General features: G+C 63.9%; 58 protein-coding genes and 1 riboswitch (1 of these 59 running past the window's edge). Of the genes, 28 read left to right on the top strand and 30 right to left on the bottom strand.

The genetic code is table 11. The annotated features are described in order from the left end of the window. The 3 genes from FJ951_RS05475 to FJ951_RS05485 form a co-directional block, all read left to right on the top strand. Positions 1 to 170, top strand: partial view of an electron transfer flavoprotein subunit beta/FixA family protein gene (locus FJ951_RS05475; RefSeq protein ID WP_140500871.1) — the 3' portion only. Its footprint begins 580 nt before the window's first position; only the last 170 of its 750 coding nucleotides appear in the window; the start codon falls outside the window, past its left edge; its stop codon occupies positions 168 to 170. Between the two features lie 19 nt (positions 171 to 189). Further along, positions 190 to 1,119 carry an electron transfer flavoprotein subunit alpha/FixB family protein gene (locus tag FJ951_RS05480; protein ID WP_140513865.1) on the top strand — a complete coding sequence of 310 codons (930 nt, stop codon included), beginning with the start codon at positions 190 to 192 and terminating at the stop codon, positions 1,117 to 1,119. Between the two features lie 119 nt (positions 1,120 to 1,238). Continuing rightward, positions 1,239 to 2,117, top strand: coding sequence for a 3-hydroxybutyryl-CoA dehydrogenase (locus tag FJ951_RS05485; RefSeq protein WP_140500869.1), 879 nt, complete (start codon positions 1,239 to 1,241; stop codon positions 2,115 to 2,117). A gap of 34 nt (positions 2,118 to 2,151) precedes the next feature. Here FJ951_RS05485 and FJ951_RS05490 read toward each other — a convergent pair whose 3' ends face one another. The 4 genes from FJ951_RS05490 to FJ951_RS28980 all read right to left on the bottom strand — a co-directional run bounded on the left by FJ951_RS05490 (position 2,152) and on the right by FJ951_RS28980 (position 5,776). Beyond that, entirely contained in the window at positions 2,152 to 4,047 is a 1,896-nt protein-coding gene (locus FJ951_RS05490; protein ID WP_224655978.1) for a PAS domain S-box protein, read from the bottom strand. Positions 4,048 to 4,285: 238 nt separating this feature from the next. Beyond that, a complete protein-coding gene (locus FJ951_RS05495; RefSeq protein ID WP_140513866.1) occupies positions 4,286 to 4,924 on the bottom strand; it encodes an NrsF family protein in 639 nt (212 codons plus the stop codon). 1 nt (position 4,925) lies between these two features. After that, positions 4,926 to 5,477: a sigma-70 family RNA polymerase sigma factor gene (locus FJ951_RS05500; protein WP_140513867.1), complete on the bottom strand. Its 552-nt coding sequence runs from the start codon at positions 5,475 to 5,477 to the stop codon at positions 4,926 to 4,928. Between the two features lie 164 nt (positions 5,478 to 5,641). Beyond that, a complete protein-coding gene (locus tag FJ951_RS28980; RefSeq protein ID WP_263490082.1) occupies positions 5,642 to 5,776 on the bottom strand; it encodes a hypothetical protein in 135 nt (44 codons plus the stop codon). Here FJ951_RS28980 and FJ951_RS05505 point away from each other — a divergent pair. The 3 genes from FJ951_RS05505 to FJ951_RS05515 all read left to right on the top strand — a co-directional run bounded on the left by FJ951_RS05505 (position 5,775) and on the right by FJ951_RS05515 (position 9,610). Next, entirely contained in the window at positions 5,775 to 6,782 is a 1,008-nt protein-coding gene (locus tag FJ951_RS05505) for an iron ABC transporter substrate-binding protein (protein ID WP_140513868.1), read from the top strand. The two genes, FJ951_RS28980 and FJ951_RS05505, sit on opposite strands and share 2 nt — an antisense overlap. 168 nt (positions 6,783 to 6,950) lie before the next feature. Then, positions 6,951 to 8,531 (top strand): iron ABC transporter permease, encoded by a 1,581-nt coding sequence (locus tag FJ951_RS05510; RefSeq protein ID WP_181165391.1) that lies wholly within the window; start codon positions 6,951 to 6,953, stop codon positions 8,529 to 8,531. Continuing rightward, positions 8,528 to 9,610, top strand: coding sequence for an ABC transporter ATP-binding protein (locus tag FJ951_RS05515; protein WP_140513869.1), 1,083 nt, complete (start codon positions 8,528 to 8,530; stop codon positions 9,608 to 9,610). The genes FJ951_RS05510 and FJ951_RS05515 overlap by 4 nt, the downstream gene beginning before the upstream one ends. 45 nt (positions 9,611 to 9,655) lie before the next feature. Here FJ951_RS05515 and FJ951_RS05520 read toward each other — a convergent pair whose 3' ends face one another. The 7 genes from FJ951_RS05520 to FJ951_RS05550 all read right to left on the bottom strand — a co-directional run bounded on the left by FJ951_RS05520 (position 9,656) and on the right by FJ951_RS05550 (position 17,316). Further along, positions 9,656 to 10,705, bottom strand: a complete 1,050-nt coding sequence (locus tag FJ951_RS05520) for a sn-glycerol-3-phosphate import ATP-binding protein UgpC (RefSeq protein WP_140500808.1) — start codon at positions 10,703 to 10,705, stop codon at positions 9,656 to 9,658. A 7-nt stretch (positions 10,706 to 10,712) separates the two neighbouring features. Beyond that, entirely contained in the window at positions 10,713 to 11,561 is an 849-nt protein-coding gene (gene ugpE, locus FJ951_RS05525) for a sn-glycerol-3-phosphate ABC transporter permease UgpE (protein WP_140513870.1), read from the bottom strand. Positions 11,562 to 11,569: 8 nt separating this feature from the next. Next, complete coding sequence (ugpA, locus tag FJ951_RS05530) at positions 11,570 to 12,454, bottom strand: sn-glycerol-3-phosphate ABC transporter permease UgpA (protein WP_140513871.1); 885 nt, start codon at positions 12,452 to 12,454, stop codon at positions 11,570 to 11,572. A gap of 239 nt (positions 12,455 to 12,693) precedes the next feature. Next, positions 12,694 to 13,998, bottom strand: coding sequence for a sn-glycerol-3-phosphate ABC transporter substrate-binding protein UgpB (gene ugpB, locus FJ951_RS05535; protein ID WP_140500805.1), 1,305 nt, complete (start codon positions 13,996 to 13,998; stop codon positions 12,694 to 12,696). Positions 13,999 to 14,394: 396 nt separating this feature from the next. Next, on the bottom strand, positions 14,395 to 15,519 hold the full coding sequence (locus FJ951_RS05540) for an ATP-binding protein (RefSeq protein WP_140513872.1): 1,125 nt from the start codon (positions 15,517 to 15,519) through the stop codon (positions 14,395 to 14,397). Further along, on the bottom strand, positions 15,516 to 17,009 hold the full coding sequence (kaiC, locus tag FJ951_RS05545) for a circadian clock protein KaiC (protein ID WP_140500803.1): 1,494 nt from the start codon (positions 17,007 to 17,009) through the stop codon (positions 15,516 to 15,518). Before kaiC ends, FJ951_RS05540 begins: the two co-directional genes overlap by 4 nt. Then, complete coding sequence (locus FJ951_RS05550; protein ID WP_140500802.1) at positions 16,993 to 17,316, bottom strand: circadian clock KaiB family protein; 324 nt, start codon at positions 17,314 to 17,316, stop codon at positions 16,993 to 16,995. The genes kaiC and FJ951_RS05550 overlap by 17 nt, the downstream gene beginning before the upstream one ends. A 261-nt stretch (positions 17,317 to 17,577) precedes the next feature. On the opposite strand from FJ951_RS05550, the gene FJ951_RS05555 reads away from it, so the two are divergent. Next, positions 17,578 to 18,336, top strand: coding sequence for a Crp/Fnr family transcriptional regulator (locus tag FJ951_RS05555; RefSeq protein ID WP_140513873.1), 759 nt, complete (start codon positions 17,578 to 17,580; stop codon positions 18,334 to 18,336). Positions 18,337 to 18,527: 191 nt separating this feature from the next. On the opposite strand, the gene FJ951_RS05560 is transcribed toward FJ951_RS05555, so the two are convergent. Beyond that, positions 18,528 to 19,208, bottom strand: coding sequence for a TlpA disulfide reductase family protein (locus tag FJ951_RS05560; RefSeq protein ID WP_140513874.1), 681 nt, complete (start codon positions 19,206 to 19,208; stop codon positions 18,528 to 18,530). Between the two features lie 36 nt (positions 19,209 to 19,244). Between FJ951_RS05560 and argH the strand changes: the two genes are divergently transcribed. The 3 genes from argH to lysA all read left to right on the top strand — a co-directional run bounded on the left by argH (position 19,245) and on the right by lysA (position 22,329). After that, positions 19,245 to 20,645, top strand: coding sequence for an argininosuccinate lyase (gene argH, locus FJ951_RS05565; protein WP_140513875.1), 1,401 nt, complete (start codon positions 19,245 to 19,247; stop codon positions 20,643 to 20,645). A gap of 140 nt (positions 20,646 to 20,785) precedes the next feature. Continuing rightward, positions 20,786 to 20,992: a lipoprotein gene (locus FJ951_RS05570; protein WP_140500798.1), complete on the top strand. Its 207-nt coding sequence runs from the start codon at positions 20,786 to 20,788 to the stop codon at positions 20,990 to 20,992. Positions 20,993 to 21,060: 68 nt separating this feature from the next. Further along, positions 21,061 to 22,329 carry a diaminopimelate decarboxylase gene (gene lysA, locus FJ951_RS05575; RefSeq protein ID WP_140513876.1) on the top strand — a complete coding sequence of 423 codons (1,269 nt, stop codon included), beginning with the start codon at positions 21,061 to 21,063 and terminating at the stop codon, positions 22,327 to 22,329. A 22-nt stretch (positions 22,330 to 22,351) separates the two neighbouring features. Here the strand turns inward: lysA and FJ951_RS05580 are convergent, their stop codons facing one another. Beyond that, positions 22,352 to 22,654 carry a metalloregulator ArsR/SmtB family transcription factor gene (locus tag FJ951_RS05580; protein WP_140513877.1) on the bottom strand — a complete coding sequence of 101 codons (303 nt, stop codon included), beginning with the start codon at positions 22,652 to 22,654 and terminating at the stop codon, positions 22,352 to 22,354. 50 nt (positions 22,655 to 22,704) lie between these two features. Between FJ951_RS05580 and FJ951_RS05585 the strand changes: the two genes are divergently transcribed. The 3 genes from FJ951_RS05585 (at position 22,705) to FJ951_RS05595 (ending at position 26,772) form a co-directional block, all read left to right on the top strand. Then, complete coding sequence (locus tag FJ951_RS05585; RefSeq protein WP_140513878.1) at positions 22,705 to 23,646, top strand: threonine/serine dehydratase; 942 nt, start codon at positions 22,705 to 22,707, stop codon at positions 23,644 to 23,646. A 118-nt stretch (positions 23,647 to 23,764) separates the two neighbouring features. Further along, complete coding sequence (locus FJ951_RS05590; RefSeq protein ID WP_140513879.1) at positions 23,765 to 26,359, top strand: TIGR02302 family protein; 2,595 nt, start codon at positions 23,765 to 23,767, stop codon at positions 26,357 to 26,359. Positions 26,360 to 26,400: 41 nt separating this feature from the next. After that, entirely contained in the window at positions 26,401 to 26,772 is a 372-nt protein-coding gene (locus tag FJ951_RS05595) for a glyoxalase superfamily protein (protein WP_140513880.1), read from the top strand. Here the strand turns inward: FJ951_RS05595 and FJ951_RS05600 are convergent. Continuing rightward, on the bottom strand, positions 26,751 to 27,632 hold the full coding sequence (locus FJ951_RS05600; RefSeq protein WP_140500792.1) for a LysR family transcriptional regulator: 882 nt from the start codon (positions 27,630 to 27,632) through the stop codon (positions 26,751 to 26,753). The two genes, FJ951_RS05595 and FJ951_RS05600, sit on opposite strands and share 22 nt — an antisense overlap. A gap of 222 nt (positions 27,633 to 27,854) precedes the next feature. Between FJ951_RS05600 and FJ951_RS05605 the strand changes: the two genes are divergently transcribed. Then, complete coding sequence (locus tag FJ951_RS05605; protein ID WP_181168586.1) at positions 27,855 to 28,796, top strand: DMT family transporter; 942 nt, start codon at positions 27,855 to 27,857, stop codon at positions 28,794 to 28,796. On the opposite strand, the gene FJ951_RS05610 is transcribed toward FJ951_RS05605, so the two are convergent. The 3 genes from FJ951_RS05610 to FJ951_RS05620 all read right to left on the bottom strand — a co-directional run bounded on the left by FJ951_RS05610 (position 28,797) and on the right by FJ951_RS05620 (position 30,551). Continuing rightward, positions 28,797 to 29,168 (bottom strand): response regulator, encoded by a 372-nt coding sequence (locus FJ951_RS05610; RefSeq protein WP_181172199.1) that lies wholly within the window; start codon positions 29,166 to 29,168, stop codon positions 28,797 to 28,799. Between the two features lie 109 nt (positions 29,169 to 29,277). Then, complete coding sequence (gene hpt / locus FJ951_RS05615) at positions 29,278 to 29,820, bottom strand: hypoxanthine phosphoribosyltransferase (RefSeq protein WP_023677924.1); 543 nt, start codon at positions 29,818 to 29,820, stop codon at positions 29,278 to 29,280. 89 nt (positions 29,821 to 29,909) lie between these two features. Continuing rightward, the gene (locus FJ951_RS05620; RefSeq protein WP_140513882.1) at positions 29,910 to 30,551 is read right to left on the bottom strand and encodes a hypothetical protein; all 642 of its coding nucleotides are present in this window, start codon (positions 30,549 to 30,551) and stop codon (positions 29,910 to 29,912) included. Between the two features lie 301 nt (positions 30,552 to 30,852). Between FJ951_RS05620 and ftsE the strand changes: the two genes are divergently transcribed. The 3 genes from ftsE (at position 30,853) to FJ951_RS05635 (ending at position 33,304) form a co-directional block, all read left to right on the top strand. After that, entirely contained in the window at positions 30,853 to 31,512 is a 660-nt protein-coding gene (ftsE, locus tag FJ951_RS05625) for a cell division ATP-binding protein FtsE (RefSeq protein WP_027023302.1), read from the top strand. After that, a complete protein-coding gene (locus tag FJ951_RS05630; protein WP_140513883.1) occupies positions 31,505 to 32,491 on the top strand; it encodes an ABC transporter permease in 987 nt (328 codons plus the stop codon). Before ftsE ends, FJ951_RS05630 begins: the two co-directional genes overlap by 8 nt. Positions 32,492 to 32,590: 99 nt before the next feature. Continuing rightward, positions 32,591 to 33,304: a YdcF family protein gene (locus tag FJ951_RS05635; RefSeq protein WP_140513884.1), complete on the top strand. Its 714-nt coding sequence runs from the start codon at positions 32,591 to 32,593 to the stop codon at positions 33,302 to 33,304. A 9-nt stretch (positions 33,305 to 33,313) separates the two neighbouring features. On the opposite strand, the gene FJ951_RS05640 is transcribed toward FJ951_RS05635, so the two are convergent. Both FJ951_RS05640 and FJ951_RS05645 read right to left on the bottom strand, forming a co-directional pair. Then, positions 33,314 to 33,946: a pyridoxamine 5'-phosphate oxidase family protein gene (locus FJ951_RS05640; RefSeq protein ID WP_140513885.1), complete on the bottom strand. Its 633-nt coding sequence runs from the start codon at positions 33,944 to 33,946 to the stop codon at positions 33,314 to 33,316. A 24-nt stretch (positions 33,947 to 33,970) separates the two neighbouring features. Next, positions 33,971 to 34,441 carry a DUF1348 family protein gene (locus FJ951_RS05645; protein WP_140513886.1) on the bottom strand — a complete coding sequence of 157 codons (471 nt, stop codon included), beginning with the start codon at positions 34,439 to 34,441 and terminating at the stop codon, positions 33,971 to 33,973. A gap of 113 nt (positions 34,442 to 34,554) precedes the next feature. Between FJ951_RS05645 and FJ951_RS05650 the strand changes: the two genes are divergently transcribed. Both FJ951_RS05650 and FJ951_RS05655 read left to right on the top strand, forming a co-directional pair. Then, positions 34,555 to 35,457, top strand: coding sequence for a LysR family transcriptional regulator (locus FJ951_RS05650; RefSeq protein ID WP_140513887.1), 903 nt, complete (start codon positions 34,555 to 34,557; stop codon positions 35,455 to 35,457). A gap of 122 nt (positions 35,458 to 35,579) precedes the next feature. Further along, on the top strand, positions 35,580 to 36,368 hold the full coding sequence (locus FJ951_RS05655; protein ID WP_140513888.1) for a 1-acyl-sn-glycerol-3-phosphate acyltransferase: 789 nt from the start codon (positions 35,580 to 35,582) through the stop codon (positions 36,366 to 36,368). A gap of 41 nt (positions 36,369 to 36,409) precedes the next feature. Here the strand turns inward: FJ951_RS05655 and FJ951_RS05660 are convergent, their stop codons facing one another. The 3 genes from FJ951_RS05660 to FJ951_RS05670 all read right to left on the bottom strand — a co-directional run bounded on the left by FJ951_RS05660 (position 36,410) and on the right by FJ951_RS05670 (position 38,710). Continuing rightward, positions 36,410 to 37,036 (bottom strand): LysE family translocator, encoded by a 627-nt coding sequence (locus FJ951_RS05660; protein WP_140513889.1) that lies wholly within the window; start codon positions 37,034 to 37,036, stop codon positions 36,410 to 36,412. A gap of 86 nt (positions 37,037 to 37,122) precedes the next feature. Further along, positions 37,123 to 38,070 carry an aldo/keto reductase gene (locus FJ951_RS05665; protein WP_140513890.1) on the bottom strand — a complete coding sequence of 316 codons (948 nt, stop codon included), beginning with the start codon at positions 38,068 to 38,070 and terminating at the stop codon, positions 37,123 to 37,125. 118 nt (positions 38,071 to 38,188) lie between these two features. Next, the gene (locus FJ951_RS05670) at positions 38,189 to 38,710 is read right to left on the bottom strand and encodes a gamma-glutamylcyclotransferase (protein WP_140500781.1); all 522 of its coding nucleotides are present in this window, start codon (positions 38,708 to 38,710) and stop codon (positions 38,189 to 38,191) included. A 137-nt stretch (positions 38,711 to 38,847) separates the two neighbouring features. On the opposite strand from FJ951_RS05670, the gene FJ951_RS05675 reads away from it, so the two are divergent. Further along, a complete protein-coding gene (locus FJ951_RS05675) occupies positions 38,848 to 39,846 on the top strand; it encodes a DUF2125 domain-containing protein (RefSeq protein ID WP_140513891.1) in 999 nt (332 codons plus the stop codon). A 9-nt stretch (positions 39,847 to 39,855) separates the two neighbouring features. Beyond that, positions 39,856 to 40,785, top strand: a complete 930-nt coding sequence (locus tag FJ951_RS05680) for a sugar kinase (protein WP_140513892.1) — start codon at positions 39,856 to 39,858, stop codon at positions 40,783 to 40,785. Here the strand turns inward: FJ951_RS05680 and FJ951_RS05685 are convergent. Together FJ951_RS05685 and hisC are read right to left on the bottom strand one after the other, a co-directional pair. Continuing rightward, on the bottom strand, positions 40,782 to 41,717 hold the full coding sequence (locus FJ951_RS05685) for a prephenate/arogenate dehydrogenase family protein (protein WP_181172200.1): 936 nt from the start codon (positions 41,715 to 41,717) through the stop codon (positions 40,782 to 40,784). The two genes, FJ951_RS05680 and FJ951_RS05685, sit on opposite strands and share 4 nt — an antisense overlap. Positions 41,718 to 41,723: 6 nt before the next feature. Continuing rightward, positions 41,724 to 42,833, bottom strand: a complete 1,110-nt coding sequence (gene hisC / locus FJ951_RS05690; RefSeq protein ID WP_140513894.1) for a histidinol-phosphate transaminase — start codon at positions 42,831 to 42,833, stop codon at positions 41,724 to 41,726. 136 nt (positions 42,834 to 42,969) lie between these two features. Beyond that, positions 42,970 to 43,047, top strand: a riboswitch (SAM riboswitch). A gap of 119 nt (positions 43,048 to 43,166) precedes the next feature. Here hisC and FJ951_RS05695 point away from each other — a divergent pair. After that, positions 43,167 to 44,336, top strand: coding sequence for a homoserine O-acetyltransferase (locus FJ951_RS05695; protein WP_140513895.1), 1,170 nt, complete (start codon positions 43,167 to 43,169; stop codon positions 44,334 to 44,336). 58 nt (positions 44,337 to 44,394) lie between these two features. Beyond that, positions 44,395 to 45,009: a methionine biosynthesis protein MetW gene (gene metW, locus FJ951_RS05700; RefSeq protein ID WP_140500775.1), complete on the top strand. Its 615-nt coding sequence runs from the start codon at positions 44,395 to 44,397 to the stop codon at positions 45,007 to 45,009. Between the two features lie 111 nt (positions 45,010 to 45,120). Here metW and FJ951_RS05705 read toward each other — a convergent pair whose 3' ends face one another. The 3 genes from FJ951_RS05705 to FJ951_RS05715 all read right to left on the bottom strand — a co-directional run bounded on the left by FJ951_RS05705 (position 45,121) and on the right by FJ951_RS05715 (position 48,781). Continuing rightward, positions 45,121 to 45,924, bottom strand: a complete 804-nt coding sequence (locus tag FJ951_RS05705) for a DUF1194 domain-containing protein (RefSeq protein ID WP_140513896.1) — start codon at positions 45,922 to 45,924, stop codon at positions 45,121 to 45,123. 105 nt (positions 45,925 to 46,029) lie between these two features. Continuing rightward, on the bottom strand, positions 46,030 to 47,853 hold the full coding sequence (locus FJ951_RS05710; RefSeq protein WP_140513897.1) for an ABC transporter ATP-binding protein/permease: 1,824 nt from the start codon (positions 47,851 to 47,853) through the stop codon (positions 46,030 to 46,032). Between the two features lie 139 nt (positions 47,854 to 47,992). Then, positions 47,993 to 48,781 (bottom strand): methyltransferase domain-containing protein, encoded by a 789-nt coding sequence (locus FJ951_RS05715; protein WP_140513898.1) that lies wholly within the window; start codon positions 48,779 to 48,781, stop codon positions 47,993 to 47,995. 153 nt (positions 48,782 to 48,934) lie between these two features. On the opposite strand from FJ951_RS05715, the gene gloB reads away from it, so the two are divergent. Continuing rightward, the gene (gloB, locus tag FJ951_RS05720) at positions 48,935 to 49,702 is read left to right on the top strand and encodes a hydroxyacylglutathione hydrolase (protein ID WP_140513899.1); all 768 of its coding nucleotides are present in this window, start codon (positions 48,935 to 48,937) and stop codon (positions 49,700 to 49,702) included. 23 nt (positions 49,703 to 49,725) lie between these two features. After that, a complete protein-coding gene (locus tag FJ951_RS05725) occupies positions 49,726 to 50,166 on the top strand; it encodes a cupin domain-containing protein (RefSeq protein ID WP_140513900.1) in 441 nt (146 codons plus the stop codon). 15 nt (positions 50,167 to 50,181) lie between these two features. Here the strand turns inward: FJ951_RS05725 and FJ951_RS05730 are convergent, their stop codons facing one another. From FJ951_RS05730 to FJ951_RS05740, 3 genes are read right to left on the bottom strand one after another with little or no spacing between them, the layout of a single operon-like run. Next, on the bottom strand, positions 50,182 to 50,856 hold the full coding sequence (locus FJ951_RS05730) for a lysoplasmalogenase family protein (protein ID WP_140513901.1): 675 nt from the start codon (positions 50,854 to 50,856) through the stop codon (positions 50,182 to 50,184). After that, on the bottom strand, positions 50,853 to 51,767 hold the full coding sequence (locus FJ951_RS05735; protein WP_140513902.1) for an EamA family transporter: 915 nt from the start codon (positions 51,765 to 51,767) through the stop codon (positions 50,853 to 50,855). The genes FJ951_RS05730 and FJ951_RS05735 overlap by 4 nt, the downstream gene beginning before the upstream one ends. 27 nt (positions 51,768 to 51,794) lie before the next feature. Next, positions 51,795 to 52,583: a DUF3108 domain-containing protein gene (locus FJ951_RS05740; RefSeq protein ID WP_140513903.1), complete on the bottom strand. Its 789-nt coding sequence runs from the start codon at positions 52,581 to 52,583 to the stop codon at positions 51,795 to 51,797. A 252-nt stretch (positions 52,584 to 52,835) separates the two neighbouring features. On the opposite strand from FJ951_RS05740, the gene rpmB reads away from it, so the two are divergent. From rpmB to FJ951_RS05755, 3 genes are all read left to right on the top strand, one after another. After that, entirely contained in the window at positions 52,836 to 53,132 is a 297-nt protein-coding gene (gene rpmB, locus FJ951_RS05745; protein ID WP_140500766.1) for a 50S ribosomal protein L28, read from the top strand. Between the two features lie 164 nt (positions 53,133 to 53,296). Continuing rightward, a complete protein-coding gene (locus tag FJ951_RS05750; protein WP_140513904.1) occupies positions 53,297 to 53,980 on the top strand; it encodes a queuosine precursor transporter in 684 nt (227 codons plus the stop codon). Positions 53,981 to 53,983: 3 nt separating this feature from the next. Next, the gene (locus FJ951_RS05755) at positions 53,984 to 54,664 is read left to right on the top strand and encodes a hypothetical protein (RefSeq protein ID WP_140513905.1); all 681 of its coding nucleotides are present in this window, start codon (positions 53,984 to 53,986) and stop codon (positions 54,662 to 54,664) included. Positions 54,665 to 54,700: the final 36 nt, after the last annotated feature.

Consider the following 54,700-nt stretch of genomic DNA (forward strand, 5'->3'; position numbering starts at 1 on the left):
CCAAGAAGAAGCCGCTCGACGAGAAGAGCCCGGCCGACTACGGCGCTGACGTCAAGCCGCGGCTGAAGGTCATCAAGACCGAAGAGCCGGGCGGCCGCAAGGCGGGCGTCAAGGTCAAGAGCGTCGCCGAGCTCATCGACAAGCTGAAGAACGAAGCCGGCGTGCTCTGAGATCGGAAGGAACAGATAAATGACCATTCTCCTCATCGCCGAACACGACAACGCAACCCTTTCCGACCAGACCGCCAAGGCCCTGTCGGCCGCGCTGCAGATCGGCTTGGACGTGCATGTGCTGGTGGCCGGCAAGAACGCCAAGGGCGCAGCTGATGCCGCCGCCAAGCTGAAGGGCGTGAGCAAGGTGCTGCTGGCCGAAGCCGACGAGCTTGCCGAGCGTCTCGCCGAGCCGACCGCGGCGCTCGTCGTGTCGCTGGCCGGCTCCTATGACACCATCGTCGCGCCGGCAACCTCGTCGGGCAAGAACGTCGCGCCGCGCGTGGCCGCTTTGCTCGACGTGGCGCAGGTCTCCGAGATCATCGAAGTGGTCTCGCCGGACACCTTCAAGCGGCCGATCTATGCCGGCAACGCCATCCAGACGGTACAGTCGACCGATGCCAAGAAGGTCATTACCGTGCGCACCGCCTCCTTCCAGGCGGCGCCCGAGGGCGGTTCGGCCGCTGTCGAAACCGTCAGCGCTGCGGCCAATCCTGGCCTCTCCTCCTTCGTCGAGAACAAGCTATCGGAGACCGATCGTCCGGAACTGACCTCGGCCAAGATCATCATCTCGGGCGGCCGCGCGCTCGGCTCCTCGGAGAAGTTCCAGGAGGTCATCCTGCCGGTCGCCGACAAGCTCGGCGCTGCCGTCGGCGCATCCCGCGCCGCCGTCGATGCCGGTTATGCGCCGAATGACTGGCAGGTCGGCCAGACCGGCAAGGTCGTCGCCCCCGACCTCTACATCGCCGTCGGCATCTCCGGCGCCATCCAGCACCTCGCCGGCATGAAGGATTCGAAGGTCATCGTCGCCATCAACAAGGACGAGGAAGCGCCGATCTTCCAGGTTGCCGACTATGGCCTCGTCGGCGATCTGTTCGTTGTCCTGCCGGAGTTGCAGAAGGCGCTTTGACGCCCTGCCGCAAAGCGTATTAAATTGTGAGGGGTGGGGTAGACGAAGTCGCCCCACCCTTTTAGTTTGCACCGCACAAAAAGCAGGCCGCAAAGGCCTTTTTCGACGGGATCGGTGTAATGAGCAAGATCGAAACGATCGGCATCATCGGCGCGGGCCAGATGGGCGGCGGCATCGCCCATGTCTCCGCACTTTCTGGCTACAAGGTGCTGATCTACGATATATCGCCCGACCGTATCGAGAAGGGCATCGCCACTGTCAGCGGCAACATGGCCCGCCAGGTGGGGTCCGGCAAGCTCGACGAGAAGCTCCGCAACCAGGCGATGGCGCGCATCGCGGCGGCGCCATCCATGGCCGATCTCGCCGGTGCCGACCTGGTCATCGAGGCAGCGACCGAGGACGAGACGGTCAAGCGCAAGATCTACGCCCAGCTTTGTCCGCAGCTCAATCCCGAGGCCATACTGGCGACCAATACCTCGTCGATCTCGATCACGCGGCTAGCCGCGCAGACCGACCGCCCCGAGCGCTTTATCGGCATCCACTTCATGAATCCGGTTCCCCTGATGAAGCTGGTCGAACTGGTGCGCGGCATCGCCACCGAGGACCAGACCTTCGAGGCGGCGAAGACCTATGTGAAGCAGCTCGACAAGACGATCACGGTCTCGGAGGATTTTCCGGCCTTCATCGTGAACCGCATCCTTTTGCCGATGATCAACGAAGCGATTTACACGCTTTATGAAGGCGTCGGCACGGTCGATGCGATCGACACCGCCATGCGGCTCGGCGCCAACCATCCGATGGGGCCGCTGCAGCTGGCCGATTTCATCGGCCTGGACACCTGCCTGTCAATCATGCAGGTGCTGCATGACGGCCTGTCGGATTCGAAGTACCGCCCCTGCCCGTTGCTGGTCAAATATGTCGAGGCCGGCTGGCTCGGCCGCAAGACCGGCCGCGGCTTCTACGATTATCGCGGCGAGCATCCGGTTCCGACACGCTGACCCGCCAGACTGATCACGGCCTGGCCGCGCGGGTTTACGACGCGGCGGCCAGGGGCGTGGGCGTCTCGATTTCGACCCTGTCGTCCTTCGCATCGGTCTCCGGCGCCATGGACACGCATCCGCGACCGGCAGCCTTGGCCACGTAGCAGGCGGCGTCTGCCCTGGCGATGATCTCGTCGACCGCGCCGCAATCTGCGTTGATAGGAGCCAGTCCGATGCTGGCGCCGATCGAATGAGGACGGCCTTCCCAGGTGAAGTCGAGGCCCTGTATCGCATCGATGATGGATCGCGCCGCGATTCTGGCCCCGGCAGCCGAGCCCGACTTCAGAATGACCGCGAATTCGTCGCCGCCCAGACGCGCGACCATGTCCTGCGGACCAAGCACGCCACGCACGGCCTCGGCAACGCGCTTGAGCAATGCGTCTCCCGCCGCGTGGCCGCCTGTGTCGTTGACCAGTTTGAAATGATCGAGGTCGATGAACATGAACTGATGTCCGATCCCCTCCTTGCGGGCCTGATCGACCAGTTCTTCCATGGCGCGGATGAAACTCGCGCGGTTGGCAAGGCCGGTCAGCGCATCATGCGCGGCGGCGTGGGCAAGCTGGCGCTGCAGCGCCCGCGCATCGGTGAAGTCCTGAAAGACGATGACCAGTCCGCAGAATTCGTTGCGTTCGTTCATGATCGGCGACACGACCTGCCGGATGCTGCAGCGCGTCTCGTCGCGCCGGATGAGGACGGCGCGGCTGTTCTGGTCATCGGCTCCCTGGCCGCCGATCGCAGGCCGCGCCACGCCGATCCTGTGGCCGGTCTCCTCGTCGACCGCCCAATAGACATGGCCGAGCGTCTTGCCGAGGGCATCATTGCAAGAGACACCGGTCAGCTTTTCGGCGACAGGATTCATGAAGGTGACGCGGTTGGCGGCATCGGTGCAGATGACGGCATCGCCGATCGACTGGAGCGTCACTTTGAGGCGCTCCTTTTCGTCGGCCAGCATGGCCGCCGACACGGCGAGGCGCTCCTCCGCCTGCTTGCGCCGGGTGATGTCGGTCAGGCTGCCTATCGCCCTGATCAGCCGCCCCTCTTCGTCGCGCTCGATCGCCTTGCCGCGGTCGAGGAACCAGAGCCAGCGGCCATCCTTGTGGCGCATCCTGAATTCGGCCTCGAAGAACGGCGTGCGGCCTTCGAGATGGGCGCGGTCCGCCTCGGCCACGGCTTCGCGATCGTCGGGATGTATCATCGCCAGCCAGTGATCGGGGTCACCGTCGAGTTCCCCGTCGGCATAACCCAGCATCTTGACCCAGGTCGAGGAATAGTTGGTGCCGCCCCTGCGCTTGTCGAAGTCCCAGACGCCCTGGCCGGCGCCGGCCAATGCAAAGTTCCAGCGCGTTTCGGCCTCGGCGATCCGCGCCTCGGCCTGCTTGCGCGCATCGATGTCCTCTATCTGCGAGACGAGATACAGCGGCCGGCCGCTATTCCCGTCGCGAATGACGGAGCCGGCCAGCCTGGCCCAGACGGGCGTGCCGTCCTTCTTGAGATAGCGCTTCTCGAAATGAAAGGAATCGATCTTGCCGGCCTTCAGGTCTTCCATCGTCTCCCGCCCGATCTCCAGATCGTCGGCATGCGTGAGCTGGAAGAAGGTCAACGCCTCGATCTCGTCGCGGCGGTAGTCGAGCATGGCAGCGAAAGCCGGGTTGGCCTCAAGAATGCGCCCGTCGAGGCCGACGATGGCGACGCCGATGGAGGAATCCTCCATGGCACGGCGGAAGCGCTGCTCGCTCTCGGCGATCTGGCGGCGGTCCTTGCGGATGACGCGCGCGAACATGCAGGCCAGGAGAAGTGCGCCGGCTGCCACACCGACCGACGCCTGCACACATAATTCGAGCGTCTCGGCGCCGGGATCCAGCCGCGACAGCAGGATCGATGCCGTCATCGCCGCTGTCCCGCCCACGAGCAGAGCCAACCCCGCATGTCTGTGCGGCGCCGGCCCGATGATCCTTCGCATTGCCACGATTTGTACCACCCCGTGGGCAATCGCATTTCCCGTGAAAATCCTGACGGATCGATTTTAAGGAAAGGTTGCGTCGGGTATCGGCGATGCCGCCGGCCGGCAAACATTTGCCGGCATGATTAAGGATCGGTATGCGCGGGATGCAGCAGCGGGCGTCGCGCTACCAGCGCACGGAAAACCGGCCGCCGAGCGCGCCGAGCAGCGCCAGCGCGGCGATCGCGATCGTATACCAGGTGGCGACGAAAAGCGGCGAATCATCAAAGCAATGCGCGGCATAGAAGGTTGCCGCCAGCCCGCCGGCGAGCAGGCCCGCGGCCGTGCCGGCCAGCACCGGCCGTGTCGGCGCGCCATAGCGCAGCATCCACAGGAAGATGGCAAGCGGGCCGATGCCGATCAGCGGGATGAGCCCCATGCAGACCATCATGTTGGAACCGACGAGACGCCTGCCCCAGTCGGCCTCGGGCACGGCGTAAAGCTCCAGCACCACGGCCACTGCCACGAGCACGGGCGCAGCCGCCATCCAGGCCGCCGCCTTGCCTGTCGATGCTCCCGGTGTCGACAATGCCCTGACGAAGGCGAAGGCGCTGGCGGCGAGCACGACGGTGAACAGGAACTTCGAAAGAAAGCGCATCGTATGTGCGGCAGCCATGAAGTCGGGGCGCGGACCGATCGTCATCATGAAAACCGCGCCCGCGATCACGGCGGCCACGCCGGCAGCCAGCCACCAGGCCGAGCGCAGCGGCATCGCCTTGCTGCGGGCGTCGGCATCAAGCGCCTTGATGAGATCTTCGGTCCTCATGTCATTCCCGCCCAAACCGCCCCTGCCCGAACCGCTTGGCAATGGCTGCAAGTCCGCGATGCAAGGAAACCCGCACCGCTGTTTCGCTGATGCCGAACTTGGCTGCCGTGTCGCCGATCGAGCGCCCCTCCACCGACACGGACGACACCACGGAGCGCTGTGCCGGCGGCAGGCCGTCGAGCGCCCGGTTGATGTCGCGTTCGCTGACGGTTTCCGTTTCCGGCTCGGCGAAGGTTTCGGCAATATCGTCGACATCGATCTCGATGCGCCGTCCGCGCCGCCGGAACGCGTCGATCAACTTGAAGCGCGCGATGGCATAGACCCAGGGCAGCACAGGTGCGTCCTGGCGCCAGGTGTGCCGTTTCACATGAATGGCCAGCAAGGTTTCCTGCACGACATCCTCGGGATCGACCCCGCCTTTGACGATCTTGCGCCTGGCAAAACCGCGAACCAGAGCGGCCGTCCGGTGCAGAAAGTCGGCATAGGCCCTTTCATCTCCCGCGATCGCGGCTCGCATCAGCCGGGAAAGCTCGGCCTCGTCCTTGCCGCTCACAAGAGTTCACTCCCCGATCTTCGCGCCTCGGCGCTGATTTGTTACGTGGCCGGCGAAATAATGTCCAAGGCAAACTACCGGCAAGTCACGAAAGATTGCGGGCGAACGCGAACTTGGGCTCGTCGACGGCGACTGTGTCCTGGACCGTCGGTCGCGCGCGGCCATCACGCGGAATTGTCCGCCTGGCATGGGTCTATGCCGCCAGCGGCCGATTGAAGCAGGCCAAAAATGTTGACTACACCTGTCATGTATCGATAGGTGCTGCGTGCCAGTTCAACGAGATCGAGGACGACGCCCATGAAATACGCTCTTTCCACCCTTGCCGGCGCCGCGGTGGTGGCGGTCAGCCTGATGGCTGGCCAGGCGATGGCTGAGGATACAGGCATCATCGTCTACAATGCCCAGCACGAGAGCCTCGCCAAGGAATGGGCCGACGGCTTCACCAAGGAAACCGGTATCAAGGTCACGCTGCGCAATGGCGGCGACAGCGATTTCTCCAACCAGATCGTCGCGGAGGGCACCGCCTCGCCCGCCGACGTGTTCCTGACCGAGAATTCGCCGGCCATGGTGCTGGTCGAGAATGCCGGCCTGTTCGCGCCGGTCGACGCCGACACACTGGCGCAGGTTCCGCAGGATTATCAGGCAGCGAGCGGCAAATGGGTCGGCGTTGCCGCCCGCAGCACCGTCTTTGCCTACAATACCACCAAGCTCAAGGCCGACCAGTTGCCCAAGTCGCTGCTCGACCTTGCCGATCCGAGCTGGAAAGGCCGCTGGGCCGCCTCGCCGTCGGGCGCCGATTTCCAGGCTATCGTCAGCGCGCTGCTGCAGCTCAAGGGCGAAGCCGCGACGGCGGACTGGCTGAAGGCGATGAAGCAGAATTTCACCGCCTATAAGGGCAACAGCACCGTGATGAAGGCGGTCAACGCCGGCGAGATCGAAGGCGGCGTGATCTATCACTACTACTACTTCGGCGATCAGGCCAAGACCGGCGAGAACAGCAAGAACGTTGCGCTGCATTATTTCAAAAACCAGGATCCGGGCGCCTTCGTCTCGACCTCCGGCGGCGGCGTGCTGGCTTCGAGCAAGCATCCCAAGGAAGCCCAGGCTTTCCTGAAGTGGGTGACCGGCAAGGGCGGCCAGGACGTGCTGAAGAACGGAACGTCCTTCGAATACGCGGTCGGCAAGGGCGCAGAGTCCAATCCGAAGCTGGTGCCGCTGGCCGACCTGCAGGCGCCGAAGATCGATGCCGCGACGCTGAACTCCAAGAAAGCCACCGACCTGATGACGGCGGCCGGCTTGCTTTAGTTGCCGTTCGTCCTAATAAGGACACCGGCCGTGCTCCCGCGGGAATTCCGCGGGAGCGTTTTGTTTTTTCGAGATGGCATTCGTCGATGACGACACGCTGTATTCCCGACCATGATCGTGGTCTTTCGATTGCCGCCGCCGGGCGGCAAGGGCGCGAAGTCTGAGCCGATGCAGTTCGCGGCCGACATTGCAAGCCCGGGCCTGCCGCCGAGGACGCGCCGCAGGGCGCGCCGGCGCGCTGCGTCATGGATCGTTGCCGCCGCTATCTTCGTTTCGCTGCTGGCCCTGCTGCCGCTTGCCTTCATCGTCTGGGTCGCCGTGCAGACCGGTTGGGAAACCGTCTCGGCGCTGGTTTTCCGGCCGCGTGTCGGCGAGCTTCTGGCCAACACCGTCCTGCTTGTCGCGCTCGCCGTGCCGATCGCCATCATCCTGTCGGTGGCGCTGGCCTGGCTGACCGAACGCAGCGACCTGCCCGGCGCCCGGCTGTGGGCCTGGCTATGCGTGGCGCCGCTCGCCATTCCCGCCTTCGTGCACAGCTATGCCTGGATCACCATGGTGCCCGGGCTGCATGGCTTGTGGGCCGGCGTGCTTGTCTCTGTCATAGCGTATTTCCCGTTCCTTTATCTGCCGGTATCGGCGGCCCTGCGCCGGCTCGATCCGGCGCTCGAAGACGCCGCGGCCGCACTCGGCCTTGGTCCCTGGCGTGTGTTCTGGCGCGTCGTGCTGCCGCAGCTCAGGCTTGCCATCTGTGGCGGCGCATTGCTGGTCGGCCTGCACCTGTTGGCCGAATACGGCCTTTACGTCTTCATCCGCTTCGACACCTTCACCACGGCGATCGTCGACCAGTTCCAGTCGACCTTCAACGGGCCGGCCGCGAATATGCTGGCCGGCGTGCTGGTGAGCTGCTGCTTCGTGCTGCTCGGGCTGGAGGTGCTGGTGCGCGGGGAAGAGCGCTATGCCCGCGTCGGTTCGGGCGCCGCGCGCCACCAGCAGCGCGCGCCGCTCGGCCGGGCGACCGTGCCTTGCCTGCTGCTGCTTGCCGCCACCACGCTTCTGGCGCTCGGCGTACCGTTCGTCACCATCGGACGCTGGCTTGCCGCCGGCGGCGCCGAGGTCTGGCGGCTCGACGAGATCGGCCTGGCGCTCGGCCAGACGTTGTTCCTGGCGCTCGCCGGCGCGCTGCTCGCCACCGTCGCCGCCATGCCGATGGCCTGGATCTCGATCCGCGCGCCGGGGCCTCTGCAGCGCTTGCTGGAGGGCTGCAACTACATCGTCGGATCGCTGCCCGGGGTCGTGATCGCACTGGCGCTGGTCACCATCACCGTGCGCATCGCCCTGCCGCTCTATCAGACCCTGTTCACCATCCTGGTTGCCTATGCCTTGATGTTCCTGCCCCGCGCCCTGATCAGCCTGCGGGCGTCGATCGCGCAGGCGCCGGTCGAGCTCGAGCGCGCCGCGTCCAGCCTCGGGCGGTCGCCGCTCCATGCATTGTGGTCGACGACGATCCGCCTGTCGGCGCCGGGTGCCGCCGCCGGCATGGCGCTGGTGGCGCTCGGCATCATGAACGAGCTGACCGCGACCCAGATGCTGGCGCCGAACGGCACCCGCACGCTGGCGATGGCGTTCTGGTCCTACAGCGGCGAGATCGACTACGCTTCGGCAGCACCTTACGCCTTCATCATGGTGGCGATGTCGCTGCCCCTGACCTGGCTGCTCTATGTCCAGTCAAAACGGATGGCTGGACGATGAGCTTTCTCGAACTCAGGGGCTTGCACAAGCATTACGGCCCGGTCGCGGCGCTTGCCGGCATCGATCTCGACATCGCCAGCGGCAGCCGCACGGCCATCGTCGGGCCGTCCGGCTGCGGCAAGACCACCTTGCTGCGGCTGATCGCCGGTTTCGAGGCGCCCGACCAGGGCAGCATCGTGCTTGACGGAAAGATGCTGGCCGACAGCGGCGGCGCCGTTCCGGCGCACCGCCGCGGTATCGGCCTGGTTGCACAGGACGGCGCCCTGTTTCCGCACCTGACGATTGGCGACAATATCGGTTTCGGGATGGACCGCAGGCTGGACAAACGCTCCGAACGCATCGTCGAACTGGCCTATATAGTAGGGCTGGACAAGGCGATCCTGAAGCGCCGCCCGCACGAACTCTCCGGCGGTCAGCAGCAACGCGTGGCGCTCGCCCGCGCCATGGCGATGAAGCCGCGGCTGATGCTGCTCGACGAACCGTTCTCGGCGCTCGACACCGGCCTGCGCGCCTCCATGCGCAAGGCCGTGGCGGAACTGCTCGAAGCCGCCGGCATCACCACCATCCTGGTGACGCACGATCAGGCCGAGGCGCTGTCCTTCGCCAGCCAGGTCGCGGTGATGCGCGAGGGCCGGTTCTCGCAGATCGGCACGCCGCGCGAACTTTATCTCAAGCCGAAGGACAGGATGATTGCCGAGTTCCTTGGCGACGCCATCATCCTGCCGGCGAAGATAGCGGGCGGTTTCGCCACGTCGCCGCTTGGCCGCATCGCCGTCGATACGTCGGACAGCCGCGATGTCGCCCGTATCATGTTGCGGCCGGAGCAGATCGGACTGAAGCGGACATCGCGCGAGGGCATGTCGGGCACGCCGGACATGCTTTTTGGCGAGGTAACGGAATCCGAATTCGCCGGCTCGACCTGCACGGTCGCGGTGCGGTTGCTCAACAGCCCCGACCCGCCGGACGCCGCCGCCATCGGCAGTACGCCGCTGATCCTGCGCAAGTCCGGCATGGACGCGCCGGCGGTCGGTGAGATCGTCCGGCTCACCGTGTCGGGACAGGCGCATGTATTCGCCTGACCGGCCGACGGTTCGCGGCTCGCTGATCAGCATGCAAGATTGGCGTCAGTCGACCCTCTTTGCAGCCTGATCGAACCAGTGAAGTTTCTCGGCCTTGGCCACGACGCGCAACTGGTCGCCGGGCTTGGCTGTTGCGCGCGCGGCCACACGCACGACGATGCGGTCGCCTCCTGCCGCACAGTGAAGAAAGCTGTCCGCTCCCACCGGCTCGACCGCCTCCACCATTGTCGGCAGCACGAGCGCGCCGGACGGTGCCTCGGCCGCGAAAGTGACATCGGCATCCTCGGGGCGGAAGCCAAGCGTGACGGCATTCGCAGGCGCAAAGTCGCTCGTCTTGCTGCCGGTCAGCGCCGGACCCGAAAGGGACAGAAGATTCATCGGCGGTGCGCCGATGAAAGAGGCGACGAACGTCGAGGCCGGCTTTTCGTAAATGTCGAGTGGCGCGCCCGCCTGCTCGACCAATCCGCCATTCATCACGACAAGGATGTCGGCCAACGTCATCGCTTCCAACTGGTCATGGGTGACGTAGACCGAGGTGACACCGAGCGAGCGCTGCAAGTTCTTGATTTCGACCCGCATCTGGCCGCGCAGCTTGGCATCGAGATTGGAGAGTGGCTCGTCGAACAGGAAGACTTTCGGATTGCGCACGATGGCGCGGCCCATGGCGACGCGCTGGCGTTGACCGCCTGAAAGCTCGCGCGGGCGCCGGTCAAGCAGCGCTGAAAGCTCCAGCACCTTGGCGGTCGAACGAACCCTGCTGTCGATCTCGTCCTTGGGCGTACCGCGATTGCGTAGCCCGTAAGCCATGTTGTCGTAGACTTTCATATGCGGATAGAGCGCATAGTTTTGGAACACCATGGCGATGTCGCGCTCGGTCGGGCCGATCGTGTTGACGATCTTGCCGTCGATAGCGACCGTGCCGGAAGAAATGGTCTCCAGCCCGGCGATCATCCTCAAAAGCGTGGACTTGCCGCAGCCGGACGGCCCGACCAGCACACAGAGTTCCTTGTCGGGAATGGCAATGGAGACGCCCTTCACGGCTTCGACGCCGCCGGCATATACTTTCTTCACGTCCCTCAGATCGACCGTCGCCATCGGCTTCTCACTTTTCGGTGTCGACCAGTCCGCGCACGAACCAGCGCTGCATCAGCACCACAACCAGGATTGGCGGCAAGATTGCCAGGATCGCCGTGACCATGAACAAATGCCATTGGGTGTCGGCATCGGCGAAGGAGACCATCTTCTTCAGTGCGATGACGATGGTGTTCATATCGTTGCTGTTGGTGACCAGCAGCGGCCACAGATACTGCGTCCAGCCGTAGATGAAAAGAATGACGAACAGCGCCGCGATATTGGTGCGCGACAATGGCAACAGGATATCGAAAAAGAACCGCCATGGACCGGCGCCGTCGACGCGCGCCGCCTCGACCAACTCGCCCGGGATGGTCATGAAGAACTGGCGGAACAACAACGTTGCGGTGGCCGAGGCGATCAGCGGGATGATCAGTCCGGCATAAGTGTCGATCATACCGAGGTCGACCATTACCTTGTAGGTCGGCAGGATGCGCACCTCGACGGGAAGCATCAGGGTGATGAAGATCAGCCAGAAGAAAGTCATGCGCAGCGGAAAACGGAAGAAGACGATCGCATAGGCCGACAGGATCGAGATGAATATCTTTCCGACCGCGACGCCGAGCGCCATGATCGTGGAGTTGAGGAGCAGCCTGCCGACGCCGAGCCCGCCGATGCGGCCGACGCCGCCGAACAGCGCCTCGCCGTAATTGTTCCAGAACTCGCTGCCCGGCCGGAAAGGCAGTGGCGGCCTAAGGATGGTTTGCAGCGTCTGCGTCGAGGCAACGAAAGTGTAGTAGATCGGAAAGGCCACGATCAGTATGCCGAGGATGAGCACGGCATGTGCAAGGAAAATGCGAAACGGGGATTGACCGATCATCGCGCTCCTCAGCCGTAATGAACCTTCCGTTCCACGTAGCGGAACTGGATGGCGGTGAGCGCGATGACGATGACCATCAGGATGACCGACTGCGCCGCCGAATCGCCGAGGATCAGATTGACGAAGCCGTCATTGTAGACCTTGTAGACCAGTGTCTCGGTGGCCTTGCCCGGCCCACCGCCGGTGACGGCGTGGACGATGCCGAACGTGTCGAACAGCGCATAGACGGTATTGACGACCAAAAGGAAAAACGTCGTCGGCGCCAAAAGCGGGAAGACGATGGTCCAGAAGCGCTTGGTTTCGCCGGCGCCGTCGATCGCCGCCGCCTCGATCAGCGTTTTCGGCACCGCCTGCAGCCCGGCGACGAAGAACAGGAAATTGTAGCTGATCTGCTTCCAGGCGGCCGCCGCCACCAGAAGGATCATGGCGTCGGTGCCGTTGAGCAGCGGATCCCAGGCGACGCCCAAACGTCTCAGCAGATAAGACAGCGAGCCGATCGATGGATTGAACAGGAACAGCCACAGCATGCCTGCAATCGCCGGCGCCACCGCGTAGGGCCAGATCATCAGCGTGCGGTAGAGGCCTTTGCCGCGCACCACCTTTTCCGCCATCACGGCAAGGAGCAGCGCCACGCCCATGGCAACGATCACGGTCGCGAGCGAAAACACCACTGTGACCTTGATCGAGTTGAGATAGGCCGGGTCGGCAAGCACCTTGCGGAAATTGGCAAACCAGACGAACCTGCTCCTCAGCCCGAACGGGTCCTGCCTCAGCATCGACTGGTAGAGCGCCTGCCCGGCCGGCCAGTAGAAGAACACCAGCGTGATGGCAAGTTGCGGCGCCACCAGGAGGTATGGCAAGACTTTGTTGGGAAAGACGACGCGCGGGGTCAATGCGCCGCTCCGGCGTGGAAAGCCGAGCGGCACTCTACGGCGCTCACCGCTGCCCTGCCGGGCATCTCCCCTTCTTGGAGGAAGATTGGCGGTTCCTGCGGCAGCTGCCATTCTCCAGCTTTGACAATCGCCGAAAACGGTCGCGACAGCCAGTCTCCCCCCTTCAGGGGGAGATGCCCGGCAGGGCGGAGGGGGGCCTCGTAGAGCAAGGACTATAACTCGATAGGTTCGGACGCGCCCTAATTCCCCAGCGCTTCCTTGATCGCCGCGTTGCCACGCGTGACCGCATTGTCGAGCGCCTGCTGGGCGGTTTCCTGGCCGGCAAGCATCTTTTCGAACTCCTCGTTCTGGATGTCGCGCACCTGCGGCAAGTTCGGCAACCGCACGCCCTTCGAATTGTCGGTCGGCGCCTTGCCCGTCATCTGCAGGATCGGCGTCTCGCGACCGGGATTCTTGTCGTAGAAGCCGGACTTTTTCGTCGCCTCATAGGCGGCGAGCGTCACCGGCAGGTATCCCGATTTCTGGTGCAGATATTCCTGCACATCGGTCTTGGACAGATAGGCGAAGAAAGCCGCGACGCCTTTGTACTCCTCGTCGGACTTGCCGCCGAAGACCCAAAGGCTGGCACCGCCCGGCGTCGTGTTCTGCGGCGCGCCCTTGGCGTCGCTGTCATAGGGCAACTGGCCAATGCCGTAGTTCATGCCCGACTTGACGATGTCGCCTAGGCCGCCCGAGGATTCGGTGAAGATGCCGCATTCGCCGGCGAGGAATATCTGCTTGGCTTCGGAGGTGCGCCCGCCATATTTGAAGGTGCCGTCCTTGGCCAGATCGGCGAGCGCCTGGAAATGTTTGACGAAGATCGGCGAGTTGATCTTGAGTTCGACATCACCGCCGGCCAGGCCATTCTGCTGCGTGGCCCACGGCACATCGTTCCACGCCGCGAAGTTTTCCAGGTGTATCCAGGTCAGCCAGGTCGAGGTGTAGCCGCAAGCGGCGGCGCCGCTCGCCTTGATCTTTTTGGCATCCTCCCACACCTCGTTCCAGGTCTTGGGTGGGTTGTTCACATCGAGCCCCGCCTTCTGGAAGATGTCCTTGTTGTAGTAGAGGATCGGCGAGGAGGAGTTGTAGGGGAAGGACAGCATGGTGCCGTCCGGCGTCGAATAATAACCGACGATGCCTGGCAGATACTGGCTCTTGTCAAAGTTCATCCCGGCGCCGGTCAGCACCTCGGCCACTGGCTTGATCGCGTCCCGGGCCGCCATCATCACGCCGGTGCCGACATCGAACACCTGGATGATGTCAGGCGACTGGCCGGCGCGATAGGCGGCGATGCCGGCATTCAGCGTTTCGGGATAGGTCCCCTTGAAAACCGGAACAATCTGGTAGTCGCCCTGGCTGGCGTTGAAATCCTTGGAAATCTTGTCGACGACCTCTGCGTTGGCGCCGGTCATGGCGTGCCACCAGCTGATCTGCGTAACGGCGAAGGCGGAGGTTGTGGAAAGCAGGGTCACGGCGACACCGGCCGCGAAGCCAAAGAACTTCATGTTTCGTCTCCCGTTCTCATTGCTTGTCATTGGCGAAAGGGGCACTCCCGCAATGGCACTATGTGTCGTTCGCGCGCAGCGGACAACGGTTTTGTTGCGGACAGGCGCACTTCATATCCGGCTAAAGTAGCGTTCACTTCCGGATGAAAGTGACCCGGAAAAGGATTGCATAGCGGCTTGCTGCTTGAATTGATGTACCAGGGACCTGTCTCGAGACGGTCAGCGACCTCACCGACGGACGGCGTCTAACAGCACATGACAACACTGACATGACAACGCTGAAAAAGGCGTCGGTTTAATGCTCGGTCGATGCGTGGAAATTCCCGTCCCGCGCTCAGCCTGACGGATTTGACATCGGCCAATCAGTCTGCTGGCCGGGAATGGGTCTGCCGCCGCTCAGTTCTGCTGCCGCTCGGTTCCAGAAGCGCGCGGCAAGTAGAGATGCAGGCTTGTTCCCTGACCGATTTCGCTATCGATTCGGACATGCCCACCGGATTGCTTGATGAAGCCGTAAACTTGGCTTAGCCCGAGTCCCGTACCCTGCCCTTCCGATTTTGTTGTGAAGAATGGTTCGAAAACGCGCGCCAGGGTGTCCTTGCTCATTCCACAGCCGGTATCGCGTACAGTCACGCGAACAAATGAAGCCGCCGCTGAACGCAAATCCTCCAGATCATTTGGAAAATTGCTGGTCTCAATCGTGAGGGTGCCACTGCCTTTCATTGCATCTCTGGCGTTCACCGCAAGGTTAAGAACGGCGATGTCGAGCTGGTTGGCATCGATAAGGATAGGGTCCAAGGCTGGATCCAGATTGCATTGCACCCGGATACCGCTCCCCAACGTCCGTTCCAGCAGCGTCGTCAGCCCCTTGATACGTTCATTGAGATCAATCTGTTCCGGGACCAGGGATTGGCGTCGCGAAAAGGCAAGCAGTTGCTGTGTTAGCGCTCCTCCATTTTCGATCCGCCTGAACATCTCCTCGACCAGCAGAGTGACTTTCTCATCCGCAGGATCTTTAGCGATCTGTTTCTCCAGAAGCCGAAGGCCAGACCCGAAAACGGCTAGTAGGTTGTTGAAGTCATGGACAATGCCAGCTGCGAGGCGTCCAATGGCTTCGAGCTTTTGTGACTGGCGTGCGTTTTCTTCTCTTGATCGCTGGGCCGAGACATCGCGCAGGCTGGCAAGCAATGCGGGCCTGCTGTCCCAGGTAACCTCGACCGTACGCATTTCCACTTCTGCCGGCTTGCGGCCGGAACGGTGAACGGTGATCTCGGCGATCTCTCCGGAGACGACCGGACGGCCGAGCGGAACGTGGAGGAGTTCGTCAAGCGGCTGTCCAAAAATTACGGCTGCCGCAGGATTGGCATAGAGCACTGTTCCGTCCAAATCGACCACCAGCATCCCGTCGGCGGTATTTTCGATCAACTGGCGAAAGCTGAGCTGGCTGATGCCAGCCGGAGATGCATCTCCGGGCGATTCCAGCATTTCGGCGGCGTTTTGCGCCGTATTCAAGGCGCTCTTCATGTCGACGTGTTGTCCACGGCGGAGTCGCCGAACACATCAGGCGCGCTGTCAAAGGGCTTTCCAAGATGCATACCGCCACTGTCGATGGTGAAGCGCCGTATCTGTTTGTCGTGTTCGCTGCCGCGCATTTTCAGCACCATCATGCCGCGATGCATGAATTCTTCCTGCTGAATGTAGCGCAACAGAATGATCGAATCGGTGAGTGTGGAAATATGCTGCTCGCTAGCGCTCTGGCCTCCGACAAGCGATTTGTTGGTAGCGGTGCAAAGGCCGGCAATTTCGCGCTTCTTTATGAAGGAGGTGACGCTGATCAAGAACTCACGAAACCCGGTTTCTGGCGCGATGCGCTCCAATGCCGACAAGCTGTCGATTGCCATGCGATCGGGTTTGAACTCCGCCACCAGTTCGCGGATCATCAGAAGGTGATCCGGCAAACTCTGCGCTTCCGGATAAAGGCAGACTACCTTCAGGCGACCATCCGCCTCCATCGCTTCGAAATCGACGCCCCAGCTACGCGCGTTGCGGAAAAGCTGGCCGCGGCTCTCCTCATAGCCGACGAGCAAGGCGCGTTCGCCCGCAGCCACTCCGCCCGCTAGAAAGTTGGTGACAAGTAGAGTCTTTCCGGTGCCTGTGGCTCCACTGACAAGGGTTACGCTGTCGCGAAAGAACCCGCCGCTGCACATTTTGTCGAGTTCGGAATTACCACTGGTGACCCGTTTCGTGCTTGATTGCTGCTCCAGGCGCAACGATGACAGAGGCACAGCTACGATGCCCTGTTCGGCGACCAGCGTTATGGGCACTTCGCCCTCAACGTGACGGCTGCCGCGCATTTTCAGGACTTCTATGGTCCGCCGACGGCGCTCGCGATCAAGGGCATTGCGAAGGATCACGACATTGTCTGCGACGAACTCCTCTATTCGGTGACGGGAGATTTCACCATATTCACTGTTGCGTTCCGCGGTCATAAGGACCGTCAGCCCTTCTTTCTTCAGCGCGGTCGCAATACGTAGAAGTTCGCGGCGCACTGCCGTCTGCTCGGCTACGAAATGATCGAAAAGTTGGGTAACCGAATCGAGCACGATGCGCTTTGCCCCGGCGCTTCGGCTCGCGTGCAGAATGCGGGTCAGAAGACCGGCGAGGTCGAAATCGCCCACAACCACCTGGTCCTGATCGCGCGGGCTCGCATCGACGAAAACAAGCTTGTCCGCCGCTCGCCAGCCGCGGATGTCCCAGCCGAAGCTCGCCATGTTCACCTCGATCTCGGTTGGCGACTCCTCGAAGGTGACGAAGACACCGGCCTCATTGAGACCGGTGATGCCATGCGCCAGGAACTGCGTGGCGAATACGGTCTTGCCGCTACCGGGCGTGCCGCCCACGATGGTGGTGCGTCCGCGCGGCAAGCCACCCATCACCAAGTCGTCAAAAGCTTCGATCCCTGTATTGACGCGTTCAAGAACCGGGTCGATAGAGATCTCATCCGTCGCGGTCATGAATATCATCCTTCTTGCGAAAACCGAAATAGTCCAGAACCTGAGCGATATTGCTGATGTCGCCCACCAGACGGCGCGGGGGATCGGCGGATTCGTCGGAGAGCGTCGGCGTTGCTAGTATCCCTGCTCGCTCCGCCTCATGAGGATGTTCCAGGATATCGAAGATCTGGATTTCAATGGATGCGCTCATCTCCTCGATTATCTTCAGGCGGCTTTCCAGTGCCCGACGAGCACCGGGCGTGTCTCCGGCGATGTAGAGCCGGAGAAGGGGATGGGCCCCTGAAGCGGGCGGTTGTTCCGGGTTCATATCTCACGCTGGTTGCACGGGTTCAGTATCGACGTGCTCTACGCGACACGCCAGCAATTCAACCGCAGGGCTTTGTTGTCCGCCTTGGGCGATCTTCTAGCATTTCGCCTGGAGCCGACGCGCCACAGCTCGCGCTCGATGGGGCCTGGATCAGCACCCCTGTCACTTCTTAGACATTCGCGCTTTGCGCGTCTGCGCACTAGTGGACATTTCTCCGGTTATTGGGATATGGGCCGCAAGCGATCGTTCGGAGGAGTGTAAATGGAAGCCCGCGCCCACATAGACTCCGGCATGATCGGCAACAATCTTCTGCGGGCACTCACCGCGGCAGATTGGGCAATCCTCGAGCCTTGGCTGGATGAGTGGTCGGCCCCCACCGGAACACTGCTTTATGAACCTGGCGACACGGTTCGCCATGCATACTTCCCGAGAGGTCCCAGCCTGATTTCCTATCTCGTCGTGCTGAGCGACGGGCGTGCGATCGAGACGGCTCTGGTCGGACGAGAAGGGGCAATTGGCGGAGTTGTCAGCCAAGGCAGGCTCCCAGCTTACGCTCGCGCTGAAGTACAATTGGGAGGTTCGTTCTTCCGCATCGACCTGCTTAACCTTGAAGAGGCGAAGTCCAGGTCGTCGACGCTACGGAATCTGTTCGCGCGGTACGCGGACTGCCTGATGGCGCAGATGTTCCAGTCCGTCGCCTGCAATGCCGCGCATTCGATCGAGCAACGGACAGCGAAATGGCTGCTGGCCGCCATTGATCGGACGGGCACTCCCGATCTGGCGCTGACACAAGAACAGCTCGCCGTAATGCTCGGAGTCGGCCGGAGCTATTTGAGCCGCGTCATACGCGATCTGAAAGAACACGGTCTCATTGAGACCCATCGTGCCCGGATCGTCGTTCGCAAGGTCGACGGCCTGCGGTGGCTTGCTTGCGAGTGCAATGCGGCGGTCAGTCATCACTTCGACGAAGTATTGAAGGGCGTCTATCCCCTGCCGACCAACGGCTCGTCTGGCCGATAGCACAAACGGCTCGCCATATATGTCCTTAAGGTGAGTCCCTGGACGCCGAGGCTTGGACTACTATCTCGGCAAGCCGGCGCCGATCCAGGCATTCGACGAATTGACCGGGTCGGCTCAGGCCGACGCGGATGGGCTGGGCGGAACCGTTGCGTGGTCAGGCCGCGCTTGCGCCCAGCCTTGTCCCAGCCTCTTCAAGACCCGAGCGCGGCCTCGACAAGCCGCTTGGCGTCCGGCCCCGACCACTCGGCCGGGCCGTTCATATGAGCGATCAGGCAGCCTTCGCCGTCGATCAGCATGGTGACGGGCAGGCCGAGCGCCAAGCCGCGCGTCTTGAGCTCGTTGAACAGCGCCATCGTCGAATCCCTGTAATAGCCGAGTGCCTCGACGCCGGTGTCCTTGAGGAACTTCTTCGGCTTCACGTCGTCGCCGGCATCGACGTTGACGGCGACGACCTGGAACGCATCGCTGCCTTTCTCCTTCTGCAAGGTGTCCAGCGCCGGCATTTCGGCGCGGCATGGCGCGCACCATGTCGCCCACAGATTGAGCAGCACCGTCTTGCCGGCACGGTCGGCGATGGTCATCGGCTTGCCGTCCGGGCCGTTGAAGGCGAGGCTCTTCATCGATTGCGGCGGATCGGCTGGCAAGAGCGCCGCGACCTCGCCGGTGGCGGCTGCGGCGATCTTCTTGGCGCGTTCGCTCTTGGCGGCGCAGGCGACATCGTCCTTGCTGTCGCCGACGGCGACTTGCGACGCGGCGTTGTTGCCAGACCGGCTCTCGCTGACATATACCGCGACCGCGCCGGCCAGCGCTCCCGCCACCAGGGCGGCGAGGATCAGGCGCGGGGCCGGGAAAAATCTGTTTCCGTCTGCCATGTTCTCAAAACTGCTCCGAGCACGGGTTTTATAGCCATGAGCGACAAGAAGACCAGCAACCAGATGTGGGGCGGACGATTTGCCTCGGGTCCGGCCGCGATCATGGAAGCGATCAACGCGTCGATCTCGTTCGACCGCAAACTCTATGCGCAGGACATCAGAGGTTCGATCGCCCATAGCGCGATGCTGGCGCAAACGGGCATTATTTCGGCGGCCGATCAAGAGAAAATCGCTCACGGCCTGAACACGATCCTGAAAGAGATCGAGGCGGGCACGTTTGAATTCTCGACCAGGCTGGAAGACATCCACATGAACGTCGAGGCCCGCCTCGCCGAGCTGATCGGTCCGGCCGCCGGCCGGCTGCACACGGCCCGCTCTCGCAACGACCAGGTTGCAGTGGACCTCCGGCTCTGGGTCAAGGACGAGTGCTTTCGCGTCGCCGAGGCCTTGAAGGGTCTCATCAGTGCGTTGCTGGAGCGGGCCGAGCAGCACGCCGCGACGGTGATGCCGGGCTTCACCCATATGCAGGCGGCGCAGCCGGTGACATTCGGCCACCACTGCATGGCCTATGTCGAGATGTTTTCGCGCGACCTGTCGCGGGTGCGCGACGCCATCGAACGCATGGACGAGAGCCCGCTCGGTGCAGCAGCCCTTGCCGGCACCAGCTTTCCGATCGACCGCCACCAGACCGCCAGTGCGCTCGGCTTCCGCGAGCCCATGCGCAATTCGCTGGACAGCGTCTCGGACCGCGATTTCGCGCTGGAATTCCTGGGACTGGCGGCCATATGCGCCACGCATCTGTCGCGGCTGGCGGAAGAAATCATCATCTGGTCAACGCCGCAATTCGGCTTCATCAGGCTGTCGGACAGCTTCTCCACCGGCTCCTCGATCATGCCGCAGAAGAAGAACCCCGACGCCGCCGAACTGGTGCGCGGCAAGACCGGGCGCGTCACCGGCCATCTGGTCGGCCTGCTGACGGTGATGAAGGGCATGCCTTTGACCTATGGCAAGGACATGCAGGAAGACAAGGAATCGGTGTTCGATGCCGCCGAGACGCTCGACCTGATGCTGGCGGCGATGACCGGCATGGTCTCCGATATGACGGTGAACGCGGCGGCGATGAAGAAGGCTGCCGGCTCCGGCCACGCAACCGCGACCGACCTTGCCGACTGGCTGGTGCGCACGCTCGGCCTGCCGTTCCGGGAAGCGCATCATGTCACGGGACGGGCGGTGGCGCTGGCCGAAGAGAAGAAGCTGAGCCTGGAGAAGCTTGCGCTGGAAGACTTGCAGTCGATCCACCCCGGCATCACGAAGGACATTTTTTCGGTGCTGGCCGTGCAGAACTCTGTGAAGAGCCGCACCTCCTTCGGCGGCACCGCACCGTCGGAAGTCAGGAAGCAGATCCGCTACTGGAAAAAGCGGCTGGCCAAGGCGTGATGCCGGACATTGCGGCCAGCCATATCCCGGATATTGCAACCGCCAATATCCACGGTATTGCAACGGCAATATCCAGGGTGCAATGCGCCGAGAACTCGGCTAAAAGCAGCGGCGGAAAAAAGTTTCGGACGGATGGATCGATGACCGGAAGCAGGATTTTGGTGACACTGACGCTGCTTGCGGCGGTTGCCGCCGTTACGGCTTGCGGCAGAAGGTCCGGTCTCGACACGCCTTACGAGGCGGCCGTGCAGGCGCGCAAGGACGCCGAGAAGGCACACCAACCCGTGCCGCCGGAACCGGAAAAACCGGTCGCGGACAAGAAGTTCATTCTCGACCCGCTGCTCTAGAGCCGGTCAGAGCGGTTTAGAGTGCTAAACCCGCTCCTACCCTGCTCCAACTTTTCGGAACCACTCTCGTGAACCATTTCGACTACCGCGACGGCGTGCTTCATGCCGAGGACGTGGCGATATCGGACATCGCCGCAACCGTCGGCACGCCATTCTACTGCTATTCGACGGCCACGCTGACCAGGCACTACCACGTCTTCGTCCAGGCATTTGCCGGGCTCGATGCACTGGTCTGCTACGCCATGAAGGCGAATTCCAATCAGGCGGTGCTCAAAACCCTGGCCAGGCTCGGCGCCGGAGCCGACGTGGTGTCGGAAGGCGAGTTGCGGCGCGCGCTGGCAGCCGGCATCCCGGCCAGCAAGATCCTGTTCTCCGGCGTCGGCAAGACCGCGCGTGAGATGGACTTTGCGCTGGCAGCCGGCATCCTGTGCTTCAACGTCGAATCCGAGCCCGAACTCGAACTGCTCTCGTCGCGCGCCGTTGCCCTGGGCAAGGTGGCGCCGGTCTCGCTGCGCATCAATCCGGATGTCGACGCCAGGACGCACAAGAAGATCTCGACAGGCAAAGCCGAGAACAAGTTCGGCATCCCATGGCAGAAGGCGCGTCAGGTCTATGCGCGCGCGGCTGAATTGCCGGGCATCAAGGTCACCGGCATCGACACCCATATCGGCAGCCAGATCACCGAGCTGCAACCCTTCGACGATGCCTTCGCGCTTTTGGTGGAACTGGTCGGCGCGCTGCGCGCCGACGGCCATGCCATCGAGCATGTCGATCTCGGCGGCGGTCTCGGCATTCCCTACCGCGTCGACAACAACCCGCCACCGCTCCCCGACGCCTACGCGCAGATCGTCCGCAAGCACGTCACCAAGCTTGGCTTGAAGGTGATGTTCGAGCCGGGCCGGCTGATCGTTGGCAATGCCGGTATCCTCGTCTCGCAAGTGATCTTCGCCAAAGAAGGCGATGCCAAGAATTTCCTCGTCGTCGACGCCGCCATGAACGACCTGATCCGGCCGACGCTCTACGACGCTTTCCACGACATAAGACCGGTGGTGCTGCCGCCCGCCGACGCGCCGCGCATGACGGTCGATATCGTCGGCCCGGTCTGCGAGACCGGCGACTATCTCGGCCTCGACCGCGACCTGCCAAGGCTCAAGTCCGGCGACCTGGTCGCCATCGCCACCGCCGGCGCCTATGGCGCGGTACAGGCGGGCACCTACAACACCCGCCTACTGGTGCCGGAAGTGCTGGTCGACGGCGATCGTTTCCACGTCGTGCGCCCGCGCCAGACCTATGACGAACTGATCGGGCTGGATTCGATCCCCGACTGGCTTGCATAGAAGCCGCCGAAGGCGGTCCTAGCTATAGCCGGTTCTGGATGAGCGCTCTTGTCTCAGCGATCCTGTCCTCGTCGCGGCGATAGAATGTCCATTGCTTGATGCGCTTGGCCCGTAACAGCCCTGCCTGCGTGAGCACACGCATGTGCTCGCTGAGCGTCGCCTGGGTAATGCCGAGCTTTTCGGCGATCAGCAGCGCACAGACGCCGTCCTCGACCAGATCGCCATCCGCCTGGGCCGGGAAATGCGCGCGCGGATCCTTCAGCCAGTCGAGGATCCGCAGCCTTCGTTCGTTGGCAATCGCCTTGAACACGTCAACCTCTTGCATTTAGGCATTTTGCCAAGTTACTAATTGCTGTCAATCCCAAGGAGATGGCCATGACCAACGGCAACACCATAACGCGCGAACGCATCGCGATGATGGAACCGCGCATCCGTCGCTATGTGCGCCACACGCCGGTGCTGCGCGTCGACATGGCCGACTTCAACCGGCCGCCGCTGGCGGTCGATCTCAAACTCGAATGCCTGCAGCATTCCGGTTCGTTCAAGGCGCGCGGCGCGTTCACCAATCTTCTCGAGCGGCAGGTCCCCGGGGCCGGTGTCGTCGCCGCCTCGGGCGGCAATCATGGAGCGGCGGTGGCGTATGCCGCCATGCGTCTCGGCCACAGGGCGACCATCTTCGTTCCGGAGGTGAGCCCGCCGGCCAAGCTGGAGCGCATTCGCAGCTACGGCGCCGAGCTGGTCGTCGGCGGCGCCCGCTATGCCGAGGCGCTGGCCGCCAGCGAACGTTTCGCCGAGCAAACCGGCGCCTTGCAGATCCACGCTTTCAACCAGGAGGAAACGCTTATCGGGCAAGGCACGCTCGGGCTGGAAATCGAGAACGACCTGCCTCAGATCGACACTTTGCTGGTCGCCGTGGGCGGCGGCGGCCTGATCGGCGGCATCGCCGCCTGGTTCGCCGGCCGTATCCGCATCGTCGCCGTAGAACCCGAGGGCGCGCCGACACTCTATCGCGCCCTCGAGGCCGGCCATCCGGTCGATGCGCCGGCCGAGGGCATCGCCGCCGATTCCCTGGCGCCCAAACGCGTCGGCGAGATGATGTTCCCGATCGCCGAGGCCTTCGTGGAACGCTCCATCCTGGTCAGCGACGACGACATCGTCGTCGCCCAGAAGGCGCTGTGGGACCGGGTGCGGATCATCTCGGAACCCGGTGGCGCCGCGGCGTTCGGCGCCATCCTGTCCGGCCGCTATGCGCCGGCACCCGGCGAACGGCTCGCCGTCCTGGTCTGCGGCGCGAACGCAAACCCGGCGAAATTCTGATCGCTGCGCCTTTCTCTCCTTCACGTTTTTCAGGAACTGCCTCGCCTTCGCCGCGTTTGCTGGGTATTCTTCGAGTCGTGAGGTTCGGGCCATCCCGCCCGCTCCCGTGGAAGGGCCGATGACGGAACGACCGATCTTCAGCAGCGATCGCGGTCTTGCCGGGCGCCTGGCGCTCAGCCGGCTGGCGACGCGGGTCTCGATGATGGTCGAACGGGGCTGGCCGCTCCTGCTGCCGCTTCTCGTCGTCGCCAGCCTGTTTCTCAGCATTTCCTGGCTAGGGCTTTTCCCGCGCCTGCCCGATGCGGCGCGCATCGGGTTGGTCGCCGCCTTCGGCGTCGCGACACTGGCCGCGCTCTATCCGCTGCGCTTTTTCCACATGCCGGGCGGCGCCGAGATCGACCGCCGCATCGAGGCGGCCAATCACTTGCTGCACCACCCCGTCCAGACCCAGACGGACCGGCCGAGCGGCCGCGAAAGCAGCTTCTCGCAGGCGCTGTGGCGCGAGCACCAGAAGCGCATGGCCGACAGGCTCGACAGCCTCGGCGCCGACGTGCCGCGCACGCGCGTGCCGGAACGCGATCCCTGGGGATTGCGCGCCGTGGCGGCGCTTCTGCTGGTCACCGCCTTCGCTTTTTCCTTCGGACCGACCGGTGGCCGGATAGCCGACGCGTTCAGCGCCCAGGACGCGCATGACGCCGTGCCGCCGCGCATCGATGCATGGGTGACGCCGCCCGCTTATACCGGCAAGCCGCCGATCTTCCTTACGGCAGACGCCAACCAGGCGGCGCCGGCTTTCCACGTTCCCGAAGGCAGTGATGTTTCGCTGCGCGTCACCGGCGGCTCGGGCGAGGAGACGCTTGCCTATGCCGACAAGGATGGCAATGCGCGCGCCATCGATCCCGCCGACCCGCAGGCGGCCGCGGCCAAGCCGGCGGCAAGCCCGGCAGCGCAGTCCAAAGTGCGCCAGTTCATCGGCAAGCTGACGAGCGATGGCACGCTGACGCTGAAGTCGGGCGAGGACCAACTCGGCCGTTGGGCCTTCGCGGTGATCCCGGACAAGCCGCCGCAGATCCGTTTCGTCGGCGAGCCGAAGCGCGCTGTCAACGGCGCTTTCGAGCTCAACTACCAGATCGACGACGATTATGGCGCCGCCAACGCCAAGGCCGTGTTCGCGCTCGCCGATCCGCAGGCTCCCGATGCGCGTCCGCTCTACGGTCCGCCTGACATGCCGCTGACGCTACCGCGCCGCGGCGGCAAGGCGAATGCCGCCAGGACCTCGAAGGACCTGACCGAACACGTCTGGGCTGGCGCCGAGATCAAGCTGACGCTGGTCGCCACCGACGATGCCGGGCATACGGCGAGCAGCGAAACCAAGACGTTGGTGATGCCGGAGCGGCCGTTCTCCAATCCGCTGGCGCGAGCCGCTATCGAGCAGCGCCGCCTGCTGGCGCTCGACGCCAACGCCAAGCCGCGCGTGCTCGACCTGATGGATGCGATCACGCTGCGGCCCGAGGACACGTTCGACAACATGTCCCACTACCTCGCCATCATGAGCGCGCGCAGCCGGTTGAAGATGGCCGACAGCGACGACCAGTTGCGCAACGAGGTCTCCTATCTCTGGGAAATCGCGCTCGGCATCGAGGAGGGCAATCTCTCGGCTGCCGAGAAGCGGCTGCGCCAGGCGCAGCAGGCTTTGCAGGACGCTATCAAGAACGGCGCCAGCGACGCGGAGATCGAAAAGGCGATGAAGGAACTGCGCGAGGCGATGAACCAGTTCCTGCAGGAATTCGCCGAGCGCGCCAAGCAGAATCCCAACGCCCCGCAGATGCAGCAGAACGGCCAGGAACTGCGCCAGAGCGACATCGATCGCATGATGGACCAGATCGAGAACCTGGCGAAGTCCGGCGATCGCGACAAGGCGCAGCAATTACTGTCGCAGCTGCAGGACATGATGAACAACCTCCAGGCAGGCCGCCAGCAGCAGGGTGGCCAGCAGGACAGCCAGATGCGCCAGCAGATGGACAAGCTCGGCGACATCCTGCGGCGCCAGCAGGAGATGATGAACGATACCTTCCGCATGGACCAGATGCAGCGCGGCGAGCGCCAGCGCGGCCAGAACCGCGACGAACAGCTCGGCGAAGGCGGTGGCGAGGATCAGGACAGACCGGGCGCAGGCGAGGGCCGCGATCCGCTCGCCGGTCAAAAGCCGATGACGCCGCAGGAATTCGCCGATGCGCTGAAGCAGTTGCAGGAAGGCCAAGGCCAGTTGAAGAACGACCTCGAGCAGTTGAAGAAGGGGCTCGAAGGCATGGGCATGGAGCCCAATGAAGGCTTTGGCGAGGCCGGCAAATCAATGGGCAATGCCGAGCAGGCCCTGGGCGATGGTGAAGGTGATCAGGCCGTTGGCCACCAGGGGCGCGCGCTGGAGGCGCTGCGCAAGGGCGCCAAAGACATGATGAAGCAGATGCAGGCGATGCAGGGCGACGAAGGCGGCAGCCAGGAAGGCGGTCGCCAGCAGAACGCCGATCGCGATCCGCTCGGCCGGCCGCGTGCCAGCCAGGGTCCCGATTTCGGCGATTCGGTGAAGGTGCCGGACGAGATCGACGTGCAGCGCGCCCGCCAGATCCTGGAAGCGATCCGCAAGCGGCTCGGCAATGCGCTCAGCCCCGATATCGAGCGCAGCTATCTGGAACGGCTGCTGGAACTGAAATAGGGATCGCCGCCGCGGCATCCGCTGGGAGCGGCTGCAACATCATGCCCAAACTCGGCACAGTGACGCCCATCCTGCGCATCTTCGACATTGCCAAGGCCCACGAGTTTTACGTCGGCTTCCTCGGCTTCCAGGTGCTGTGGGAGCGCCGCTTTGACGACAACGCGCCGCTTTACATGGCGGTCGGCCGTGACGGCTGCATCCTGCATCTGAGCGAACACCATGGCGACGGCGCGCCCGGCATCGCCATGCGCATCAAGGTCGAGGACATCGCCGCCCTGCATCGCGAGCTGATCGGCAAAGCATACCGTTTCGCCAGGCCGGGCCTGGAAAAGACGCCGTGGAAGACCCGCGAGGTGTCGGTTGCCGATCCGTTCGGCAACCGGCTGCATTTCTACGAGGATGCGGCCGGCTGAGTCTGCCTGTTGACGAACGCCTCGCGGATCGCCTCTTGCATGCCGTCGATCGCCTCGCCCGACGCATTCGGGTTGCGATGCATCACCACATTCGAGGAATCGATGTCGCCGAAACCGTCGGCGGACGTCAACTCGCGGCAGCCGTCCGGAATGTTGCTGCGCGAAATCGGTGCGATCGCCAGTCCCGAGGTGACGGCAAGCTTCAGGCCGCCGGTCGTGTCGCTGGTGTAGGCGACACGATAGCCGAGCCCGCGCTGCTCGAGCGATTTGATGGCGAAATCCTTGCACCAGCCGGCCCGGTTGTAGAGCGCGATCGGCACCGGACGCTCCTCATGCATGTTATGCAGGATCGATGTCACCCACACCGTCGGATCGTGCATCAGCACTTCGCCGCCTGAAGGATCCTGCCATTCGAACACCACGCAAAGATCGAGCTCGCCGGCGGCAAGCGCCGCTATCTGCGCCCCCGAATGGGCATAGCGCACGGTGACCTCGACCTTGGTGTGACGCTTTGAGAATGCGCCGAGCGCGCGCGACAGGATGGCATGGCCATATTCCTCCGGAATGCCGATCCGCACCGGCCCGCCGAGCGGCGCCGCCGCCATCGACGCTGCCGTCTCGTCGAGCAGCGAGACGATGCGGCGGGCATTGACGATCAGATCGCCGCCGCGCCGCGTCAGCGCCACGCCGCGCGACCCACGCTCGAACAGGCTGTCGCCGATGACGCTTTCGAGCTTCTTCATCTGCATCGAAACCGCCGATTGGGTGCGACCGGCCTGCTCGGCCGCCTTGGTGAAATTGCCTGCTTCGACAATGGCCACGAAGGTGCGCAGGAGATCGCTGTCGAGGGTGGGCCGCATCCTGTCCGCCATAAGGAATTTTGATTGCTGGTATCATTCCAATTCGTTTGCAACATGTCAAACACGGGATGATAGTTGCTTCACCCATTGGATATGTGGCTGAGGATTCGGCCACGCACCAATCAAGAGTCCTCACTCATGCCCGCTGCCCGAAACGGTGGCGGGTTCTTTTTAGCTTGCTGCAAGCTTGCTTGCGTCCTGGTACGGGAGCTTGGGATCCTTATGCGCAATCGGATGGTGCTCGGCATGCTGAGCCTGTGCCTGGGCGTGTTGGTCTTCTCGTTGCAGGACCCGCTGGTCAAGGCGGTGTCGGGCGGCTACCCCGTGACCGAGGTGATGGCCATCCGCGCGGTCGTCGCCCTGCCGATCCTGATCGTGCTCGTCCATGCCGATGTCGGGCTGCGTGCGATCCTGTCGCGGCGGTTCGGCGTGCTGACCATGCGCGCCTTCATTCAGTTCACCTCCTACACCATGTACTACCTCGCCATCGCCGCCTTGCCCCTGGCCGATGCCGTGGCGCTCTATTTCATGGCCCCGCTCTGCATCATGGTGCTGGCCGGGCCCTATCTTGGCGAACGGGTCTCCTGGCAGACGCTGGCGACCGTGTTGATCGGGCTGCTTGGCGTCGTCGTGATGCTGCGCCCGGGTGCGGGACTGTTCGACTGGGCGGCGCTGCTGTCGCTGGGCTCCGCGGTGCTCTACGGCTTCTCGCAACTGATGGCGCGTAAGATCGGCGACACCGAATCCTCGACCGTGATGGCCTTCTACCAGAACGGTGCCTATCTCGCCGGCGCCGCACTGGTCGCAAGCCTGTTCTGGCTTGCCGGCATCAATCATGCCGCCCATCCCAGCCTGGAATTCCTGGTGCGGCCCTGGCTGTGGCCGACGCTGCCGGATTTCCTCAAGATGGCCGCCTGCGGCTTCGTCGCCTCCGCCGGCATGATCTTGCTGTCGCAGGCCTACCGGATGGCGCCGGCAAACCGCGTCGCCACCTTCGAATACACCGGCATCCTTTGGTCGCCGCTGTGGGGTTTTCTGTTCTTCGCCGAAGTGCCGCGGTCGACGACCGTGATCGGCGCCGCCCTTATCATCGGCGCCGGCCTGCTTGCGCTCAACACCGGACGGCGCAAGCTCCCCGTACTCGTCGCTGCCGATCCCGCCTGATCAGGCGAAAATGCTCAGCGCCCGTTCGACGCGTGAACGGATTTCGGCCAGCGTGAACGGCTTCTGCACGACGTCGAGGATGATGCCGTTCAGTTCCTCGGCGCGCTCGCGCTGATCGGCATAGCCGGTCATCAGCAGGATCTTCATCGACGGGAAAAATGCCGAAGCTGCAATCGCCATCTCGATGCCGTCCATCTCGGGCATGCGGATGTCGGAGACGACGAGATCATAGGCGCCCATCGCGGCGCGTATCAGCGCCAGCCCTTGCGCGCCGTCGGCGGCGATGTCGATTGCGTGCCCGGCGCGTTCGAGCGCCCGGGCTGCGAGGGTGCGGACGGACTCATCGTCCTCAACGATCAGAAGCTTTGCCATGGCCGGCATGTTTGGCGAGCAAACGTTGACTTTTTCTGAAGGGCCCGGCGCTCCGGCATGGGTTATTTTCTTGAAGCCGTTAAGGCCTTTTTCAGTATTTGCCGCTGCCTCACGCATCGCCTTTGACGACGCCGACGAACGGCAGTTCGCGAAAGGCGTGCGCGACATCCATGCCGTAGCCGACGACGAAATAGTCGGGGCAGTCGAAGCCGACATAATCGGCATTGAGGGTGGTCTGGCGACGCATGCGCTTGTCGAGCAGCACCGCGATGGCGCAGCTTCTGGCGCCGCGTGACAGCATCAGGTCGCGGGTGAAGCTCAGCGTCTTGCCCGACTCCAGAATGTCGTCGATCAGAAGCACGTCGCGGCCGGCGACCTCGTTGTCGATGTCGCGCAGCACCCTCACCTCGCCGCTTGTGGTGCCGGCGCCGTAGCTGGAGATGAAGATGAACTCGACCTCCGGCGACAGGCCGACATCATGCATGGCGCGGATAAGGTCTGCGGCGAAGATGAACGAGCCCTTCAGCACCGAGATCACCAGAAGATCGTGATAGTCGTGCCCGGCGATCTCCTTGGCGAGTTCGAGATTGCGTCGGGCGATGGCCGACGCCGAAAACAGGACCTCGATGTCCTTGCCGCGCACAACTGGCATTCTTCGTCCCTTCAAGATTTTCAAAGGCCTTCGCGCACCGGAAGCGCTGACATCAGCCGTTTGCGGGCCGGCCTCACCTGTCGCACATGCTATTCCGCGAAGGTGACCGACACCGTCCTTACGCCGTTTCTAGGCACGTCAAGCCGGCTGGCAAAGCCGAATCTTTCACTTGGCGCCAATGAGCGGCTGGATGTCCCCAAAGTATAGCGCGTTGTGCGCCCGTCATTGCCGGTGACGCGGATCTCGAGAGGCGGCAGCGTCGCCGGACTTGCACCGTCATTGGCGGCCTCGCCGTCGACGAACAGCACGGGGTTCGCCCCGGACGCGTCCACGCGTGACGTCACCCCTGAAATGCTCAACGCCGAGCCCGGTCCGCCCGCGAGGGGCGCCGCCTGGCGCACCAGTGCGTGCCCGCCGGAAACCCAGAAGGCGGCAAAGGCGGCGCCGACACCGGCGATCCAGAAGATCGGACCGCCGCGCGGCGCCGGCGGCCGCACTGGCGGCGGCTCGGGCTTGCGCAGCATGTCCATGCCTTCGAGGGATGGCATGGACATCACGCGCCGCGGTGAAATGGCTTCGGCACGGGGCGCGGCCCGCGGCACCACCACATAGTCGGCATCGACGATATCCGCCGCGTCAGCGCGCAGGATACGCTCCGGCGCGGCATTTGCCGGCGGATCGGTCATGATTTCGCCGGAAACCGGGCGCGCGGTTCGATCCTCAGCCATCATGGCCCCAGCATTGCAGCACGTTCGCTTTTCGTTTCTTTTGCGTAAAGGCAAATGGTTAACGCTTCCCCACCGGAGCCCTTGTGACGAGCCGAAACAGCCCACCAATTAACCGCCGGTTAACCATGCCGGCCGATGGTCTTTTCCCAGAACAGGCCGGCTTGCCGCCGACGGATTCCGATTTCAGGTCAAATCGACCTGAAATCGGAATCCGCCTCCGAATTAGAGTGATAGAGCATGATGTCGCCCGAAAACCGCCTCACACTTTTCGGCATCACGCTCTAGGAATTTCAGGTCGCCGAAAGTGATTCGCTTCGAAAATGTCGGCCTCCGCTATGGCATGGGTCCGGAAATCCTCCGCGACATTTCCCTGCACATACCGGAGCGCTCATTCCAGTTCCTGAGCGGGCCTTCGGGCGCCGGCAAGACGACGTTGCTGCGGCTTCTCTTCATGTCGCTGAAGCCGACGCGTGGGCTGATCACCATCTTCGGCAAGGACCGCTCGCGCATCTCGCGCGCCGAACTGCCGCATCTCAGGCGCCGCATCGGCGTGGTGTTCCAGGATTTCCGCCTGCTCGACCACATGACCACCTATGAGAATGTCGCGTTGCCCTTGCGCGTGCGCGGGCGCGAGGAAGCGAGCTACCGCACCGACGTCACCGAGCTGTTGAAATGGGTCGGGCTCGGCGAACGCATGCATGTGCTGCCGCCGGTCCTGTCGGGCGGCGAGAAGCAGCGGGCCGCGATCGCGCGCGCCCTGATCGAGCAGCCGGAGATCCTGCTGGCCGACGAGCCGACCGGCAATGTCGATCCGCCGCTGGCGCGACGCCTGCTCAGGCTCTTCATCGAACTCAACCGCCTGGGCACCGCCGTGGTGATCGCGACCCACGATCTCGGCCTGATGGAGCAGGTCGATGCGCGCCGCATGATCCTGGCCGGCGGGAGGCTTGATATCTATGACTGAGCTTTCCGCCGAACACCTCGACGCACAGGCCGACGAAGCGGCCGCGCCAAGGCCGCGCGTCCAGCGCAAGATGGCGCCCATCGTGCCGGCGCAGAACATCGCCGGCCGCGCCCTGGTGCTGGTCATCGCCATCATGACCTTCCTGTCCTGCCTGACCTTCGGCGCGGTTACCCTGGTGCGCGACACCGCCTCGGTCTGGGAAAACCAGATCTCGCGCGAGGCGACGATCCAGATCAAGCCGGTCGACGGCCTCGACATGGAGGCAGCTCTTGCCCAGGCCTCGCAGATCGCCGGCGAATTCCCCGGCGTGAAGGCGACCAGGATCATCGACCGCGAGGCCACCGCCAGATTGCTGGAGCCCTGGCTGGGTTCGGGCCTCAACATCGACGAGCTGCCGGTCCCGCGGCTGATCATCGTCACCATCGACGAGAACAACCCGCCCGATTTCGCCGCCATGCGCGCCGCGATCACGCCGAAGCTGCCAAGCGCATCGCTTGACGATCACCGCACCTGGGTCGACCGGCTGGTGGCCATGGCCCGCACCACGGTGACCATCGGTATCGCGGTGCTGGCGCTGATGCTCTCGGCGACGGTGCTGACCGTGGTGTTCGCCACGCGCGGCGCCATGGCCGGCAACGGCCACATCATCGAGGTGCTGCATTTCGTCGGCGCCGAAGCGCGTTTCATCGCCCGCGAGTTCCGCCGCCATTTCCTGATCACCGGCATGAAGGGCGCGGCCGCCGGCGGAGCCGCCGCGGTCGCCGTCTTCATCGTCTTTTCCTGGTGGTCCTCGCGCAACATGGCGACCCCGCAGGCCGACCAGGCGACTGCGCTATTCGGCAACTTCGCCATCGGCTCGGCCGGCTATCTCGGTGTCGTGCTGATGGTGCTGATTATCGGCGCGCTGACGGCTGCAACCTCGCACGCCACCGTCGTCGCCTATCTCAGCGACATCGACGTGCGCCAGCCTGAAGCATGACGACGTCGAATGACCAGGATCGATCACGCATGAAGAACCGCCGTAACGCAAATTGCGATTTTTACCTACCAAAGGCCGCATTTCGGGATTAACCATGCCATGATGGAGGTGCGGGACTCGACCAGTACCGTTGGACCGATGCCGGCGTTGGCGGCGCGTCCGCATGGACGCGGCCGGGTTTCGGCCGTGCTGCGCGTTTCTTCTTTCGCCTTGCTTGCCCTGGTCGCCCTGTTTGCCGGCGGCTTCGGCTGGTTCGCCAACACCGTCAGCCATCTGACCACCCCTGCCAACCCGGCCAGGGCCGACGCGATCATCGTGTTGACCGGCGGCCAATCGCGCCTCGATGCGGCGATGGAACTGCTGGCGTCCGGCAAGGGCGCGCGGCTTTTGATCAGCGGTGTGCATCCCTCCGCCAGCCGGCGTCAGCTTCAGGCCGCGACCGGCGGTGACATCAGGCTGTTTTCCTGCTGCGTCGACATCGATCGCGCCGCGCTCGACACGATCGGCAATGCCGAGGAAAGCGCCAAATGGGTCGAGAGCCATGCCTATGGCACGGTGATCCTCGTCACCAACAATTACCACATGCCGCGCAGCCTGCTGGAAATGGGCCGGCTGCTGCACAAGGCCAAGCTCGAACCCTATCCGGTGGTCAACAGCAATCTCGACAATGGCGGCTGGCTGACCAAGCCGCGGGCGCTGCGCGTGCTGTTCACCGAATACAATAAATATCTGCTGGCATTGGCGCGCGGCATCGTTCCGGTGAAGCCGACGCCGGACGGCATCGCGTTGGCCGAGATCGCCGCCGGCAGCTGAACCTGCTCGTCATTTGGTGACGACGGATCCCGGCGCCTGCCGCAGGCGAGCGACTTCCTGTTCGAGCCGTTCGATCCGCCTGTCCCGTTCGGCCAGCGCCGCCGCCACGTCGGCGGCCTCGAAACGCTGAGGAATGTGCTGCGGACAATTGGCATCCCAGGTCGCCACGGTGAACAGGATGACCTGTTCGGGCCGTGCCGCATAATCCCGCGGCATCAGCCTCGCCATCAGCTCGGCGTCGCCTTCCACCACACGCGCCGTGCCCCAGATCTTGACACGCCGGCGATGGGCATAGTCGATGAGGAACAGGAAGGCCTGCGGATTGTCGGCGAGATTGCCCTGGGTGATGAACTGTCTATTGCCGGCGAAATCGGCGAAGCCGACCGTCTTTTCATCGAGCACCTTGAGGAAGCCGGCCGGCCCGCCGCGATGCTGGATATAGGGCTGGCCAACACCGTTGGCCGTCGACAGGAAGACGCTGGTCTGCATCTCGATGAAGGCCGCAAGGTCCGATGTAATCACCGACTGCCAGCCACCGCGCTCCTCGACCCGGGAATAGGCCTGGCGAGAGCCCTTGCGGGCCTGGATCGCCTTGACGGTCGGCGTGAAAGCGACGTCGCTGGTAAAAGCATGCGCGTCCATCGATAGCCTTTCTTGCCGGAGAGGTTAAAGCCCGAGTTCCGACAGCGACGGATGGTCGTCCGGCCGCCGGCCGAGCGGCCAGTGGTATTTACGGTCGGCAGCGCCGATCGGCAGGTCGTTGATGCTGGCGATGCGCAGCCGCATCAGCCCATGTTCGTCGAATTCCCAGTTCTCGTTGCCATAGCTGCGGAACCACGAGCCGCTGTCGTCATGCCACTCATAGGCGAAACGCACCGCGATATGGTTGCCATGGAAAGCCCAGACCTCCTTGATCAGCCGGTAGTCGAGTTCCCGGCTCCATTTGCGCGTAAGGAAAGCCTGGATGGCATCGCGGCCTTGCAGGAACTCGGCACGATTGCGCCAGCGGCTGTCTACCGTATAGGCAAGTGCGACACGGGCTGGATCGCGCGAGTTCCAGGCATCCTCGGCCATGCGCGCCTTCTGCGCGGCGGTTTCCGCGGTGAATGGCGGCAGCGGCGGACGCTCTTGCGACATGACAATTCCTTTCTTGACCCAGGTCGTGTGCGTCACGGCCAATATGGAGGCTTCCATCAGGCAGATGTAGATGCCATATTTGTAATCTATCCTTCCAATTTCCGGAAGAATCGATGGACCGGCTCGAAGCCATGTCGCTTTTTGTCGCCGCGGCGGAGGCCGGCAGCCTGTCTGCCGCCGCGCGCCGGTTTCGCATTCCGCTGGCGACGGTCAGCCGCAAGGTTTCCGACCTGGAAAGGCATCTCAAGACCCGCCTTCTGAACCGCTCGACACGTCGGCTGACGCTGACCGATGCGGGCCAGGCCTATCTTGCCGCCTGCCGCCGCATCCTGGGCGAGGTCGGCGAGGCCGAGCGCATGGCGGCCGGCGAATACAGCGCCCCGACGGGCGAACTGGCCATCACCGCGCCGGTCGTCTTCGGCCGCCTGCACGTGCTGCCGGTCGTGACCGGCTTCCTCGCCGCCTATCCCGACGTGGACATCCGCCTGACGCTGGCCGACCGCATAACCCGGTTGGTCGAGGACCATTTCGACCTCGCCATCCGCATCGGCCGGCTTCCCGACTCCAGTTTTGTCGCCATGCGGATCGGTACGATCCGCCGTGTCGTTTGCGCGAGCCCCGGCTATCTGGCCGAACGCGGCGCCCCGACGGCGCTTGCGGACCTCGAGTCCCACAGCTGCATTACCTTCGAAGGGCCGGGCGCGCTCTCGACATGGAGCTTCACCGTCGGGAAGGCCGAGATGCCGATTCGGGTCCGCTCGCGGCTTCAGGTCAACACCGCCGAAGCTGCGATCGATGCCGCGCTCGCCGGCGTCGGGCTGACGAGGGTGCTGTCCTACCAGGTCGACGCGGCGGTGCGGTCAGGCGCGCTGCGCGTGCTGCTGCGGGAGTTCGAACCGGAACCCTGGCCGGTAAGCCTGGTGCACGCAGGCCACGGCTTGCTGCCGGTCAAGCTGCGCGCATTTCTTGACTTCGCCGCCCCGCGCCTGAAAGAAAGACTGGCGCGGCTGATGTAGCGCGGCTGGGCCGTGGGCGAAGCCGAAACGTCTTTCGGCGCCGTTCGGGGGCATCTTCGGCCATTTCCTTTTTGCGCCCGCTTGGTGTAACCAACGCACACCTCCTTACCGGGCCTCCCCCAATGCTCCAAGTCCGATCGCTGGCGTTCAACTTCGTCTTCTACGTCAATCTGATCGTCCAGATGATCCTCTGGACTCCCTATTATTTCCTGTCGCCGCGCCATCGCGCCTGGTTCGTGCCGAAGTTCTGGTCGCGCACCTCGATGTGGCTCTACGACAAGATCGCCGGGACCAAGAGCGACATCACCGGGGTGGAAAATCTGCCCGAAGGTTCCTTCATCCTGGCGCCCAAGCACCAGTCCTTCTGGGACGCGATCGCCTTCTTCCCCTATCTCCAGGATCCACTCTACATCCTGAAGCGCGAGCTGACCTGGATTCCGTTCTTCGGCTGGTACATCCTGAAAATGCGCATGATCCCGGTCGACCGCGGCAGCCGCTCCAAGGCGCTGAAGGCGGTGGTTGCGTCGACCAAGGAAGAAATCGCGCGCAACCCGCGGCAGCTCATCATCTATCCCGAAGGCACCCGCCGCTCGCCCGGCGACGAACCCGCCTACAAATACGGCATTGTCGAAATCTATGCGCAGCTCGGCATTCCCGTGGTGCCGGTCGCCCATGTTGCCGGCCTCTATTGGCCGCGCCGCAAGTTCCTGCGCTATCCCGGCACCATCAAGGCGCGCTTCCTGCCGCCGATCCCGCCGGGCCTGGACAAGGAGGAATTCATGCGGCGGCTGATCGGCGAAACCGAAACCGCCTGCGACCAGTTCCTCATCGACGCGTCCCGTGCACCCAATCCGCCCGCCTTGCCGCCGACGGCGGTGAAGCGGCTGCGGGAACTCGGCGCCAAAGCCTGAAGGGCGGCCTTCGGCGCGACCGATGGCGGCCCGCGCAACGTTCAAGCGAACACAGCCAGTGCGGTCGTCAGCACCAGCGTCGCGGCAAAGACCAGATTGATGATGCGCGAAGCCACCGGCCTGCGAAGAAAGCGTGCGAAAGCAGCGCCCGCAAGCAGCCACACGGCATGGATGGCGACGATCATGAATGCGAGAGCGGTCAGCTTCGGCCCGGTGCCGATGGCGCCGGCGCCCGAATCCGCGGACGCGCCGGCGAACACCGCGGCGATGGCCACATAAGCCTTCGGGTTGGCCACCGCCAGCAGGAACCCGCCGGTGAATGTCGGTCGCGCGGCCTCGCCGGCATCCGCCGCCAGGGGCGGCGCGCTGGCAATCTTGAACGCGAGATAGAGGATATAGGCAGCCGACGCCGCGACAAGCAGCGGCGCGAGCCGCGGCATCGTGGCAAGCATGGCGCTCACCCCGCTTGCCACGACCAGAAGCACGGTGATCGTGCCCAGGATGACCCCCAAGGCGTAGCTCAGGGAACGGCGCAGGCCGAACGCCGCGCCGACGGCGGTGACGCTTATCGTCGCCGGTCCCGGGCTGCCCATGACGGCCGTGGCGGCAAGCATCAGCGCAACGAGCTGACGCCACATATCCGGCTGCGAAAAAAGCGGGCCTGCCATCCGCGCCTCCTGTCTTGCCAAGCGTCAATGACGGTATGGCAAGGTCGGGGCGACCGTCTTGGACGATCGTGCGCGGTGCTGACGGCTCAGCCGCTCGCCTTGTCGAGCTCGGCCATGTCGTCGGCGCTCAGCTCCAGCGACACCGCCTTGATCAGGCTGTCCATCTGTTCAGGCTTGGTGGCGCTGGCGATAGGCGCGGTGACGCCCGGCAGGGCAATGACCCAGGCAAGCGCCACTTCCGCCTGTTTGGCCGAATGCCTGGCGGACACCGCGTCAAGTGCCGCGAGGATGCGCATCCCGCGCGCATTGAGGTAATCCTTCACCCCGCCGCCGCGCGGACTTTGACCGAGATCGGCCTCGCTGCGGTATTTGCCGCTCAAGAAACCCTTGGCCAGGCTGAAATAGGTGATGACGCCGATGTCCTCGGCCATGCAGAGATCGCGCAGCGGGCCATCGAACGACGAGCGGTCGTAGAGATTGTATTCCGGCTGCAGCACTTCATAGCGGGGCAGGCTGCGCAGGCTTGCCACGTCAAGCGCGGCGCGCAACTGACCGGCGTCGAGATTCGAGCAGCCGGCATAACGGATCTTGCCCTTGGCGAGCAGCTTTTCATAGGCGCCGAGGGTTTCCTCATAGGGCGTGGTCGGATCCGGCCAGTGCGACAGATAAAGATCGATGAACTCGGTCTGCAGCCGCTTCAGCGAAGCATCGACGGCCTTTTCGATGTAAGCGGCGGACAGGTCCTTGTGGCCCTGTCCCATGTCCGAGCCGACTTTGGTGACCACCACGACCTTATCGCGGTTGCCGCGGTCCTTCATCCATTTGCCGATGATGGTTTCCGATTCGCCGCCCTGGTGGCCAGGCACCCAGCGCGAATAGGCGTCCGCTGTATCGACCGCGTTCAGGCCGGCGCCGACGAAGCGGTCGAGCAGGTCGAACGACGTCTTCTCGTCGGCGGTCCAGCCGAAGACATTGCCGCCCAGAACCAGCGGCGCGATGGAAAGGTCGGTGCGACCGAGACGGCGTTTCTGCAAGGCTGATCTCCGTGTTGGTGGGATTGGGCGGCTATCGCCCGTTGAGAGTCGGAGCCTAACCTAGGTCTCGCCGCATCGAGGTCAAAGACCTCGCCGGATTTTTCCGCAAGCCAGCGCTTCACAAAGGCGCGATCCGCCTGGCCACGTCTTCCAACCAGTGATCGCGGATGCCGAGCGCCCGGAGATGGTCCAGCGTGCTCGACACATAATCCTCATTATTGCCGGACTGGCCGACAGCGCCGCGCACCACATCAGCGGCGTGGGCCGCATCGAGCGCACCGGCATACTGCTCATGATTGCGGTCGACGATATAGGCCACGGCCTCGACCGTGCCGCCGCCGTCAAGGCGGACATTGAGCATGCGCTCGAGATAGACATTGGTGACCAGCTCGCGCTCACGCAGATAGGCGATGACCTCGTCCCGCAACTCGCCCGGCACCCGGAAAGCCAGCCCGACGCAGGAACCCCCGCGGTCAAGGCCGAGCACCAGCCCCGGACGTTCCCGCGTGCCGCGATGCACGAAGGAATAGACGCACAGCGCGCGACGATAGCCATGCAGGCGCGCCCGCCTTGTCTCGACATGCGCGAACCCCGGCCGCCATATCAACGAACCATAGCCAAACACCCAAAAATCGCCCATATCGCCGTGCCTGATTGCGTAAGAATGGCAACACCACACCGGAATCGGTGTTTTTTCCGTCCATCTCTGTCTACCTATTGTCGTTGCCAGAATCGACAGCCCGCCCACAGCCCCCATGCGTGAACGAGAACCGCAGCATGACGTCCACTGACGAACGCCAGCCGAAGCATCGCCGCCGCCTGTTCTGGCTTGCAGCGTTTGTCATCGCGCTGTTCGCCATCTACAGCGGCGGCTGGTTCTATCTCGCCGACAGGGTCCGGAGCGAAGCCGACAAGGCGATCGCCACGCTCAACAAGAGTGGCATCGAGGCCGGCTGCGCCAATCTCCAGGTCAGCGGTTATCCCCTGAGCTTCGCCGTCTCCTGCGACAATCTTGCTTATGAGGACGACGCCAAGAACCTTGCCGCCTCTGCCGGCTCCTTCAACGCCGTCGCCCAGATCATCCAGCCGCTGTCGCCGGTCGCGGACCTGCGCGGTCCGCTCAGGACCTCGGTTCCGGGCATGGTGCCGCTGTGGATCGACTGGGATGATCTTAAGGCCAACGTCAAGCTCTCATGGCCGCTGCCGCGACGCATTTCGCTCACGGCCGAGGGCCTGTCCGGCCAGACCGATCCGGCCGACGACACCGATCCGGTGCAACTGTTCAGCGCCGGCAAGGCGGCGGGTCAGCTGCAGCCGAACGGCAGGGATATCGACTATATCGGCAGCTTCGGCGATCTGGAGATCGACCCCGATGCGATCGGGGGCCGCGTCCTGCCGCCGCTCGACGCCAGTGGCGAGGCGACGCTGAAGAACGGCCTGGCCCTGATCGGCACGCAACTGAAAAGCCTGCGCGGCCAGGCCGTCGAGATCCGCAGGCTCGATTTGTCGTCGGGCACGGCGCACGTCACCGTTTCCGGGCCGCTGTCGGTCGACGCCGAGGGCCTGGTCGATGCCGATCTGATGATCAGACTGAAAGACCCGAAAGCCGTGGCCGCCATTCTCGGCGCCGCCATACCCGAACAGAAGAACCAGATCGAACAAGGCTTTGCCGCCCTGGCGCTGCTCGGCAACGAACCGTCGATGCCACTCAAGGTGGTCAAGGGCAAGGCCTCGCTCGGCTTTATCCCGCTGGGCAAGATCAAGCCGGTCGACTAAGCATCCCCAATGGACAGACCGGCAAAACTCCTGAGCGTCGGCGCGCTGACGCTCGACACCATTCTTCGCGTCGAAGCGCTTCCCATCCATCAGGGCAAGTTCATGGCCGCCGATGGCGTCCAGATCGCTTCCGGCATGGCCACGAGTGCCGCCTGCGCCGCACGCCGGCTGGGCGCCGAAGTGTGGCTTTGGGCGAGCGCCGGCGATGATCGGGTCGGCGACCAGCTGATATCGGGCATAGAGACGGAGGGCGTCGATTGCAGCCTCGTCCGTCGCGTCCCCGGAGCGTCCTCGGCGCTGGCCGCGATCCTTGTCGACGGCCATGGCGAGCGCATCATCGTGCCTTTCTACGATCAGCGCGCCCAGGCCGATCCCGACGGCTTGCCGGTCGCCGATCTCACGGCTTTCGATGCCGTGCTGGTCGATGTGCGCTGGCCGGGTGCGGCGGCGCTGGCGCTCAGCGCTGCGCGCGCTGCCCGCCGCCCTGGGATCCTCGATGCCGACACCGCGCCATTGGCAGTGCTGGAGCGGCTGTTGCCGCTCGCCTCGCACATCGTCGCCTCCGAACCGGCGGCGCGCATCGTCTGCGGCCAGGCGCTGGACCCGCAGGCCGCATGCGCCGACCTTGCGTCGCGCACCGACGCTTTCGTCGCGGTAACCGCCGGCGGGGCTGGAACCTGGTGGCATGACAGGCAGGCCGGTTGCGTACGCCACGTCGCTGCGCCAAAGGTCAAGGTGGTGGATACGCTGGCAGCCGGCGACGTCTTTCATGGCGCATTCGCAGCCGGATTGGCGCAAGCCATGCCGATCGAGCAGGCGCTACGCTTTGCCAGCGCGGCCGCAGCGCTCAAATGCCAGCGCTTCGGCGGCAGGCTGGGCGCGCCCGATCGTGCCGAGACACTGGCGATGATGGCGGCGACCTGGCCTGAAGGAGCCTAGTTTTTCGCCGGATGCTCGACCGCCTGGCGACCGAAATCCGGCACGTCGATGTCCTGGCCGGCCTCGATGATCGAGCGTCGCACGGCGCGGGTGCGGGTGAACAGGTCGAACAGCTTGTCGCCGTCGCCCCAGCGGATCGCCCGCTGCAGAAAAGCCAGATCCTCCGAGAACCGCGCCAGCATTTCCAGGATCGCGTCCTTGTTGTGCAGGCACACGTCCCGCCACATGGTCGGATCGGAGGCGGCGAGGCGCGTGAAGTCGCGGAAACCGGAAGCGGAATATTTGATGACTTCCGTCTTGGTCACCGATTCCAGGTCATCGGCGGTGCCGACGATGTTGTAGGCGATGATGTGCGGCAAATGCGAGACGATGGCCAGCGTCATGTCGTGATGCTGCGGATCCATCGTGTCGATGTTGGCGCCACAACGGCGCCAGAATTCGGAAAGCCTTTCCAGCGCGTCCGGATCCGTGTCCGGCAGCGGGGTGAAAATGCACCAGCGGTTGTCGAACAGATCGGCGAAACCGGCATCGGGCCCAGATTTCTCCGTGCCGGCCAGCGGATGGCCGGGAATGAAATGCACCCCACCGGGTATATGCGGCTGCATCTGTGCGATCACGGAAGCCTTGGTCGAGCCGACATCGGTGACGATGGCGCCCCTCTTCAGCGCCGGCGCGATCTCTTGCGCCACCGCGCCGGACGAGCCGACCGGCACCGAGACGATAACCAGGTCGGCATCGCGGACCGCTTCCTTGGCATCTATGGCGTAGGAGGAGCCCAGCCCAAGCTCTTGCGCCCGCGCCAGCGTCGCGGCGCTGCGCGTCGAGATGGCGATATGGCCGGCCAGGCCCTCGCGGCGGATGACGCGGGCCAGCGACGAGCCAATCAGGCCGATGCCGACCAGCGCGATCTTTTCGAACATCGGTGATGCCATGGCGTTTTAGCTTTTCAGGAATGTCGTGAGTGCCGCGACAACGCCGCGATTGGCCTCTTCGGTGCCGACCGTCATACGCAGTGCGTTGGGGAAGCCATAGCCCGAAACACGCCGCAGTATGTAGCCGCGCTGGGTGAGATAATCGTCCGCCGCCGCGGCCGAATGCTTGCCGTCGTCGGGAAAATGAATGAGGAGGAAATTGCCGACGCTCGGCGTCACCCGCAACCCGAGCCCGGTCATCTGTTCGCTCAGCCAGGCCAGCCAGGTCTCGTTATGCGCGACGCTGCGCTCGATATGGGCGCGGTCGCGGACGGCGGCGATGCCGGCCTCGATCGCCGTCGCATTGACGTTGAAGGGACCGCGTATGCGGTTGATCGCGTCGACGATGTGCATCGGCCCATACATCCATCCGATCCGCGCCCCGCCAAGTCCGATCTTGGAGAAGGTGCGGGTCATGACCACGTTCTGAGAGCTGCCCGCGAGCTCGATGCCGGCCTCATAGTCGTTGCGCCTGACATATTCGGCATAGGCGGCATCGAGCACCAGAAGCACGTTCTTCGGCAGGCCGGCATGCAGGCGGCGCACCTCCTGGAACGGCACGTAAGTGCCGGTTGGATTGTTGGGATTGGCGAGGAACACGATCTTCGTACGTGGCGTGACGGCCGCCAGGATCGCATCGATGTCGGCGCGCTCCTCGGTCTCCTTGACCGCGACAGGCGTCGCACCCGCCGACTGGATGTAGATCTTGTAGACCATGAAGGCGTGTTCGGTGAATATGGCCTCGTCGCCGGGCGCCAGATAAGTCTGCGCCAGCAGGCCGAGGATCTCGTCGGAGCCGTTGGAACAGATGATGTTCTGTGCGTTCAGACCATGCACCTCGGCGATTGCTTCGCGCAGGCGCCGGGCGGTGCCGTCGGGATAGACGTCGAGCTTGGTGGCGACCTCGCGCGCGGCCTCGATTGCCTTCGGCGAGGGGCCGAGCGGGTTCTCGTTCGACGACAGCTTGTGGACCTTGTCCACCCCGGCGGGGGCCGAGCTCTTGCCCGGCACATAGGCCTGGATGTCCATGATGCCCGCGCGCGGGGTTGGACGTGCCTTGTCCGAGGTCTGGCTCATATCGCAAAATCCGTCGAGAACGCCTCCATCCTGGAAGCCGCTGCGGAAATACAAGCCATGGCCGGCAATGTCGAGAGGTGGCAGTGGTGCCAGCAAGCGGCATTGACGGCGAGGCAGGTGAGTTCTAGAAGGGCATCGACAGTTCCGTGGTGATTTGGCCGGTCGGCTTGCAGCCACGTTAAACAATTCGCTAAAGGGCCGTTTGCGCGACGTAACCGGCTTTGCGAAGGCAATGCCGGTTTTTTGTTGTCCGCGATCGGCCGGACGAACGCATCGGCGGCGCGGAGATCGGCAGCGATTTCCGCAAAGGCAAGGTGCAGCAAGAGAGACGAGATGGCCGCTCAGCGCGCTGGCAGAACCAACAACGAGGCAGACCAACCGTCGAGCCCGGTCGTGCGCTTCGGCGCCGACAAGCCGCTCAAGCTCGACGCCGGCACGCTGCTGTCGCCGTTCCAGATCGCCTACCAGACCTACGGCACGCTGAACGACGCCCGTTCAAACGCCATTCTCGTCTGCCACGCATTGACCGGCGACCAGCATGTGGCCAGCACCAATCCGGTGACCGGCAAGCCGGGTTGGTGGGAAGTGCTGATCGGGCCCGGCAAGATCATCGACACCAACCGCTTCTTCGTCATCTGCTCAAACGTCATCGGCGGCTGCCTCGGTTCCACAGGCCCGGCATCCACCAATCCCGCCACCGGCAAGCCCTATGGGCTCGACCTTCCGGTCATCACCATCCGCGACATGGTGCGTGCCCAGCAGATGCTGATCGACCATTTCGGCATCGAAAAACTGTTTTGCGTGCTCGGCGGGTCGATGGGCGGCATGCAGGTGCTGCAATGGGCGTCGAGCTATCCGGAGCGTGTTTTCTCGGCGCTGCCGATCGCCACCGGCGCGCGTCATTCCTCGCAGAACATCGCTTTCCACGAGGTCGGCCGGCAGGCCGTGATGGCGGACCCAGAATGGCATGGCGGCAAGTATTTCGACCACGGCAAACGCCCGGAAAAGGGGCTCGCCGTGGCGCGCATGGCCGCCCACATCACCTACCTGTCGGAAGCCGCCTTGCACCGGAAGTTCGGCCGCAACCTGCAGGACCGCGAAGCGCTGACCTTCGGCTTCGACGCCGATTTCCAGATCGAGAGCTATCTGCGTCACCAGGGCATGACTTTCGTCGACCGCTTCGACGCCAATTCCTATCTCTATATGACGCGGTCCATGGACTATTTCGACCTCGCCGCCGACCACGGCGGCAGGCTGGCCGATGCTTTTGCCGGCACCAAGACACGCTTCTGCCTGGTTTCGTTCACCTCGGATTGGCTGTTTCCGACAGAGGAGAGCCGCTCGATCGTCCATGCGCTGAATGCCGCCGGCGCGTCGGTGTCCTTCGTCGAGATCGAGACCGATCGCGGGCACGACGCCTTCCTGCTCGACGAGCCGGAACTGTTCGCCGCCATCAATGGCTTCATCGGCTCGGCCGCGCGAGCGAGAGGGCTCGGCGCATGACCCCGCAAAATTGCAGACCTGTCCATCAAGGGTCACGCACCACGACAAGGGGCAAGCCATGAGCGTCAACCGCGCCCAGCGCGTCGATCTCGAGGTGATCGCCGGTCTGATCCCGCCGCAATCGCGGGTGCTGGACGTCGGCTCCGGCGACGGCTCGCTGCTCGAGCTTTTGCAGGAAACCAAGCAGATCGACGGCCGCGGACTGGAGCTGTCGCAGCGCGGTGTCAACGAATGCGTGGCGCGCGGCCTTTCCGTCGTTCAGGGCGACGCCGACAAGGATCTCGAATTCTATCCCGACAAGGGTTTTGATTTCGTCGTCCTGTCGCAGACCTTGCAGGCGACCCGCAACCCGAAGCTCGTTCTCGACGAACTGCTCAGGATCGGCGAACACGCCATCGTGTCCTTCCCCAATTTCGGCCACTGGCGGGTGCGCCTGTCGCTGTTCGTCAAGGGCCGCATGCCGGTGACCAAGGACCTGCCCTATTCCTGGTACGACACGCCAAATATCCACTTCTGCACCATCCGCGACTTCGTCAATCTGTGCGAGGAGCTTGGCGCGACCGTGGAAAGGGCGACCGCGCTCGACGCCAACGGCCAGAAGATCGGCCTGTCGATGCCATGGTGGTTCTGGAACTTCTTCGGCCAGCAAGCGGTGTTCTTGTTGAAGCGATAAGGGCCATCCCGGAGGTGGCTATGACACCCCCTTTTCGGGCGAAGTCGAGCTGCAGGCTGATCTCTGCGACGAAGGTCATCAGCAGGTTGGGACGCATAGCCCGGCGAAGGCTCAGCGATCGAGCTCCGGGAAATACGGATCCGACAAGAACCGTCTGTCGCGTTCGCCTTGCAGGCAGTCGATCGGAGCCTCGGCTTCGGCGGGAATGATCCTGGTCTCGTTCTGAACGCCGCTCACTTCGAGGATCAACTTGCGCCGGATCGCCGTCGAGAATTCGGCGGCTGTATAAATCGGCAGCACGAAGGAGCCCGGCCCGCCGGTTACGCACTGGGCGTAATACCGGTCGAGATGGCTGAAGGTGGGCGATGGATTGATCAGGATCGGCAGGCCGTTGATGACGATGCCTCTGGCGTTTGCCGCATCCCGCGTGGCGGTGACGGGCAGCCCGATATTGTTTGGTCCGTCACCGGAAATATCGATGACGCTGCGTTCGCTTTCGAAAGTAGTGCGGTCGAAAAGCCCTGCACCGAAGGCGAGCGCGCCGGAGATCGACGTGCCGCGGAAGCTGCGGAACGGGCGGGCTGCAATCTTGTCGGCAAAAGCGTTGGCGCTCTCAGCGCCGTCGATGACCTGCCAGCCGATGAGCGCGTCGTCGCGCACAGTGCCGGCCCATTCGAAATAGGTGAGCGCGATGCGACCGGCGTTCCCGGCGCGGACCGCCTTGATGAAGTCGGGATGACGCAGCGCCTCCACATAGCCGGCGCGCTGCAGGGCGAACTCCTTCTCGTCCATCGACAATGAGATATCGACCGCCAGCACCAGTTGGACATCAACGGCCAGACTATCCGGCGCAGGCGCAGTCACGGCGGCCTCGGTGCAGGCCAGGCAGGCAAGCAGGCTGAGAGCATCAAGCATGGCCGGCTCAAGCTATGTTTCCGGTGCGATCTTCCCTCGCGATCACGGCGAAATAAAGCTGCCACGTGGCGTGGCGCGGGCTGGTCCGAATAGATGCCGGAAGTGCTATTTCTTGCGGCGAGGAGCGGCCGGCGGCGGCTCGATCGCGCCTGCCCTTAGGCGCGCGGGCTTCAGAGCCGGCACGCCGGACGCCTTCACGATTGTCAGTGCGCGCGGGAAGAATTGATTGTTGTGCTGGCCGCGGCCTATATTGAGGATCGTCGCCCCGCCCAGCCGCTTCTCCAGCGTCGACAGGACCCGCCGCAGTGTCGGTCCGTCGAAGGCATCGAGAGCCTCATCGATGATCACCCATTTCGGCTGCCGCAGCACGAGCCGGGCGAAGGCTAGCAGGCGCAGTTCGTCGTCGGCCAGTTCATGCTCCCAGCGCGCGCTACGGTCGAGCGACGACGACAGGCGCTCCAGGCCGATCTCGGCCAGCACGGCTGAGATATCGGCATCGCTTGCCGGCGCAACCCCGTCCACGCGGTCGAGCACTTCGCGCAGCGTGGCGGTTGGGAAGTAAGGCGTGCGCGGCACGAAGATGGGCGTCTCTCCCGCCGGCATGCCGATGCGCCCGCTCCCCCACGGCCACAGGCCGGCAATGGCGCGAAAGAACAGCGTCTTGCCCGCGCCAGGCTCGCCGGTGAGCATGACGCGTTCGCCGGCGTGGATCTCGACATGCTGGTCGGCGAGCCTCGTGCAGCCCTCCGGCGAGGCCACTTCGAGTTTCTCGAAGGTCAGCTTGCCGTTTGCATTCTCGCCGAATTCGATGCGCCTTTCCTGGCCGTGCAGCACATCGGTCTCATCCAGCGCAATGCGGAAATCGGCGACGCGCATCAGCGTCGCGCGCCAATCGGCGATGCTGCCGATATTGTTGATGAACCAACGCAATGAAGAATGGACCTGATTGAAGGCGCCGACCGCCATCATCAGTCCGCCGAAGCTGATATCGCCCGCGAAATAGACCGGCGAAGCGACCAGGATGGGAGCCACCACGGTGATCCAGCCATAGGTGTCCGTCACCCAGGCGAGATTGATCTGGGCGTTATAGATGCGTCGCATGGCGCCGAGCACGGTGCCCAGGTCGGTTTCCAGCCGCCGCCTGGCATCGGGCTCGCTTCGGGCGAGCGCGATGGCATCGATGTTCTCGTTGACGCGCACCATCGAGGAACGCAGCTCCGCCTCGCGTGTGTAGCGGTCGCTGTTGAGGTGGATCAGTGGCCGTCCGACCAGCCAGCTCAGCCAGGAAGCCGTTCCGGCATAGAGGATGGCCGCCCACACCATGTAGCCTGGTATGGCGAGCGATGTCCCGCCGACATGGAAGACGAAGCCCGAGGACAGCTCCCATAACACGCCGACGAAGGAGGCGAGCAGGATTAGGGATTGCAGCAGGCCAACGCCGAGATCCGTCGACAGGTCGGAAAGATGGCTCGCGTCCTGCTGCATGCGCTGGTCGGGATTGACCCCGATGGCGCCTGCATGCGCCAGGCGAAAAGCGCGCGCCGGCCGCATCCATCCATCGATCAGATCGAGCGTCAGCGCCTCGCGCAGCTTCAGCCGGATCGTCTGATTGAGCCAGGTCTGGCCGACATTGAGCACAAGAAGCCCACCGGCAATCGCGGCAAAAATGGCGAGCTGGTGCAGGAAGGCCTGCATGTCGCGGCGTGCAAGCGCATCGTAGAAAGGCTGGTTCCAGCGGTTGAGCAGAACCTGGCCGATCGAGGTCGCGACAATGACGGCAACCATTCCGATGGAGGCCCAGCGTAGCCCTTTGCGGACCGGCGACCCGGCAAGCGCCAGCTTGATGGTTGCCACCTGATCACGCAGGCTCGAAGCTTCGACCGCAGCGATAGGCCGGGCAGAGGCATCATTGTCCGGATAATCGGCCATGAGCTGAAGTCCTTGCGTTCAAAAGCGGTGCTGAAAACCGGATGAAGTGTAGTGACGCCACCGGTCACTCAGCCAGGCTGCGAGCCCGTCAGCGACAGATAGGTCGCGAAATGCCGTCCGGCGCAAGTTTCCGGCATGATCACGAAGGTGTCATTCGCGGACCCGGCGATGTCGTGGCCCCGGTCTCTATTCGCCGGCCGAGCCGCGTTGCTGCATGCGGCGAAAGCACCGGCACGAAAACCCGTCGCGAAGCGCGCTGGGCGGCCGGCACGCCCTGATAGAGCCGCTTCTGCGCCTCGACCACGATAACGCCGGAAAAGATCGGCCACAGCCGCCGGCCGGCGCGCTCCAGCATATTGTGGAAGCGCATCATGAAACGCCGCCGCGATGGCGGAAAGAACAGGGCGTCGGACCAGGCGGCGGGCGTGAAATTCGCCTCGCGCAGCAATTCGGTGAGCTGACCGCGCGAGAAGGGCCTGCCATTGCCGAACGGCGTATGTTCGAACCGCGCCCAGACGCCGCGCCGGTTGGGCACGACGATGACCACCCGGCCGGCCGGCGACAGCACGCGCCAGATCTCGTTCAGCGTTTCGCGCGGGTTTTCGACATGCTCGAGCGAATGCACGAGCAGCATGCGGTCGATGCAGGAATCGACCAGCGGCAGTTCCTCGTCGAAAACCAGAGCCGTCGCCGTCGGTCCCGCCGCCGGCCAGACCACGGCGCCCTGCGTCGCCGGCATGAAGGCGAACACCCGCTCGGCGTCGCTGCCGAACCGTTCCAGCCAAGGCAAGGTGTAGCCGAGCCCGACAAGCCGCTCATTGGGCACGGTGGCCCATATCGATGACAAGGCCATGGTGATCGAATGCTCGGCGAAGCGACCGAGCGCTGTCGAATAGAAGGAGCGGAGATCGACGATGTCGGAATGCATGTCAGGGATGTAGCCGCGATATCGGCGGGTTTCAACAAAAGGCCGCGACGTCCCGAGATCCCGGATGTCGAATGACATCCTGACATTAGTCATCTCCGGGATGACATCCGCGCGTCGGCGTCCTATGTCTGCGGCGAAAGATGGAGAGATGCGATGGCGGTCGAAATCGAACAGTTCATGTGCCGCAGCGACAATTTCGGCGTGCTGGTGCATGACCCCAAAAGCGGTCAGACCGCGCTTATCGATGCGCCGGAAGAAGCGGCGATCCTGGCTGCGGTCAAGCGCACCGGCTGGACGCCGACGATGATCCTGACCACGCATCACCATGCCGACCATGTCGAGGCCAATCTGGCGCTGAAGCAGCGCTTCAAGCTGCGCATCGTGGGTCCCGAAGCCGAAAAGGCCAAGATTCCCGGCATTGACGACACTGTCGAGGACGGTTCGATCCTGCATCTCGGCGAGGAGCGCATCGAAGTGATCGCCACCCCCGGCCACACCGCGGGCCACGTCTCCTATCACCTGCCGGCATCGAAAGTGGCGTTCACCGCCGACACGCTGTTCGCGCTCGGCTGCGGGCGGCTGTTCGAATGCAAGCCGCCGGTGATGTATGGATCCCTGAAGAAGCTCGCGGCACTGCCTGCCGCGACCGTGATCTATTGCGGGCACGAATACACGCTCGCCAACGCCCGTTTCGCGCTGAGCGTCGACCGGACCAATTCGGCATTGAAGGAACGCGCGGCAAAAATTGAAGCGCTGCGCGCCGATAACAAGCCGACGCTGCCGACCACGATCGGCGAGGAATTGTCGACCAACCCTTTCCTGCGCTGGCACGATCCGGCAATCCGCAGGCATCTCGGCATGGAGAAGGCGTCGGATGTCGAGGTTTTTGCCGAGGTCCGCAAGCGCAAGGATAATTTCTAGGCCAAGCGACACTGGTCGAAACCATGACGAGTTCCGCAGAAATCATCGCCATCCTTGGCATGAAGCCGCATCCGGAAGGCGGCTGGTACACGGAAACCTTTCGCGACGGTGGCGGCGGAGCTCGAGGCCACTCGACGGCGATCTATTTTCTGCTGGAGCAGGGCCAGGTTTCCGCCTGGCATCGCGTCAGGGATGCAGCCGAGGCCTGGCACTTCTACGCCGGCGCGCCGCTGGCGCTGTCGATATGGGAAGAAGGCGGCCCAAAGGCTAACCGGGTGATCGAGCAGGTGCTCGGCATCGAGCTTGCGGCCGGCGAGCGGCCGCAAATCGTCGTGCCGGCGGGCTGGTGGCAATCGGCGCGCAGCCTGGGCGAGTGGACCCTGGTCGGCTGCACCGTGGCGCCGGGCTTCGACTTTGCGGCGTTTGAACTGGCGGAGCCTGGTTGGCGGCCTAAACAGCTCTGACCCAGCCGGAAACCCTTAGCGCAGCAGGAAACCAAGCGTGACCACGAGCTGCGCGGCGTAGTAAAGCACCCAGACCGCCAAACGCATCCAGGCGCGATGTGGCGAAATGGCGGCCGCCAGGAAGCGTTCCGTGGCCAGCAGCGCGTCGGACGCCATGAACAGCACGGCACCGCCGATAACAGCGGCACTGCTCGTCGTCAGCGCCGAAATGCCCATGGCGAGGATGGCCGCGACATAGCCCGCGATCGGCGCTCGCAGGGCCGGGCCGACGCGGCGCCACAGCGCCGCCAGCATGAGAATAACGAATACCGCCATCGCAAGTGCGATTGCCGCGCGCCAAGGTTCGGCCCCCAGCACTCCCATCCCCCCGCCGCTGCGCAGGAACAGCACGACGTAGACGATATGCGCGGCGAGAAAGCTGCCCAGCCCGCCCAGAAACATCTTTTCGCCATCCCGCGACAGGAAGGCGTCGCCGATGGCGCTCAGCGCAAGAGCGGCGACCAGTAGCAGCGGCCCGCCCTGCATCGCCGCCAGCACGGCAAGCATGGCCACGGCGAGCGTTTTTGCCGCCGAATGGGCGAGCGTCGGCGCCATGCCTGATGTGAAGGCGTAGACAACCGCCGCCACCAGCGAAAAGATCAGCGTCGCATTGGCGTTGGCGTCGATGCCGCCTGGAAACGGCATCGTCACGCCCGGGCTCCGCCTTCGGATGCACCGGCTCCGCTTTCGGAAGCAGCGGGCTTGCGCAGGAACAGCGACTTTGCCGCAAGTGCGGCCCCCCCGGTGATGAGCACGCAGGCCGCGACAATGCGCAGCGACGGCTCGGCGACGCCGGCCGCGATCAACACCAGCGTCGACAGGAGCGGCGCGGCATAGCTTGCCGCGCCCAGCACCTGGATATTGCCGCGCTTGACGCCGACATCCCAGGCATAGAAGGCTGCCCCCACTGGCATCAGGCCGAGCCCGAGCACGGCAAGCCATTGCCCGGCACTCGCGGGCAGCACCGTCTCTTCCAGCGCCAGATGGCAGGCAAGCGACAACAGCGCGGTCGCCGCGCAGAACCAAGTGACGATGCTGGTCGGCACTGACGGGAAACGCCGCGACAGGAGCGAATAGGACGACCACAGCACTGCGCACACGGCAGCCATGGCGTAGCCAAAGGCGTAGCGCGCGTCGAAGGCGAGGCCGCCGCCCTTGGTGACGATGAGCACGGTGCCGGCAAGGCCAAGCAGCGCGCCCACGATATGGTTCCAGGCCAGCCGCTCGCCCGGCATCAGCGCCGAGCCGAGCACGATCAGCAGCGGCCACAGATAGGCGATCAGACTGGCCTCCACCGCCGGCGCGTTGCGCAGCGCGGTGAAGTAGAAAAAGTGGTAGCCGAAAAGGCCGGCAATGCCGATCACCCAGACCTGGCGAGGTATCCTCTGGCTTTTATCCGCGGCCGGCATGAAAAGGCGCGCGAAAAGCCCGACCCCGGTGCCGATCGAGAAGGTGATCGCCGACAAGAGGAACGGCGGCACCTTGCCGGATGCGTCCGTAAGCAACGCCAGCAGCGCCCACATGGCGACGGCCGAAAAGCCGATCAGTGTCGCGCGCCCCATTCTGTCTCCAGCGGCGCGCGTGGCGCCTTATTGTATTGCTTCGAAACGCCTGGCGCTGATGATCAAGGTGCCGATCTGCGTCCCGACCGTCGCGCGGATCGGCGCATATACCCCGGTTTGGCCGAGCGGCGCAAATGTCACCATTATGCGGCTTTTGTTCTTGAGGTAGTTGAGCGCCTTGCGGCCCTTGCGGTAGCCCGCCACCGGCTCGAAACCCATCCGGCATGTGACCGTGTCGCCCTTGTAGCCGGGCACCGAGATCGACCCTTTTGAAGCGTAGCTCAGCGTCAGGTTGGCGCGCATCTCGCCGTCATACAGCCTCACGGTGCGGCCGCAGACCTTGTCGAGGCTGCCGGCATGGATGACGGTTGCCGCCATCGGATCGAGCACCGATGCCAGGTCGCCGGCGCCAAGCGGCACCCAACTGTCGGGATCGCGCTTTTCCGGCGCGGGAACGACCGTCGTCGAGATGACGTTGCCATTGGCAAAACGAATGTCGATGGCGGAGGCTTTCTTGCCGGAAGTGTAGTCCGCGCGGAACGCCTGCGGCACCATCTTCTGGCCCGAAATCGTACCCTTGGACGAGATCGTGCCGCGCGTGTCATCGAACAGCTTGGCGAGACCAGCCGCGGAAACGCTGCCGTCGATCGAGTAGACGCCGTTCTCATAATGGCTTGAAAAGCTTGATTTCGCGATAGAAAGGCCGAGAAACGACACTGTGTATTCGCCCCTGAAGGACTGCGGCGAGGCGGCCGTCGCGGCCGACGGCAAGGCGACGGCCAGCGCGGCGGCAAGGGCATGGGGCAAGCGAAGCATGGCGCGATCGGATCCTTGATTTCAACCGGAGGCGGACAACTCCGGTCTGGCATGTCCCTATGGAACCGCTTATACGACGAATTCCGGCCTTAGTATGAAATGCCGCTGGGCCCAGGCTGGAGCTTGACGCATGGGCGAAATGCAACTATGGAACGCCAACTTTTTCCATAAGGCCGCTTGACCAGAACCGCGCGCCACCCGGCGTGGGCACGAAGGTTTGGCAGGTCCCCGAGAGAACTGAAGGTTAGAACCATGTCCCGCACCTGCGAACTCACTGCCAAGGCAGTCCAGACCGGCAACAATGTGAGCCACGCCAACAACAAGACCAAGCGTCGCTTCCTGCCGAACCTCGTCAATGTGACGCTGATTTCGGAAGCGCTGAACCAGAATGTGCGCCTGCGCATTTCCGCCAACGCGCTGCGTTCGGTCGAGCATCGCGGCGGTCTCGACGCCTTCCTGGCCAAGGCTGACGTCAAGGAGCTGTCGCAGCGCGCGCGCCTCTTGAAGAAGCAGATCGCCAAGAAGCTCGCCGAGCAGGCTGCGGCGTAATACCGTTTCAAGGCGGGGGACAACCGCCCTGGCCAACCTCTTGTTGGCCTTGGACATCGGGTCGCCGTCCGCAAGGCGGTTTCGGAAATCCGATGCTCGAACAAAGCGAGCGCGATCCGGTTTCGGCATGACGCTCCGCTGGTTCCATTACCCAGGATAAAAAAATGACTTCCTTCTCGCGATACCTGCCCTTCGTGGCCGCCATGGCGCTTGTCGTCGTGGCATCGAATATCCTCGTGCAGTTCCCGATGCAGGGTCGGATTGGCGGCTTGTCGCTGGCCGACCTGCTCACCTGGGGCGCCTTCACCTACCCGTTCTCCTTTCTAGTCACCGACCTTGCCAATCGCCGCTACGGGCCTGCCGTGGCGCGCCGGATCGTCTTTGTCGGCTTCATGACGGCGGTGGTCTGCTCGATCTTCGTGCCACCCTTCCTGTTCCGCCATGGTTTCATCGAATTCGAGACCGCCGCCGACCGGCTGGTGCGCATCGCGGCGGCGTCCGGCGCGGCCTTCCTCACCGCGCAATTGCTCGACGTGACCGTGTTCAACCGTCTGCGCCGACAGAGCTGGTGGCGGGCGCCGATCGTCGGCACGCTGGTCGGCTCGGTGTTCGACACCGTCGTGTTCTTCAGCGTCGCTTTCTCCGCGGCTTTCGCCTTCGCTGGCCCAAGCGACAGTTTTGCGCTGGAAACGGCGCCGCTGATGGGCGTGCTGCCGGTCGAGGCCATGCGTTGGGTCTCCTGGGCGCTTGGCGACCTCAGCGTGAAGCTGATCATCGCCGTCGTGGCACTGATCCCCTATCGGCTGCTCGCCGCCCGCTGGAGCCAGCCGGCTGTTGCTGCGGTCTAGGCCGTGATTCCCTGGATCCAGCTGGACTCCGCGAAAACCCCGGATGGCGCGCAGGAGCTTCGGCTCAAGCGGCGCGGTTCCGAATTCTCGATCATGCTGGGCACCAACGAGTTGATGAACAGCCGCCTCAGCGGCTCGGAAGAAGCGTTGGCCAGGCTCTCCTGTCAGAGGATCGCCGGCCGCAGACAGCCGAGAATGCTGATCGGCGGCCTTGGCATGGGTTTTACGCTGCGCGCCGCTCTCGCCGAGTTGGGCGAGAATGCCGAAATCACTGTCGCGGAGTTGGTGCCGGCGGTCGTCGCGTGGGCACGAGGGCCGATGGCCGAGCTGTTTGGTGGCTGTCTCGACGATCCGCGCGTCATCGTCCGGGAGGCCGATGTCGGGCAGTTTATAAGATCCCGGCCCGCGGTCTGGGACGCCATCCTGCTCGATGTCGACAACGGCCCGGACGGCATCGTTCACAAATCCAACGACGCGCTGTACAGCCTGCAGGGCCTGGCGGCAGCGCGCACCGCACTGAAGCCCGGCGGCGTGCTTGCCGTGTGGTCGCAAGGGCCGGACAGCGGCTTCACCCGGCGGCTGAAGCAGGCAGGTTTCGCGGTCGAGGAGGTGAGCACGCGCGCCAACGGCAAGCGCGGCGCGCGTCATGTCATCTGGATCGCCACCAACGGCTCGCGACCCTGAGCGGACGCCGTCATTTGATGAATAGCCGACCAAATC

Source organism: Mesorhizobium sp. B2-2-3 (assembly GCF_006442405.1).
Classification (GTDB): Bacteria; Pseudomonadota; Alphaproteobacteria; order Rhizobiales; family Rhizobiaceae; genus Mesorhizobium.

Coding starts and splice junctions, on each gene's coding strand:
- FJ951_RS05705 (WP_140513896.1), bottom strand. CDS start 45,924: ATGCTTGATGCTCTCAGCCTGCTTGCCTGCCTGGCCTGCACCGAGGCC.
- FJ951_RS05605 (WP_181168586.1), top strand. CDS start 27,855: ATGCGCAATCGGATGGTGCTCGGCATGCTGAGCCTGTGCCTGGGCGTG.
- FJ951_RS05520 (WP_140500808.1), bottom strand. CDS start 10,705: ATGGCGACGGTCGATCTGAGGGACGTGAAGAAAGTATATGCCGGCGGC.
- FJ951_RS05505 (WP_140513868.1), top strand. CDS start 5,775: ATGAAATACGCTCTTTCCACCCTTGCCGGCGCCGCGGTGGTGGCGGTC.
- FJ951_RS05635 (WP_140513884.1), top strand. CDS start 32,591: ATGATGGAGGTGCGGGACTCGACCAGTACCGTTGGACCGATGCCGGCG.
- FJ951_RS28980 (WP_263490082.1), bottom strand. CDS start 5,776: ATGGGCGTCGTCCTCGATCTCGTTGAACTGGCACGCAGCACCTATCGA.
- FJ951_RS05490 (WP_224655978.1), bottom strand. CDS start 4,047: ATGACGGCATCGATCCTGCTGTCGCGGCTGGATCCCGGCGCCGAGACG.
- rpmB (WP_140500766.1), top strand. CDS start 52,836: ATGTCCCGCACCTGCGAACTCACTGCCAAGGCAGTCCAGACCGGCAAC.
- FJ951_RS05540 (WP_140513872.1), bottom strand. CDS start 15,519: ATGAAGAGCGCCTTGAATACGGCGCAAAACGCCGCCGAAATGCTGGAA.
- FJ951_RS05590 (WP_140513879.1), top strand. CDS start 23,765: ATGACGGAACGACCGATCTTCAGCAGCGATCGCGGTCTTGCCGGGCGC.
- FJ951_RS05485 (WP_140500869.1), top strand. CDS start 1,239: ATGAGCAAGATCGAAACGATCGGCATCATCGGCGCGGGCCAGATGGGC.
- FJ951_RS05620 (WP_140513882.1), bottom strand. CDS start 30,551: ATGATGGCTGAGGATCGAACCGCGCGCCCGGTTTCCGGCGAAATCATG.
- FJ951_RS05655 (WP_140513888.1), top strand. CDS start 35,580: ATGCTCCAAGTCCGATCGCTGGCGTTCAACTTCGTCTTCTACGTCAAT.
- FJ951_RS05600 (WP_140500792.1), bottom strand. CDS start 27,632: ATGCGGCCCACCCTCGACAGCGATCTCCTGCGCACCTTCGTGGCCATT.
- FJ951_RS05750 (WP_140513904.1), top strand. CDS start 53,297: ATGACTTCCTTCTCGCGATACCTGCCCTTCGTGGCCGCCATGGCGCTT.
- FJ951_RS05675 (WP_140513891.1), top strand. CDS start 38,848: ATGACGTCCACTGACGAACGCCAGCCGAAGCATCGCCGCCGCCTGTTC.
- FJ951_RS05515 (WP_140513869.1), top strand. CDS start 8,528: ATGAGCTTTCTCGAACTCAGGGGCTTGCACAAGCATTACGGCCCGGTC.
- FJ951_RS05685 (WP_181172200.1), bottom strand. CDS start 41,717: ATGGCATCACCGATGTTCGAAAAGATCGCGCTGGTCGGCATCGGCCTG.
- FJ951_RS05480 (WP_140513865.1), top strand. CDS start 190: ATGACCATTCTCCTCATCGCCGAACACGACAACGCAACCCTTTCCGAC.
- FJ951_RS05680 (WP_140513892.1), top strand. CDS start 39,856: ATGGACAGACCGGCAAAACTCCTGAGCGTCGGCGCGCTGACGCTCGAC.
- FJ951_RS05650 (WP_140513887.1), top strand. CDS start 34,555: ATGGACCGGCTCGAAGCCATGTCGCTTTTTGTCGCCGCGGCGGAGGCC.
- argH (WP_140513875.1), top strand. CDS start 19,245: ATGAGCGACAAGAAGACCAGCAACCAGATGTGGGGCGGACGATTTGCC.
- FJ951_RS05495 (WP_140513866.1), bottom strand. CDS start 4,924: ATGAGGACCGAAGATCTCATCAAGGCGCTTGATGCCGACGCCCGCAGC.
- ugpB (WP_140500805.1), bottom strand. CDS start 13,998: ATGAAGTTCTTTGGCTTCGCGGCCGGTGTCGCCGTGACCCTGCTTTCC.
- FJ951_RS05735 (WP_140513902.1), bottom strand. CDS start 51,767: ATGGGGCGCGCGACACTGATCGGCTTTTCGGCCGTCGCCATGTGGGCG.
- FJ951_RS05560 (WP_140513874.1), bottom strand. CDS start 19,208: ATGGCAGACGGAAACAGATTTTTCCCGGCCCCGCGCCTGATCCTCGCC.
- FJ951_RS05555 (WP_140513873.1), top strand. CDS start 17,578: ATGGAAGCCCGCGCCCACATAGACTCCGGCATGATCGGCAACAATCTT.
- FJ951_RS05645 (WP_140513886.1), bottom strand. CDS start 34,441: ATGTCGCAAGAGCGTCCGCCGCTGCCGCCATTCACCGCGGAAACCGCC.
- FJ951_RS05660 (WP_140513889.1), bottom strand. CDS start 37,036: ATGGCAGGCCCGCTTTTTTCGCAGCCGGATATGTGGCGTCAGCTCGTT.
- FJ951_RS05550 (WP_140500802.1), bottom strand. CDS start 17,316: ATGAACCCGGAACAACCGCCCGCTTCAGGGGCCCATCCCCTTCTCCGG.
- FJ951_RS05580 (WP_140513877.1), bottom strand. CDS start 22,654: ATGCAAGAGGTTGACGTGTTCAAGGCGATTGCCAACGAACGAAGGCTG.
- FJ951_RS05630 (WP_140513883.1), top strand. CDS start 31,505: ATGACTGAGCTTTCCGCCGAACACCTCGACGCACAGGCCGACGAAGCG.
- FJ951_RS05715 (WP_140513898.1), bottom strand. CDS start 48,781: ATGCATTCCGACATCGTCGATCTCCGCTCCTTCTATTCGACAGCGCTC.
- hisC (WP_140513894.1), bottom strand. CDS start 42,833: ATGAGCCAGACCTCGGACAAGGCACGTCCAACCCCGCGCGCGGGCATC.
- FJ951_RS05510 (WP_181165391.1), top strand. CDS start 6,951: ATGCAGTTCGCGGCCGACATTGCAAGCCCGGGCCTGCCGCCGAGGACG.
- FJ951_RS05640 (WP_140513885.1), bottom strand. CDS start 33,946: ATGGACGCGCATGCTTTTACCAGCGACGTCGCTTTCACGCCGACCGTC.
- ugpE (WP_140513870.1), bottom strand. CDS start 11,561: ATGATCGGTCAATCCCCGTTTCGCATTTTCCTTGCACATGCCGTGCTC.
- FJ951_RS05710 (WP_140513897.1), bottom strand. CDS start 47,853: ATGGCCGATTATCCGGACAATGATGCCTCTGCCCGGCCTATCGCTGCG.
- hpt (WP_023677924.1), bottom strand. CDS start 29,820: ATGCCAGTTGTGCGCGGCAAGGACATCGAGGTCCTGTTTTCGGCGTCG.
- gloB (WP_140513899.1), top strand. CDS start 48,935: ATGGCGGTCGAAATCGAACAGTTCATGTGCCGCAGCGACAATTTCGGC.
- FJ951_RS05570 (WP_140500798.1), top strand. CDS start 20,786: ATGACCGGAAGCAGGATTTTGGTGACACTGACGCTGCTTGCGGCGGTT.
- kaiC (WP_140500803.1), bottom strand. CDS start 17,009: ATGACCGCGACGGATGAGATCTCTATCGACCCGGTTCTTGAACGCGTC.
- FJ951_RS05695 (WP_140513895.1), top strand. CDS start 43,167: ATGGCCGCTCAGCGCGCTGGCAGAACCAACAACGAGGCAGACCAACCG.
- FJ951_RS05595 (WP_140513880.1), top strand. CDS start 26,401: ATGCCCAAACTCGGCACAGTGACGCCCATCCTGCGCATCTTCGACATT.
- FJ951_RS05740 (WP_140513903.1), bottom strand. CDS start 52,583: ATGCTTCGCTTGCCCCATGCCCTTGCCGCCGCGCTGGCCGTCGCCTTG.
- metW (WP_140500775.1), top strand. CDS start 44,395: ATGAGCGTCAACCGCGCCCAGCGCGTCGATCTCGAGGTGATCGCCGGT.
- FJ951_RS05585 (WP_140513878.1), top strand. CDS start 22,705: ATGACCAACGGCAACACCATAACGCGCGAACGCATCGCGATGATGGAA.
- FJ951_RS05670 (WP_140500781.1), bottom strand. CDS start 38,710: ATGGGCGATTTTTGGGTGTTTGGCTATGGTTCGTTGATATGGCGGCCG.
- FJ951_RS05610 (WP_181172199.1), bottom strand. CDS start 29,168: ATGGCAAAGCTTCTGATCGTTGAGGACGATGAGTCCGTCCGCACCCTC.
- FJ951_RS05725 (WP_140513900.1), top strand. CDS start 49,726: ATGACGAGTTCCGCAGAAATCATCGCCATCCTTGGCATGAAGCCGCAT.